This is a genomic window from Mesorhizobium sp. M8A.F.Ca.ET.181.01.1.1, assembly GCF_004792025.1.
Lineage (GTDB): Bacteria > Pseudomonadota > Alphaproteobacteria > Rhizobiales > Rhizobiaceae > Mesorhizobium.
Genome location: NZ_SRTV01000002.1, coordinates 507,082 through 562,039, shown reverse-complemented (window position 1 = coordinate 562,039; position 54,958 = coordinate 507,082). Strand labels below are relative to the sequence as shown.

At 63.3% G+C, this 54,958-nt stretch carries 62 protein-coding genes and 1 tRNA gene (2 of these 63 running past the window's edge); 26 read left to right on the top strand and 37 right to left on the bottom strand.

Going from position 1 to position 54,958, the window contains the following annotated elements:
* Positions 1 to 25 carry the 5' portion of a glycerophosphodiester phosphodiesterase family protein gene (locus EN824_RS11110; RefSeq protein WP_135932247.1) on the bottom strand. Its footprint begins 1,034 nt before the window's first position, so 25 of the gene's 1,059 nt are visible here — the first part of the coding sequence; it begins with the start codon at positions 23 to 25; the stop codon falls past the left edge of the window.
* A 94-nt stretch (positions 26 to 119) separates the two neighbouring features.
* On the bottom strand, positions 120 to 1,328 hold the full coding sequence (locus tag EN824_RS11105) for an acyltransferase (RefSeq protein ID WP_135932246.1): 1,209 nt from the start codon (positions 1,326 to 1,328) through the stop codon (positions 120 to 122).
* A gap of 123 nt (positions 1,329 to 1,451) precedes the next feature.
* Here EN824_RS11105 and speB point away from each other — a divergent pair, with 123 nt between their 5' ends.
* Genes speB through EN824_RS35610 form a run of 4 tightly spaced genes read left to right on the top strand, consistent with a single transcriptional unit; the run spans position 1,452 to position 4,401 of the window.
* A complete protein-coding gene (gene speB, locus EN824_RS11100; RefSeq protein WP_135915444.1) occupies positions 1,452 to 2,459 on the top strand; it encodes an agmatinase in 1,008 nt (335 codons plus the stop codon).
* 30 nt (positions 2,460 to 2,489) lie between these two features.
* Positions 2,490 to 3,416, top strand: coding sequence for an N-acetyl-gamma-glutamyl-phosphate reductase (gene argC / locus EN824_RS11095; protein ID WP_135915443.1), 927 nt, complete (start codon positions 2,490 to 2,492; stop codon positions 3,414 to 3,416).
* Complete coding sequence (locus EN824_RS11090; RefSeq protein ID WP_210236360.1) at positions 3,413 to 4,255, top strand: aminoglycoside phosphotransferase family protein; 843 nt, start codon at positions 3,413 to 3,415, stop codon at positions 4,253 to 4,255. Before argC ends, EN824_RS11090 begins: the two co-directional genes overlap by 4 nt.
* A complete protein-coding gene (locus EN824_RS35610; protein WP_210236359.1) occupies positions 4,252 to 4,401 on the top strand; it encodes a hypothetical protein in 150 nt (49 codons plus the stop codon). Before EN824_RS11090 ends, EN824_RS35610 begins: the two co-directional genes overlap by 4 nt.
* 10 nt (positions 4,402 to 4,411) lie before the next feature.
* Here the strand turns inward: EN824_RS35610 and EN824_RS11085 are convergent, their stop codons facing one another.
* The gene (locus EN824_RS11085; protein ID WP_135915442.1) at positions 4,412 to 5,503 is read right to left on the bottom strand and encodes a COX15/CtaA family protein; all 1,092 of its coding nucleotides are present in this window, start codon (positions 5,501 to 5,503) and stop codon (positions 4,412 to 4,414) included.
* Positions 5,504 to 5,656: 153 nt separating this feature from the next.
* Here EN824_RS11085 and EN824_RS11080 point away from each other — a divergent pair, with 153 nt between their 5' ends.
* Positions 5,657 to 5,872 (top strand): DUF2842 domain-containing protein, encoded by a 216-nt coding sequence (locus tag EN824_RS11080; RefSeq protein ID WP_135932244.1) that lies wholly within the window; start codon positions 5,657 to 5,659, stop codon positions 5,870 to 5,872.
* A 24-nt stretch (positions 5,873 to 5,896) separates the two neighbouring features.
* Here EN824_RS11080 and EN824_RS11075 read toward each other — a convergent pair whose 3' ends face one another.
* The gene (locus EN824_RS11075; RefSeq protein ID WP_135928861.1) at positions 5,897 to 6,955 is read right to left on the bottom strand and encodes a polysaccharide deacetylase family protein; all 1,059 of its coding nucleotides are present in this window, start codon (positions 6,953 to 6,955) and stop codon (positions 5,897 to 5,899) included.
* Positions 6,956 to 7,044: 89 nt separating this feature from the next.
* Here EN824_RS11075 and EN824_RS11070 point away from each other — a divergent pair, with 89 nt between their 5' ends.
* A complete protein-coding gene (locus tag EN824_RS11070; RefSeq protein WP_135932243.1) occupies positions 7,045 to 8,274 on the top strand; it encodes a GNAT family N-acetyltransferase in 1,230 nt (409 codons plus the stop codon).
* Between the two features lie 3 nt (positions 8,275 to 8,277).
* Here the strand turns inward: EN824_RS11070 and EN824_RS11065 are convergent, their stop codons facing one another.
* Positions 8,278 to 8,991: a GntR family transcriptional regulator gene (locus tag EN824_RS11065; protein WP_127869609.1), complete on the bottom strand. Its 714-nt coding sequence runs from the start codon at positions 8,989 to 8,991 to the stop codon at positions 8,278 to 8,280.
* Positions 8,992 to 9,255: 264 nt separating this feature from the next.
* Between EN824_RS11065 and EN824_RS11060 the strand changes: the two genes are divergently transcribed.
* From EN824_RS11060 to EN824_RS11035, 6 genes are all read left to right on the top strand, one after another.
* Complete coding sequence (locus tag EN824_RS11060; protein ID WP_127869610.1) at positions 9,256 to 10,341, top strand: ABC transporter ATP-binding protein; 1,086 nt, start codon at positions 9,256 to 9,258, stop codon at positions 10,339 to 10,341.
* A 56-nt stretch (positions 10,342 to 10,397) separates the two neighbouring features.
* Complete coding sequence (locus EN824_RS11055; RefSeq protein WP_135864073.1) at positions 10,398 to 11,687, top strand: PotD/PotF family extracellular solute-binding protein; 1,290 nt, start codon at positions 10,398 to 10,400, stop codon at positions 11,685 to 11,687.
* 86 nt (positions 11,688 to 11,773) lie between these two features.
* The gene (locus tag EN824_RS11050) at positions 11,774 to 12,685 is read left to right on the top strand and encodes an ABC transporter permease (RefSeq protein ID WP_135932242.1); all 912 of its coding nucleotides are present in this window, start codon (positions 11,774 to 11,776) and stop codon (positions 12,683 to 12,685) included.
* Between the two features lies 1 nt (position 12,686).
* Positions 12,687 to 13,505 (top strand): ABC transporter permease, encoded by an 819-nt coding sequence (locus EN824_RS11045; protein ID WP_135864069.1) that lies wholly within the window; start codon positions 12,687 to 12,689, stop codon positions 13,503 to 13,505.
* Between the two features lie 2 nt (positions 13,506 to 13,507).
* On the top strand, positions 13,508 to 14,254 hold the full coding sequence (locus EN824_RS11040) for an aspartate/glutamate racemase family protein (protein WP_167531239.1): 747 nt from the start codon (positions 13,508 to 13,510) through the stop codon (positions 14,252 to 14,254).
* Positions 14,255 to 14,259: 5 nt separating this feature from the next.
* A complete protein-coding gene (locus EN824_RS11035; RefSeq protein WP_135864065.1) occupies positions 14,260 to 15,096 on the top strand; it encodes a GNAT family N-acetyltransferase in 837 nt (278 codons plus the stop codon).
* Positions 15,097 to 15,125: 29 nt separating this feature from the next.
* Here the strand turns inward: EN824_RS11035 and EN824_RS11030 are convergent, their stop codons facing one another.
* Complete coding sequence (locus tag EN824_RS11030) at positions 15,126 to 17,429, bottom strand: Wzz/FepE/Etk N-terminal domain-containing protein (protein WP_135932241.1); 2,304 nt, start codon at positions 17,427 to 17,429, stop codon at positions 15,126 to 15,128.
* Between the two features lie 255 nt (positions 17,430 to 17,684).
* Between EN824_RS11030 and EN824_RS11025 the strand changes: the two genes are divergently transcribed.
* The 5 genes from EN824_RS11025 to EN824_RS11005 all read left to right on the top strand — a co-directional run bounded on the left by EN824_RS11025 (position 17,685) and on the right by EN824_RS11005 (position 22,412).
* Positions 17,685 to 18,248, top strand: a complete 564-nt coding sequence (locus EN824_RS11025; RefSeq protein WP_127279587.1) for a polysaccharide biosynthesis/export family protein — start codon at positions 17,685 to 17,687, stop codon at positions 18,246 to 18,248.
* Positions 18,249 to 18,259: 11 nt separating this feature from the next.
* Positions 18,260 to 19,390, top strand: a complete 1,131-nt coding sequence (locus EN824_RS11020; RefSeq protein ID WP_135932240.1) for a glycosyltransferase — start codon at positions 18,260 to 18,262, stop codon at positions 19,388 to 19,390.
* Between the two features lie 88 nt (positions 19,391 to 19,478).
* Positions 19,479 to 21,014 carry an undecaprenyl-phosphate glucose phosphotransferase gene (locus EN824_RS11015; protein WP_135864061.1) on the top strand — a complete coding sequence of 512 codons (1,536 nt, stop codon included), beginning with the start codon at positions 19,479 to 19,481 and terminating at the stop codon, positions 21,012 to 21,014.
* A complete protein-coding gene (locus tag EN824_RS11010) occupies positions 21,011 to 22,279 on the top strand; it encodes an O-antigen ligase family protein (protein ID WP_135932239.1) in 1,269 nt (422 codons plus the stop codon). The genes EN824_RS11015 and EN824_RS11010 overlap by 4 nt, the downstream gene beginning before the upstream one ends.
* Positions 22,280 to 22,335: 56 nt before the next feature.
* A tRNA-Pro gene (locus EN824_RS11005) sits at positions 22,336 to 22,412 on the top strand.
* A 98-nt stretch (positions 22,413 to 22,510) separates the two neighbouring features.
* On the opposite strand, the gene EN824_RS11000 is transcribed toward EN824_RS11005, so the two are convergent.
* Together EN824_RS11000 and EN824_RS10995 are read right to left on the bottom strand one after the other, a co-directional pair.
* A complete protein-coding gene (locus EN824_RS11000; RefSeq protein WP_135932238.1) occupies positions 22,511 to 22,972 on the bottom strand; it encodes a YbaK/EbsC family protein in 462 nt (153 codons plus the stop codon).
* Between the two features lie 179 nt (positions 22,973 to 23,151).
* A complete protein-coding gene (locus tag EN824_RS10995) occupies positions 23,152 to 23,433 on the bottom strand; it encodes a helix-turn-helix transcriptional regulator (protein WP_135932237.1) in 282 nt (93 codons plus the stop codon).
* 278 nt (positions 23,434 to 23,711) lie between these two features.
* Between EN824_RS10995 and EN824_RS10990 the strand changes: the two genes are divergently transcribed.
* The 3 genes from EN824_RS10990 (at position 23,712) to EN824_RS10980 (ending at position 25,927) form a co-directional block, all read left to right on the top strand.
* Entirely contained in the window at positions 23,712 to 24,326 is a 615-nt protein-coding gene (locus tag EN824_RS10990) for a hypothetical protein (RefSeq protein WP_135932236.1), read from the top strand.
* Between the two features lie 187 nt (positions 24,327 to 24,513).
* On the top strand, positions 24,514 to 24,705 hold the full coding sequence (locus EN824_RS10985) for a hypothetical protein (protein ID WP_135932235.1): 192 nt from the start codon (positions 24,514 to 24,516) through the stop codon (positions 24,703 to 24,705).
* A 244-nt stretch (positions 24,706 to 24,949) separates the two neighbouring features.
* Complete coding sequence (locus EN824_RS10980; RefSeq protein ID WP_135864055.1) at positions 24,950 to 25,927, top strand: ATP-grasp fold amidoligase family protein; 978 nt, start codon at positions 24,950 to 24,952, stop codon at positions 25,925 to 25,927.
* A 73-nt stretch (positions 25,928 to 26,000) separates the two neighbouring features.
* On the opposite strand, the gene EN824_RS10975 is transcribed toward EN824_RS10980, so the two are convergent.
* From EN824_RS10975 to EN824_RS10945, 7 genes are all read right to left on the bottom strand, one after another.
* Positions 26,001 to 26,303: a hypothetical protein gene (locus EN824_RS10975; protein ID WP_135932234.1), complete on the bottom strand. Its 303-nt coding sequence runs from the start codon at positions 26,301 to 26,303 to the stop codon at positions 26,001 to 26,003.
* A 91-nt stretch (positions 26,304 to 26,394) separates the two neighbouring features.
* Positions 26,395 to 26,934 carry a MerR family transcriptional regulator gene (locus EN824_RS10970; protein WP_127280880.1) on the bottom strand — a complete coding sequence of 180 codons (540 nt, stop codon included), beginning with the start codon at positions 26,932 to 26,934 and terminating at the stop codon, positions 26,395 to 26,397.
* A gap of 215 nt (positions 26,935 to 27,149) precedes the next feature.
* On the bottom strand, positions 27,150 to 27,473 hold the full coding sequence (locus EN824_RS10965; RefSeq protein WP_010915609.1) for an integration host factor subunit alpha: 324 nt from the start codon (positions 27,471 to 27,473) through the stop codon (positions 27,150 to 27,152).
* A 101-nt stretch (positions 27,474 to 27,574) separates the two neighbouring features.
* Positions 27,575 to 28,546: a beta-ketoacyl-ACP synthase III gene (locus EN824_RS10960; protein WP_135932233.1), complete on the bottom strand. Its 972-nt coding sequence runs from the start codon at positions 28,544 to 28,546 to the stop codon at positions 27,575 to 27,577.
* Between the two features lie 9 nt (positions 28,547 to 28,555).
* A complete protein-coding gene (gene plsX, locus EN824_RS10955) occupies positions 28,556 to 29,626 on the bottom strand; it encodes a phosphate acyltransferase PlsX (RefSeq protein WP_127869623.1) in 1,071 nt (356 codons plus the stop codon).
* A 113-nt stretch (positions 29,627 to 29,739) separates the two neighbouring features.
* Positions 29,740 to 30,288 (bottom strand): DUF177 domain-containing protein, encoded by a 549-nt coding sequence (locus EN824_RS10950; protein ID WP_135864048.1) that lies wholly within the window; start codon positions 30,286 to 30,288, stop codon positions 29,740 to 29,742.
* Positions 30,289 to 30,291: 3 nt separating this feature from the next.
* Complete coding sequence (locus EN824_RS10945; RefSeq protein WP_135864046.1) at positions 30,292 to 30,834, bottom strand: ubiquinol-cytochrome C chaperone family protein; 543 nt, start codon at positions 30,832 to 30,834, stop codon at positions 30,292 to 30,294.
* 114 nt (positions 30,835 to 30,948) lie between these two features.
* Between EN824_RS10945 and EN824_RS10940 the strand changes: the two genes are divergently transcribed.
* A complete protein-coding gene (locus tag EN824_RS10940) occupies positions 30,949 to 31,461 on the top strand; it encodes an outer membrane protein assembly factor BamE (protein WP_135864044.1) in 513 nt (170 codons plus the stop codon).
* A 177-nt stretch (positions 31,462 to 31,638) separates the two neighbouring features.
* Entirely contained in the window at positions 31,639 to 31,818 is a 180-nt protein-coding gene (locus EN824_RS10935) for a hypothetical protein (protein WP_245512028.1), read from the top strand.
* Positions 31,819 to 31,857: 39 nt separating this feature from the next.
* Here the strand turns inward: EN824_RS10935 and EN824_RS10930 are convergent, their stop codons facing one another.
* The 5 genes from EN824_RS10930 to EN824_RS10910 form a co-directional block, all read right to left on the bottom strand.
* On the bottom strand, positions 31,858 to 33,999 hold the full coding sequence (locus tag EN824_RS10930; RefSeq protein WP_135864041.1) for a sodium-translocating pyrophosphatase: 2,142 nt from the start codon (positions 33,997 to 33,999) through the stop codon (positions 31,858 to 31,860).
* A 240-nt stretch (positions 34,000 to 34,239) separates the two neighbouring features.
* Complete coding sequence (locus EN824_RS10925) at positions 34,240 to 34,989, bottom strand: ABC transporter permease (protein WP_127279858.1); 750 nt, start codon at positions 34,987 to 34,989, stop codon at positions 34,240 to 34,242.
* Positions 34,986 to 35,924, bottom strand: coding sequence for an ABC transporter ATP-binding protein (locus tag EN824_RS10920; RefSeq protein ID WP_127279857.1), 939 nt, complete (start codon positions 35,922 to 35,924; stop codon positions 34,986 to 34,988). Before EN824_RS10920 ends, EN824_RS10925 begins: the two co-directional genes overlap by 4 nt.
* Positions 35,921 to 37,084, bottom strand: a complete 1,164-nt coding sequence (locus EN824_RS10915; RefSeq protein ID WP_135932232.1) for an ABC transporter permease — start codon at positions 37,082 to 37,084, stop codon at positions 35,921 to 35,923. The genes EN824_RS10920 and EN824_RS10915 overlap by 4 nt, the downstream gene beginning before the upstream one ends.
* Positions 37,085 to 37,121: 37 nt before the next feature.
* A complete protein-coding gene (locus tag EN824_RS10910) occupies positions 37,122 to 38,033 on the bottom strand; it encodes an ABC transporter substrate-binding protein (protein ID WP_127279855.1) in 912 nt (303 codons plus the stop codon).
* 218 nt (positions 38,034 to 38,251) lie between these two features.
* Between EN824_RS10910 and EN824_RS10905 the strand changes: the two genes are divergently transcribed.
* A complete protein-coding gene (locus EN824_RS10905; RefSeq protein WP_127279854.1) occupies positions 38,252 to 38,824 on the top strand; it encodes an NADPH-dependent FMN reductase in 573 nt (190 codons plus the stop codon).
* On the opposite strand, the gene EN824_RS10900 is transcribed toward EN824_RS10905, so the two are convergent.
* The 5 genes from EN824_RS10900 to EN824_RS10880 form a co-directional block, all read right to left on the bottom strand.
* Positions 38,800 to 40,038, bottom strand: coding sequence for an MFS transporter (locus EN824_RS10900; RefSeq protein WP_135864032.1), 1,239 nt, complete (start codon positions 40,036 to 40,038; stop codon positions 38,800 to 38,802). The two genes, EN824_RS10905 and EN824_RS10900, sit on opposite strands and share 25 nt — an antisense overlap.
* Entirely contained in the window at positions 40,035 to 40,535 is a 501-nt protein-coding gene (gene nusB, locus EN824_RS10895; protein ID WP_127281214.1) for a transcription antitermination factor NusB, read from the bottom strand. Before nusB ends, EN824_RS10900 begins: the two co-directional genes overlap by 4 nt.
* On the bottom strand, positions 40,532 to 41,026 hold the full coding sequence (gene ribH / locus EN824_RS10890; protein WP_127281215.1) for a 6,7-dimethyl-8-ribityllumazine synthase: 495 nt from the start codon (positions 41,024 to 41,026) through the stop codon (positions 40,532 to 40,534). The genes nusB and ribH overlap by 4 nt, the downstream gene beginning before the upstream one ends.
* A gap of 253 nt (positions 41,027 to 41,279) precedes the next feature.
* A complete protein-coding gene (locus EN824_RS10885; protein WP_127869631.1) occupies positions 41,280 to 41,792 on the bottom strand; it encodes a GNAT family N-acetyltransferase in 513 nt (170 codons plus the stop codon).
* A gap of 2 nt (positions 41,793 to 41,794) precedes the next feature.
* Entirely contained in the window at positions 41,795 to 42,097 is a 303-nt protein-coding gene (locus EN824_RS10880) for a DUF1778 domain-containing protein (protein WP_127281067.1), read from the bottom strand.
* Between the two features lie 66 nt (positions 42,098 to 42,163).
* On the opposite strand from EN824_RS10880, the gene EN824_RS35185 reads away from it, so the two are divergent.
* Positions 42,164 to 42,337: a hypothetical protein gene (locus tag EN824_RS35185; RefSeq protein ID WP_189343630.1), complete on the top strand. Its 174-nt coding sequence runs from the start codon at positions 42,164 to 42,166 to the stop codon at positions 42,335 to 42,337.
* A gap of 187 nt (positions 42,338 to 42,524) precedes the next feature.
* Here the strand turns inward: EN824_RS35185 and EN824_RS10875 are convergent, their stop codons facing one another.
* From EN824_RS10875 to EN824_RS10820, 12 genes are all read right to left on the bottom strand, one after another.
* On the bottom strand, positions 42,525 to 43,142 hold the full coding sequence (locus EN824_RS10875; protein ID WP_127869632.1) for a riboflavin synthase: 618 nt from the start codon (positions 43,140 to 43,142) through the stop codon (positions 42,525 to 42,527).
* Between the two features lie 6 nt (positions 43,143 to 43,148).
* Positions 43,149 to 44,285, bottom strand: coding sequence for a bifunctional diaminohydroxyphosphoribosylaminopyrimidine deaminase/5-amino-6-(5-phosphoribosylamino)uracil reductase RibD (gene ribD, locus EN824_RS10870; RefSeq protein WP_127869633.1), 1,137 nt, complete (start codon positions 44,283 to 44,285; stop codon positions 43,149 to 43,151).
* Positions 44,286 to 44,287: 2 nt separating this feature from the next.
* On the bottom strand, positions 44,288 to 44,767 hold the full coding sequence (nrdR, locus tag EN824_RS10865; RefSeq protein WP_127281280.1) for a transcriptional regulator NrdR: 480 nt from the start codon (positions 44,765 to 44,767) through the stop codon (positions 44,288 to 44,290).
* A 97-nt stretch (positions 44,768 to 44,864) separates the two neighbouring features.
* Positions 44,865 to 45,194 (bottom strand): GlpM family protein, encoded by a 330-nt coding sequence (locus EN824_RS10860; protein WP_127281281.1) that lies wholly within the window; start codon positions 45,192 to 45,194, stop codon positions 44,865 to 44,867.
* Between the two features lie 32 nt (positions 45,195 to 45,226).
* On the bottom strand, positions 45,227 to 45,805 hold the full coding sequence (locus EN824_RS10855; RefSeq protein ID WP_127869634.1) for a hypothetical protein: 579 nt from the start codon (positions 45,803 to 45,805) through the stop codon (positions 45,227 to 45,229).
* 98 nt (positions 45,806 to 45,903) lie between these two features.
* On the bottom strand, positions 45,904 to 47,217 hold the full coding sequence (gene glyA / locus EN824_RS10850) for a serine hydroxymethyltransferase (protein WP_127279284.1): 1,314 nt from the start codon (positions 47,215 to 47,217) through the stop codon (positions 45,904 to 45,906).
* A gap of 179 nt (positions 47,218 to 47,396) precedes the next feature.
* Complete coding sequence (locus EN824_RS10845) at positions 47,397 to 49,037, bottom strand: Na+/H+ antiporter (RefSeq protein ID WP_127279283.1); 1,641 nt, start codon at positions 49,035 to 49,037, stop codon at positions 47,397 to 47,399.
* 133 nt (positions 49,038 to 49,170) lie between these two features.
* Positions 49,171 to 50,424 carry a L,D-transpeptidase family protein gene (locus EN824_RS10840; RefSeq protein ID WP_127279282.1) on the bottom strand — a complete coding sequence of 418 codons (1,254 nt, stop codon included), beginning with the start codon at positions 50,422 to 50,424 and terminating at the stop codon, positions 49,171 to 49,173.
* Between the two features lie 348 nt (positions 50,425 to 50,772).
* Positions 50,773 to 51,288, bottom strand: a complete 516-nt coding sequence (locus EN824_RS10835; protein ID WP_013896002.1) for a winged helix DNA-binding protein — start codon at positions 51,286 to 51,288, stop codon at positions 50,773 to 50,775.
* 238 nt (positions 51,289 to 51,526) lie between these two features.
* On the bottom strand, positions 51,527 to 51,949 hold the full coding sequence (locus EN824_RS10830) for a DUF6163 family protein (protein ID WP_127279281.1): 423 nt from the start codon (positions 51,947 to 51,949) through the stop codon (positions 51,527 to 51,529).
* On the bottom strand, positions 51,946 to 52,986 hold the full coding sequence (locus EN824_RS10825; protein WP_127279280.1) for an enoyl-CoA hydratase/isomerase family protein: 1,041 nt from the start codon (positions 52,984 to 52,986) through the stop codon (positions 51,946 to 51,948). The genes EN824_RS10830 and EN824_RS10825 overlap by 4 nt, the downstream gene beginning before the upstream one ends.
* 119 nt (positions 52,987 to 53,105) lie before the next feature.
* On the bottom strand, positions 53,106 to 53,684 hold the full coding sequence (locus EN824_RS10820; RefSeq protein ID WP_210236358.1) for an isoprenylcysteine carboxylmethyltransferase family protein: 579 nt from the start codon (positions 53,682 to 53,684) through the stop codon (positions 53,106 to 53,108).
* A 78-nt stretch (positions 53,685 to 53,762) separates the two neighbouring features.
* Between EN824_RS10820 and EN824_RS10815 the strand changes: the two genes are divergently transcribed.
* Positions 53,763 to 54,578 carry a DUF2066 domain-containing protein gene (locus EN824_RS10815; protein ID WP_135864018.1) on the top strand — a complete coding sequence of 272 codons (816 nt, stop codon included), beginning with the start codon at positions 53,763 to 53,765 and terminating at the stop codon, positions 54,576 to 54,578.
* Positions 54,579 to 54,691: 113 nt separating this feature from the next.
* Positions 54,692 to 54,958, top strand: partial view of a porphobilinogen synthase gene (gene hemB, locus EN824_RS10810; RefSeq protein ID WP_127280910.1) — the start only. Its footprint extends 765 nt past the window's final position; 267 of the gene's 1,032 nt are visible here — the first part of the coding sequence; its start codon is at positions 54,692 to 54,694; its stop codon lies beyond the right edge, outside the window.

The window sequence follows — 54,958 nt, the reverse complement described above, 5'->3', positions numbered from 1 at the left end:
GAAGGCTCAGCCAGATCGTCCGCATCGAGAATCGCTCCTTGCCGGATCGAGCCGGGGATAGGCGACCTCGGTGACATCCAGGTGAACGAAGCCGGCTAGCGTTTGGCCGGCGATGCGGGTCAGATGCGCTTCGACAGCCTGCGGAACCAGGCCATTGCAGGCATTTCGACCAGGCGCCACGTGATCCACGACATGGCGATGGTGGCGGCGAGCATGACGACGATCGCTACTGTCCCTGTCCAGCCGGGCCCAAAACCGGTCGCGGGACCGCCCCGCAGCACGATATCGCCGATCAAGCCGAGGCCGAGTTTGCGCTCGACGAGCCCGGCGACATTGATCAGGCGCGCCTGGACAAAGATGTGGACCATATAGATCGAATAGGACAGCGCGCCGAGCGTCAGCATGAACGGCGTCCTGAGCAACGCGCTGATCCAGCCGCCTTCATGGGCGAAGAGAAACAACGCCAGGGCGAACACCAGCGGCGCTGCGATGCCGGCGTCGTTGTCACCCGCCAGCGAGACAAAGAGAACGATGACGGCCACCATGATGATTTCGGCAAGAGTCCAGCTCACCCGCGGGCCGTTTGCGACCAGAACCTGTCGCGCCCCTGCAATGGAATCATGCTGAAACCAGGCCAGCAGCGCGCCGAGCGAGAAGCCGTAAAGGCAGCGGATGAAGCCGAAATCGTAGGACACGTCCATATGATGCGTGGAGAAGCCGAGCAGGAACAGCGGCGCGGTAACGGCGGCGGCGACAAACCATATCCAGGCGCGTGCGCCTGCGATGAAGACCACGCCGGCAAACAGGAGATAGGCGAAAAACTCGGCCGAGATGCTCCAGCTTGGCGCATTCCACGTCAACCGATCCTCGAAGCCGACACCTTGCAGCAAAAGGAGATTGGCAGCCAGGCTCTTGAGGTCGGAGCCGCCAGTGAAGGGAGCAGCCCCCGTGCCATGCAGTTGCGGCAGCACCAACCGCAACAGCTCGAAGGCGGCAAAGGCGGCAAGCATGACCAGATGCAGCGGATAAATGCGGCCGAAACGGACCAGCGCAAAGCGGGCGACCTCTTCCGGCCGGCCCAGCCGATCGGCATAGCTGGAGGCGATGACGAAGCCGGAAAGGACGAAGAAGAAGTCGACGAAAAGATAGGACGAACCGATAAAGCTGCTCTGCGAGATCACTGATGCGGTTGGGAAATGAAACAGCGCCACCAGCAACGCGCAGATGCCGCGCCACGAATCGAGAACCTGGAAGCGATCGCCGGCGATCGTGCCGGCGTGGGTCGACACCACGGCATCCGACGGATTAAGAAACGCGGTCTGCGTCATGATGATACAAATCCTGTCTTGCCGTGGCGCCCGGGCGGCGCGGTTTCGTCTCCCCAAGCTGTGACTGGCATCTTCCATGCCGGTTCTGTAGTTGTTGCACCCCGATGAAAACGAGGACCCGTAATGGCGACCAAGAACATCGACCATGCCTTCACCGCCCGCTCCAAAACGGGTGGCGCCCTTGAGCCGACCTATTCGGGCGCGCTGTCTTTCATGCGGCGCAAATACACCAAGGACGTGAAGGGCGCGGATGCGGTGGTGTGGGGCATTCCCTTCGACGCCGCCGTCACCAACCGGCCGGGCGCCCGGTTCGGGCCGCAGGCGATCCGCCGCGCCTCGGCGATCCTCGACAACGACCCGCAATACCCGTTTTCGCGCGATCTGTTCGAGCACCTCGCCGTGGTCGATTATGGCGACTGCCTGCTCGACTCGGGCAACCATCAGAAGACGCCCGGCACAATCGAGCGCGAAGCGGCCAAGATCCTGAAATCGGGCGTCTTCCTGCTGACGCTCGGCGGCGACCATTTCGTCACCTGGCCGCTGCTCAAGGCGCATGCCGCCATCCACGGACCGCTGGCCTTGGTGCAGTTCGACGCCCACCAGGACACATGGCCCGATGACGGCAAGCGCATCGACCACGGGTCCTTTGTCGGCCGAGCGGTCAAGGAAGGCATCATCGATCCCGACCGCTCGATCCAGATCGGCATCCGCACCCACGCGCCCGACACGTTCGGCATCAAGATCCTCTATGGCCATGAGATCGAGGAGATGCGCGCCTCCGACATCGCCTACGCCATCGTCGATCGCACCGGCGGCAAGAAGACCTATCTGACCTTCGACATCGACTGCCTCGATCCGGCCTATGCGCCTGGAACCGGCACGCCAGTTTCGGGCGGCCCGTCCTCGGCGAAGATCCTGTCGACGCTGCGTCAGCTCAACCAGGTCGATATCGTCGGCGCCGATGTCGTGGAGGTTGCGCCGGCCTATGATCACGCCGATATAACGGCGATCGCCGGCTCGATGGTGGCCATGCAGTATCTCGGCCTGCTGGCCGAGCGAAAGGCACGGCTCGAGGAGCTGAACAACGGCAACCACAACGGCGCCGCGGTCAATCATGGCAACGGCATATAGTCTTGGTATATCAGGGAATTTGATCAGGCAATGAAACCGAAAATCTTCATCGACGGCGAGCACGGCACCACCGGCCTCCAGATCCGGGCGCTGCTTGCCGAGCGCGGCGATCTGGAGATCATTTCCATTCCGGTCGAGCGTCGCAAGGAAACGACCGCGCGCGCCGAATTCCTCAACGCCGCCGATATCGCCATCCTGTGCCTGCCCGACGATGCAGCCAGGGAAAGCGTCTCGCTGATCACCAACGACACCACCAAGGTGATCGATGCGTCGACCGCGCATCGCGTGGCCGAAGGCTGGGAATATGGCTTCGCCGAACTGGACAAGGAGCAGGCGAAGAAGATCGCCACGGCCAAGCGCGTCGCCAATCCCGGCTGCTGGCCGCAGGGACCGATCGCGACGCTCAGGCCGCTGGTCACCGCAGGCCTGCTGCCGGCCAATTTCCCGATCGCCGTCAACGGGATCACGGGTTATTCGGGCGGCGGGCGCCCGATGATCGAGGACTATGTCGCCAAGGGCGAGGACGCCTCGGAGTTCCTGCCCTATGGCCTGACCCTGCAGCACAAGCACGTGCCGGAATTGAAGGCCTATGCGAAGCTGTCGCATGATCCGATCATGCAGCCGGCGGTGGGCAATTTCGCCCAAGGCATGATCACGGTGGTGCCGTTGCAGCTCGGCGGCCTCGAACGCGTGCCGACGGGTGCCGAACTTCACGCCGCCATTTCGGACCATTTCGCCGCGATCAAGGGCGGTGTGGTCGAGGTGGCGCCCTATGCGCATCTGGAGCGCGTGCCGGACATCGATCCGGAGATCTATAACGGCACCAACCGCATGAGGGTCTATGTCTTTGCCAACGACAGCAGAGCCCAGGCGCTGCTGCTGGCGGTCTACGACAATCTCGGCAAGGGCGCCTCGGGCGCGGCCGTCCAGAACATGGACCTGATGCTCGGCCTGTGATGGACGCACCGGCCTTTCCAGCGCGCTGGCAAGTCAGCGAACCCGAACTCATTGCCGAAACATTCTCGAGCCGCATCTGGAAGGTGCGGCGCGAGGACGGCTCACCGGCGATCGTGAAGGCGCTGAAGCCGTTCGACGACGTTGCCGACGAGTTGCGCGGCGAGCATTTCCTTGCCTGGCGGCGCGGCGAAGGCGCGGTGCGGCTTCTCGGCCGTGACGGCCATTCCATGCTGCTCGAATATGGCGGGGACACACTTCTATCGCAGGTTCTCGACGAACAAGGCGACAATGCAGCGACCGCCATCGCGGCGGATATGATGGCGAAATTGTTTTCGCCATCTGATCACCCCTACCCACCCGAACTTCAGCCGCTCGGGGAGCGGTTCGCCAGTCTTTTCAAGAAAGCCGCAACCGATCGCGTCATCGGCGATGACAGCCTCTATGTCGAGGCCGGCGCCATCGCGGACCGGTTGCTGGCCAATCCGCATGACATCAGGCCGCTGCATGGCGATCTGCATCACGAAAACATCCTGCGGGGACCGCGCGGCTGGTTGGTGATCGATCCCAAAGGCGTGCTCGGTGATCCCGGTTTCGATGCCGCCAACATGTTCTACAACCCGCTCGACCGCGATGCACTTTGCCTCGCCCCGGAGCGGATCGCAGATATGGCCGAGGTCTTTGCCCGGGCGCTGGGACAATCACCGGCAGCGATACTGGATCATGCCATCGCCTATGGTTGCCTGTCCGCGGCCTGGCACCATGAGGACGACAATGCGGTCGAGGAGAACCGCGAACTGTCTATTGCCGCGGCGATCCGCTCAGTGCGGGCGCATTTTTGACCTCCGAGACAGCTGTGGTAACCGCCGCGGACGCCGACAAGGCTGCCAAGGCCGCTCAGCGCCAGTCGACGCCATCCGCCGCCGCATTGCGTCAGGCGGAATTCGACGGCGAGAAGACGACGCAGTCCAACGAATTCTGGATGTGATCGGCCGCGCTCAGCGTCCGACGGCAATCTCGTTGGGCAAGGGATAGGCGCCTTTGGTGCCGCGCCAATGGGCGGCGGCAAAGCCCAGCACAACAAGCGCAAACGCCTGATGGGTCAGTGCCATATGCAGGGGCACCTGCATCAGCAGCGTGCCGATACCGATCGAAGCCTGCACCAATACCAGAACGAACAACAGCGTCGCGCGTCGCGCATGCGTCGAGCCTGGCAGCCGCCGACGCGTGGCGATCATGTGCCAGAGCGCGACCGCGAAGACCGTATAGGCGCCGAGCCGGTGGATGAACTGCACCGTCTTCGGGTTCTCGAAGACGTTGCGCCACACCGGATCGAGGATGAGCAGATCGCCTGGAATGATCCTGCCGTCCATCAGCGGCCAGGTGTTGTAGCTCATGCCGGCGTCAAGACCGGCGACCAGACCGCCAAGATAAATCTGGATCAGCGCCAGAAGCACAATGAAACCGGCCAATCTCTGCGTCGAGCGATCGGCCGCAGGCTCGGAGTGAGGAGCAAGACCCCGCGCGACAACCATGGTCGCGGTGAAGATCAGGGCCGCCAGCGTCAAGTGCGTGGCGAGCCTGTACTGGCTCACCGACACGCGGTCGACCAGGCCGGAGGCCACCATCCACCAGCCGATGGCCCCCTGCAGCCCGCCGAGAAGCAGAATGCCGACCAGCTTCGGTCCAAGGCCGCGCTCGATGCGGCGCGTCGCCCAGAAGACCAGAAGCGGCAAGGCAAAGACCAGGCCGACACTGCGCGCGAGCAGGCGATGCGCCCATTCCCACCAGAAGATCGACTTGAACGCCTCGATGCCCATGCCCTTGTTGAGCTCTGTGTATTGCGGGATCTGCTGGTAGCGTTGGAATTCCTCCTGCCACTCGGCGTCGTTGAGCGGCGGGATGACGCCATGGATCGGCTGCCATTCGGTGATCGACAGGCCGGATTCGGTCAACCGCGTGGCGCCGCCAACCAGCACCAGCGCGAACAGCACCAGGAGCACGACGTACAGCCAGCCGCGCACGAGTACCCGGTTGTGCAGGTCGCGGTCGCGGGCCTGATAGGGCGCGGCGGCGGTGATGGCGGCCATGGCTATATCCCGGCAGGTTGAATGTCGCGGATTGGTGAACCATCGCACTCCTGCTGGCAAGACCGCGCAGCGCGGCACGCCGTCGCGCCTGATGTGGTAGGTTGCGCGCGTCCCGCGTTCGGCCTAAGCGGTAGCCATCAACGAGGCCAAGCCATGCCCATTCGACTGAAAAAGCTTATCGGAATGTTCCTGCTTTTGGCGCTGGTCATCATCTACGCGCTGGTCGCGTCGATCTTCGCGGTCGCCCGCCTGTCGGAGTCGGGCGCGCTGGTGCAATTCCTGTTCTTCCTCTTCAGCGGTCTGCTCTGGGTGCTGCCGGCGATGGGCATCATCAAATGGCTGATGCTGGAGCCGAGGGCCAAGCGCTGAGCCCAGCCCGGACCGGGCAGTCCGTCAGATCGTGACGAGCATCTTGCCGGCGTTGGCGAGCGGCGTCGTCACGCCCGACAGCATAGTGCGGATATGGTGCAGGCTCTGGTAGCGGCCATTGACCGAAATGCGCGGCAGGGCATGCAGGAAACCGGAATGTTCGGCGCGCAGCACGCCGTGGCGGGTGGTCACGGCGGAAGCATAGCCGGCGTCGCGCGCAAAGCCCACTTCGCGGCAACCGACGGCGCTGGCGTAGCCGTAGGGATAGGCGAAATGGCGGGGTTCCTCGCCAAGCTCAGTTCGCAGCATGTCGTTGACGGCGCCGATCTCGCGCCGCGCATCGGCCTCGGAAAGCCGCTTCAGATTGCTGTGGTTGACCGTATGGGCGCCCATCGTCACCAGCGGATGTGCGGCGACGGTACGGATCTCATCCCAGTTCATCAGCGTGCGCAGGCGTGGGGCGTCCGCGTCGACCCCATTCGAAGCGGCCAGATCGCGCAGCACGCTCCGCAGGTCCTCCTCGCCGACCTCGGTGGTAAAATAGGCATGCAGGCGGGCGATGGCCTGATGTTTCCTGACGGGGGTCGCGCAATCGATCACGGTCGGGCCGTTCGGTGTGGTCAGGGTCAGGCGATCGCAGGCATTGACGATATCCTCGACCACATCCCACCAAAGGTGGGCGGTGCCATCGATCAGCCCTGGAGCGACATAGATGGTGAGCGGCGCGCCATGCTTCTCCAGCACCGGCAAGGCCTCGGTCATGTTGTCGCGATAGGCATCGTCGGCGGTGATGGTGGCGAACCGGCCGCCCTTGCCGCCTGCCTTGATGCGCTCCACGGCTTCGTCCATCGAGACGAAGGCATAGCCGTCCGCTCTCATGTCGGCGATCACGGCATCGAGGAAACTGGGCGCGATGTTGAGGTGCCGGTTGACGCTGTCGGGCTTTTCGGGTGTCGCCGTCACGCGGTGCAGCATCAGGATGGCGCCGATGCCGCCGACAAACGGCCTGGCCAGCGGTGCGAGGCCGGTATAGCGGGCGACGTTGAGCGCCAGTTTCCGGATTGCCTCCCCACCGTCGATCATTCATTCACCTTTTGCGCCTAGGCTATCCAAGCACGGAATACGCCCGAGCGCCCCCCAAATCGGGATCAGTACGCCTTAAGGATTGAGGTATGGTTGACGCAACCGCGTCATTTGATGGCAAGCGGCTCGCGGCGATCCAGGCTTCATCACGCGCACTGCCCGGGCATACCGCGGGGCTGTCGGTTTCAGTTGCCGCCGCCGAAGGACTCGCGGCGTATGCGGCGTTCTGTCGTTCGGCACTCTATGCGCCGGCGCAAAGTGCGGCATGGGTCTTGACCTGGGCCGCCGAGGTCAAGCCCGATCTGCTCATCGCCACGCTCGAACTGGAGGGCAGGCCGGCTTTCGCAGTGGCGCTGGAGGTGGTCAAGCGCGGCCCGTTGCGGGTCGCCCAGTTCATGGGCGGCCGCCACGCCAATGGCAATTTCGCCGCCGCCGAACCGCAATGGCTGGCGAGCGGCGACATCACAGCCATCCGCTCAATGCTCGCGGCGATCGCCGGGTCCCGGCCCGATATTGATCTCATCGCGCTGGAAAGATTGCTGCCCGATCTCGACGGCATTGCCAATCCGCTGGCATCGCTCGATCATTTCGCCAGCCCCAATCTTTCGTTGGCCGTCGACCTCAGCGGTGGATTCGATGCGCTGCTGCTGCGTGCCAGCGGCAAGCGCAAACGCAAGAAGCATCGTTCGCAGACGCGCAAGTTCGAGGCCGTCGGCAGCCACCGGCGCATCGAGGCGCGCAGCGCCGACGAGGTGGAGAGGCTGCTCGACGCGTTCTTCGAGATGAAGGAACAGCGCTTCCGCAAGATGGGCATTGCCAACGTCTTCGGTGACGACCGGACACGCGCCTTCTTCCGGGGGCTGTTTACGCAAGCGCTTGCCGAGGACAAGCCTTGCTTCGTGCTGCATGGGCTGGAGGTCGCCGGCAAGTTGCGCGCCGTCACCGGATCGAGCCGCTCGGGCCGGCGCCTGATCTGCGAGTTCGGGGCGATCGCCGAGGATGAACTCGCCAACACCAGCCCGGGCGACTTCCTGTTCTTCGACAACATCCAGAACGCCTGCCAGACCGGGTTCGCGGTCTATGATTTCTCCGTCGGAGACGAGCCCTACAAGCGGCTGTGGTGCGATATCGAAACGCAGCATTTCGAGGTCCTGGTTCCGCTGACGCTCAAGGGCCGTGCGCTGGGACAGGCACTTCGCCAGGGCGCGCGGCTGAAGGCCTTTGTCAAGAACAGCCCGACGATCTGGAAGCTAGCCAAGATGCTGCGCCGCAAGGCAGCCGGACAGACGCCCCCCCTTCCCACCGAAGACGAACACTAGACCTCAGAAATTGAGAGCCTCGCGGAGCGCTGGGCCTGCCCTGACGCGGAGATCGAGATCAGCCTCGATGTGGTCGATGTGGTGCAGCATCAAGCGGCTCACCAGCCCGGAGTCGCGGCTTTCCAGCGCACCGACAATACCCGTGTGCTCCGTGTGGCCGCAGGCCGATACGCCAGACCGTCCGTAAAGCGCAATGACAAGCGACGAGCGCGCAACCAGTTCCTCCATGAAGCGCTGCAGGATGGCATTGCCGGCGACCGAGGCGAGCAACAGATGGAAATCGCCGGACGCCTTGATTTCGGAACGCCGCGCCGTCGGACCGCGCTCGGCGATGAAGCGGCCCTCCTCGTCGAGTTGCGCCCTGAAGGCGACAATATCGGCTGATGTGACCCGCTCGCAGGCGGCAGTGGCAATGCCCGGCTCGATCAGCCGGCGCGAGGCGAACACCTGGCGCGCTTCCTCGGGCGATGGATTGGCAACGAAGGCGCCTCGATTGCGCTCGGTTCGCACCAGCCCTTCGAAAGACAGCATCTGCAGCGCCGCGCGAGCGACGGTGCGCGACACATCGAACAGCGTGCCGACCTCGCCTTCCGACAGCTTGGTTCCCGGCGCCAGCCTCCGGTCGACTATGGCGTCGCGCAGACTGTCGCGAATCGCCTGGGCGCGATCCTGGTTGGCGCTGTCTGCGGCGGAATAGACCTGATCGGTGATGTTCATGGCGATGATGGTTCCCGCCCTCTTCTAACGCGAGTCCTCGCTCGTGCACGAGAGGCAAAGTGAACACGAAGTCGAAAAAGATTGCATACGATTTTTGTGCAGATCGCGCGCGATAGCTCATAATTTGTGCAATGCACAAAGTAGCCTCGAAGGCAGGCAACCGGCAAGAAGCCTGATTTCTTTAAACGATTCAAACGCTTGGCCCCACATCCCCAGGTTGGCACGCATGATGCTTTGGTTAATGCACCAAACGGGGAAGCCTGAATGTCCAAAGCCGCCGAGATCGACATCGTGTCCGTTTCGAAAGTCTATGGAACGACGACCGCCGTCGAGGACATCAGCCTGAAGATACCGGCGGGCACCTATTGCTGCCTGCTCGGCCCTTCCGGCTGCGGCAAGACCTCGACGCTGCGCATGATCGCCGGTCACGAAAGCATCTCGTCAGGCGACGTACGGCTCGGCAACATTGTTGTCACCGACCTGCCGCCGGCAAAACGCGGCACGGCAATGATGTTCCAATCCTATGCACTGTTCCCGCATCTGGATCTCGTCGACAATGTCGCTTTCAGCCTGAAGATGAAGGGCGTCGACAAGGAACAGCGCCGTGCCAAGGCGCTCGACATGCTGAAGCTGATGCAGATGGAGGCCTATGCGACGCGCCGGCCCGCGCAGCTTTCCGGCGGCCAGCAGCAGCGCGTGGCGCTCGCCCGGGCTTTGATCACCGATCCGGAAGCGCTGCTGCTCGACGAGCCGCTGTCGGCGCTCGACCCGTTCCTGAAGATCCGCATGCGCGCCGAGCTAAAGAAACTGCAGACCTCGCTCGGCATCACCTTCGTCCACGTCACCCACAGCCAGGAGGAGGCCATGGCCTTGGCGGACCTGATCGTGGTGATGAATGAGGGCCGTATCGAACAGGCGGCGCCTCCGCGCGACGTCTTCGAACGGCCGGCCACGGCCTTCGTCGCGCGCTTCATGGGCGACCACAATGTCATGTCCGGCCGGGTCACCGGCGAGCATGACGGCATGGTCGTCTTCGACGTCAATGGCGGCGGCTCGCTCGCCGCCTGCGGTCACGGTCGAGAGCCGGGCGCGCCGATCGATATCGCCATCCGCACCGATCATGTGCGCATCGGCGACGCGCCTGCGCCCGGCCTCGGCTTCACCGGCATCGTTTCCAACGTCGAATATCGCGGCCATTCGGTAAAGTTGTCGGTCAACGGCGCCGGCATCGATGACTTCACGGTGATCGTCGACGATTCGGATTTCTTCGCAAAGCCTGTCGCCGTCGGCGACGCCGTGCCGCTCGCCTGGGACCGGCAGGACGCGGTCGTTCTTGGCCGTCTCAATTGATGACCGCCTTCATTCAACACTCAATGACCAAACCAAAACAAGACAGGGGAATGAACATGACAAAGACGACTGAAACAAAACCGGGAATTTCGCGCCGCTCGCTGCTGAAGACGGGGGCTGCTGCCGTCGGCTTCGCCGCCGGTTCCGGCGTCATCACAGGCTTTCCGACCATCTGGGCGCAGTCCAACATCACGCTACGCCAGTTCGGTACCGGCGTGTCGAACCTCAATGCCATCGCCGACAAGTGCAAGGCCGATCTCGGCATCACGCTGGAGATGACCGCGACCGATTCCGATGCCGCCGCCCAGCGCGCCGTGACCCAGCCCGACAGCTACGACATCGCCGACATCGAATACTGGATCTGCAAGAAGGTGTTCCCGAGCGGCGTGCTGCAGCCGATGGATGTCAGCAAGCTGAAATATTACGACGAACTGGTGCCGCTGTTCAAGACCGGCAAGCTGACGCCCGACAGCGTCATTGCCCAAGGCACGGCGCCGCACACGGTCGGCTTCGTCGAGGCGCAAGACAGCAAGACCTTCGCCAAGGCACCGACCAACTGGTTCACCATGGTGCCGACCATCTACAACGCCGACACGCTGGGCATCCGCCCCGACCTCGTTGGCCGCGACATCACCACCTGGGCCGACATCATGGACCCGGCCTTCAAGGGCAAGACCGCGATCCTCAACATCCCGTCCATCGGCATCATGGACGCTGCGATGATCATGGAAGCTACCGGCAACATCAAATATGCCGACAAGGGTAACATGACCAAGGACGAGATCGACAAGACGATCGACTTCCTGATCAAGGCCAAGCAAGCCGGCCAGTTCCGCGCCTTCTGGAAATCCTTCGACGAGAGCGTCAATCTGATGGCGTCGGGCGAGGTGGTGATCCAATCCATGTGGTCGCCGGCGGTGGCCGCCGTGCGCTCCAAGGGCATTCCCTGCCGCTTCCAGCCGCTCAAGGAAGGCTACCGCTCATGGGGCGGCGGCCTTGGCCTCGCCGCCCATCTCAAGGGCGCCGAGCTCGACGCCGCCTATGAATACATCAACTGGTACACGTCCGGCTGGGTCGGCGGCTATCTCAACCGCCAGGGCTACTACTCGGCCAACATGGTCTCGGCCAAGAAGTTCATGTCCGAGGACGAGTGGGGCTACTGGATCGAAGGCAAGCCGGCCAAGGGCGAGATCAAGGCGCCCGACGGCACCGTCATGGAAAAGGCCGGCGCCGTGCGTGACGGCGGCTCCTTCGAAGAGCGCATGGGCAAGGTCGCCTGCTGGAACTCGGTCATGGACGAGGATCGCTACATGGTGAAGCGCTGGAACGAGTTCATCGCGGCGTAAAGGGAACAAGCGCCCTCCTCTACCCCTTCTCCCTGGCTGGAGAAGGGGAACGCGGCCCGGCCGTATCGCCAAACCCGAGAGCATTGATGACAGTCGCGCTCGAACGCCCCGCAATCGCCGCCGCGAAACCAGCCCGACGACGCCGGTTCTCCATCGGCGCCGTCGCGCCCTATCTGCAGTCGGCACCTCTGGCGCTGATCCTCGGCGCGTTCTTGCTGCTGCCCATCATCATGATCGTCGTCGTGTCGTTCTGGGACTACGACTTCGCCACAATGTACCCGGACTTTCTCACCACCAATTATTCCGACGTTCTCGGCTCCTGGGTCACCTGGAAAACCTATCTCAACACCATCAAATTCGCATTCATCGTCTGGGGGCTGACCCTGTTCATCGGCTTCTGGGTCGCTTATTTCCTCGCCTTCCACATTCGAACGACCGCCATGCAGATGGTGCTGTTCCTGGTCTGCACGGTGCCGTTCCTGACCTCGAACATCATTCGCATGATCTCGTGGATACCAGTGCTCGGCCGCAACGGGCTGATCAACTCGACGCTCGTGCATCTCGGGCTGGTGCCGAAGCCCATCGAATGGCTGCTCTATTCGGAATTCGCGGTCGTGCTGGCCATGGTCCACCTCTACACGCTGTTCATGGTGACGCCGATCTTCAACACGCTGATGCGCATCGACCGTTCGCTGGTCGAGGCCGCGCGCGATGCCGGCGCTTCGGGCTGGCAAGTGCTGTGGAACGTCATCATCCCGCTGGCCAAACCCGGCATGGCGATCGGCACCATCTTCGTCGTCACCCTGGTAATGGCCGATTTCTCCACCGTGCAGGTGATGTCGGGCGGCCAGAGCGCATCCGTCGCGCTGATGATGAAGAACCAGATGTCGCTGCTGCAATATCCAGCCGCCGCCGCCAACGCCGTGGTGCTGCTGGTGCTGGTGCTCTTGATGGTCGCCGGCATCCTGCGCATCGTCGACATCCGCAGGGAACTGTGACGTGAACCACGAAAAACGCACTCTTGAATTCTACGCGCTGGCGGTGTTCTTCGCGCTGTTCGTGCTGTTCCTCTACGGCCCGCTGTCGGCGATCCTGATTCTCTCCTTCCAGGGCGCGACCGGCGGCCTCACCTTTCCGCTCAACGGCGTATCACTGCACTGGTTCGCCAATCTGTTCGAGCGTCAGGCGGTCGGCGATTTCGGCGGCAGCTTCAAGCGCTCGCTGGTTCTCGGCCTTATGGTGATGATCGTCACTGTCGTCGTCTCGCTGCTGGCCGGGCTGGCCTTCCGCCAGAAATTTCGCGGCGCCACCGCTTTGTTCTACCTGGCGGTCGCCAGCCTTGTGGTACCCTCGATCATCATTTCGCTGGGCATCGGCGTCGTCTTTCAGCAGATCGGCTTCCGACCAGCCTGGTATACGTCAGCCTTCGGCGCGCATTTGACCTGGACCTTGCCGTTCGGCGTGCTCATCATGTTCGCCGTCTTCAACCGCTTCTCGCCTGCCTATGAGGAAGCCGCTCGCGACCTTGGCGCCTCGTCCTGGCAGACCTTCGCCCATGTCGTGCTGCCGATGATCGCGCCAAGCCTGATCGGCGTAGGCCTGTTCGGCTTCACGCTGTCCTACGATGAGTTCGCCCGCACACTGATGACCTCGGGAACCTTCAACACACTGCCACTCGAGATCTACGGCATGACCACCAATGTCACCACGCCGGTGCTCTACGCGCTGGGCACGGTGACCACCGTGTTTTCCTTCCTGGTGATCGTCGCAACGTTAGGCGCCATCCTCTATGTCGGCCGCCGCCGGACCAGGGCGTGATCGTGCGGATACTGGTGGTAAATCCCAACACGACGGCGAGCATGACCGAGACGATCGCGGCCGCCGCGCGCAGTGTCGCCGGTGTCTGGACCGAAATCGTCGCCGTCACGTCGTCCATGGGGCCGGCCTCGATCGAAGGTTATTATGACGAGGCACTGGCGGTGCCCGGCCTGCTAATGGAAATCGCCGCCGGCGAACGTGCCGGGGCGCAGGCCGCGATCATTGCCTGCTTCGACGACACCGGGCTTGATGCCGCCAGGGCCATGGCCGCCATTCCCGTCATCGGCATTTGCGAGGCAGCCCTCAGCATGGCCTGCTTCATTGCCCAGCGTTTCACTGTCGTAACCACCACCGAACGCTCGCGTGTGCCTGTCGAGGGGTTGGTGCAACGCTATGGCATGTCGGGTCGGGCGCGCGTGCGAGCCGCCGATATTCCGGTGCTGGCACTCGATGACCCGGCATCGGGAGCGGTTGGCAAGCTGCGCGATGAGATCGCCCGGGCCGTGGAGGAGGATCGCGCCGAGGCCATCGTGCTTGGCTGCGCCGGCATGGCGGATCTTGCCCACAGGTTGCAGAGCGAGTTCGGTCTGCCTGTCGTTGACGGCGTCGGAGCCGCTTTGAAGCAAGCCGAGGCCCTGGTGGCTCTTGGCCTCGCGACATCGAAGCGCGGTGCTTATGCGACCCCGCTCGCCAAACCCTATCGTGGTATGCTGAAATCGTTCTCTCCAGGAGCAGTCGCTGCCGAGTAAGCACCATGAAACCGATCACCCGCCCGCTGTCGCTGGGAGAATTGGCTGACCTCATCGACTGGGCGGCCGCGGAGGGCTGGAACCCTGGCGTTGACGATGCGGCGATGTTTCAGGCAGCGGATCCCATGGGTTTCATCGGCGCCTTTGCCGGCGGCGAAATGGTCGCCGGGATCTCGGCCGTGGCCTATGGGCACGATTTTGGTTTCGTCGGTCTCTACATCTGCCGGCCGGATATGCGCGGCAAGGGTTACGGCAAGGCGGCATGGACCGCGGGCATGAACAGGCTGGCCGGGCGCACCATCGGGCTCGATGGCGTCGAAGAGCAACGAGCCAACTACGAGAGCAAAGGGTTCAGGCCGCTCTACGAGACCATCCGTTACAGCGGGCGCCCTGCGGCCCTGACCATCGGCGCCAAACGGCCTCGCATGGTGACCGCGCAATTGGTGCCCGACATCATGAGATATGACGCGCTCTGCTTTCCCGCCTCCCGCCATTCTTTCCTGCAGCGATGGCTGCTGCCGCCGCACCGCGCGGTGGCAGCGATCGGGCCACGGGGAACGGCCGGCTACGCGGTAGCGCGATCCTGCCGCAGCGGCTTCAAGATCGGCCCGCTCTTCGCCGACGACATGCAGACCGCACTGGGATTGCTCGAAGACCTGGCAGGCGCCTGCGAAGGAGGCGACCTTCACATCGACGTTCCGGCCAGCAAGGTGGACTTCATCGCGGCGCTGGTGGCGGCAGGCTTCTCACCGACCTTCACCACCACGCGCATGTACAAAGGCCCGCCGCCGAGGCTTGACGCCAACAGGATATTCGGCGTGACGACGCTGGAACTGGGATAGGCCAGGCGTGCCTTTGAGCGGCGGCTCTTTCAGGCTGCTGAACGCCGCCCTGGCACCGGATTGCCTGGCGGCTCGTGGCCGAGCGGCGTCACCAGCGTCAGGTCGGGATAGCCGCTCTCGATCAGCTTGACCGCGGCCTGCGTCACCTCGTCGTCGGCCTCCAGCATCGACAGGAACACCTCGGTGGCCTCCCCGCCCAGACGGCTGATGCCTTGCGCATCGGCCGGCCCGCACTCGACCACCACCAGATCATAGGCTGTCGTCAGCGACTGCATGATGATCGGCAGCCGGTCGGCGGCACGCATGGCACGCACCGGATCGGCGGTGCCCACCGGGATGACATGGCAGTCGGAATAGAGGTCGGCATGGATCACGTCGCTGAACTGCGCCTGCGACGCCAGCAGATTGGTGATGCCGGGGAAAAGCCCGCTGTCCAGCATCGGCCGCGAGGCAGCCCCCGAGGCCGTGAGGTCGAGCAGCAGGACGCGCAGGCCGGCATCGGAAACCTCGCGCGCCACCAGGATCGCCGACGCCGCCGCTTCGTCGCCCTCGGGGGAAACGAATATGGCGCGCGCCGCCCCGCTGGCGATCAGCTTCTCGGCGGCCTTCTCGACGTCGATCTCGCCGAGCACGGAGCGCGGTCGCCGAACCTCCACGACGGGTTCAGGCTCGGCCATAGGTTCAGGTTTGGCCACGGGTTCAGGTTTCGCCAAGGATTCAGGCTCGGCGGCAGGCTCCGCTTTGGCGACAGGCTCGACCTCGGCGGCAGGTTGCGGCTGCGCCGGTGTTTGCGCGACCGTTTCGGGCCGTGATGCCTCGGAGGCGCGATTGGCGAATTCGTCGGCGATCGCCGGCTCCAGGCGGTTGGATGGCTCCTGATAAGCGGCTGGCGACATTGCCACCTCGTCGATCGGTTCAAGCCGCGCGCCGCTTGCCGGGCGCACGGCGCGGCCCGAGAAAAGTTCCCGCAGCAGCGTGAACACCGCCGCCAGCAGAAGGGAAGCCGCCGCGGCAGCGCCGACGATCGGCCCGACCTTGGGGAAGTACGGTTCGGAGGGGACCGAGGCCGGCGAGGCGATGCGAGCGTCGACCGGAACATAGTTGCGATCCTGACGCGACGCCGCCTCGCGATAATTGGTCAGGTAAAGTTCGAGTTGCTGGCGCTTGGCGGCGGCATCGCGCTGCAGCGCGTCGAGACCGACCTGCTGTTCGCCGGCCTGTGCCGAAGCAGCCTTGAGCGTGTTGACGTCGGCGACGAGTTGGTTTTCGCGCGACTTGGCGGCATCGGCCTGCATCGCCAGGCCCTTCATGATCTTCTGGGCTTCGCTGCGGATCTGCGCATCGAGATCGGCCAGCTGTGATTTGGCCGCGCGAATACGTGGATGATTGTCGAGCAGCGTCGTCGACAGATCGGCGATGTTAGCGCGCAGTTCGACCTGCCGTTCCCGCAAACGCTGGATCAGATCGGAAGACAGCACTTCCGGCAGTGAATCCAGCGATCCGCCATTTTGCAGTGCCTTGCGCACGCTCTCGGCCGTGCCTTCGGCCGCGGCGCGGTTGGCTCGCACCCGCGACAACTCGGTCGACAACTCGGCCAATTGCTGGGTGGCCAAGGTGGAATTGTTACCGCCCATCAGGAGGTCCGACTGGGCGCGGTAAGCCGCGACCTTGGCTTCGGCATCCCTGACCTGCTTGGACAGGTCGGCGATCTCGGGTGCCAGGAAGTCCGCGGCGGCGGTGTTCGATTCGCTCTTGGCCGCGCCCTGCCCCGCAATATAAGCCGCGGCAATGGCATCCGGGATGGCGGCGGCAAGCTTCGGATCCTCCGAAGAGAACTCGATGGCAATGATGCGAGTCTTTTCAACGCCGTAGACGTTGAGCTTCTCGCGCATTTTCTTCAGCACGCGTTCGTCGGCCGGAACATCCATCGGGTCGTTCTTCAGGCCAAGCAGGATCAGCACACGGCTCAGGGACGACATGTTGATCGTCTCGTCGAACTCAGACAATCGCGACAGGCCGAGTTTCTGGGCGACCTGCTTGAGGATTTCGTTGGACGAAATTATCTGGACCTGGGTGGCAACGCCTTGCTCATCGAGGATCGGCTTGTCGCTGTCCGGGTTGCTGCTGGCGGGCCGCGTGTAGACGGATTCTCGCGGGGCGATCTCCACCTGGGTCTGGGCCTTGTAGTGCCGGGTCGCGAACGACGCGGCCGCGAAGGCAAGTCCCGTCACCACGAGAACGAAGACCAGAATCCGCAGCCAGTTCCGCCCCAGGCTGGCGAAGAGCTGCCTGAGATCAACGTCGACGTCTGCGGCCGCGGACTGAACGGACATGCATCCCTACTCCGAAACTGGGTCGGGACGCACCGTAAACAACTATGGTAACTCAGCCGTTAAGATCACGGTAAGCTTCCATTAGGGTTTACTGGCGGGCGATCGAAAAAATCGATAAAATCGCAAAACCTGCCCGTAAGAACGGCTATCGGCGCACTCCTTTACCGGCCATTAACCCTAACAGGATGATAACGGACCCGATCCCAGATGTTTGCTGCGACGCCGCAGCGGCCAGTCGAAGGTACCTGTCCGGTCATGAAAAGCACTGCTTCCCTCTTTCGCGCACTGCTTGCCGTGTCGATGCTCGCGGGCTGCTCCAGCTATCGGCCGACGCCGGCCGCCTTTCACGAGGTCCTCGACCAGCCGTATCGTCTCGGCGCCGGCGACCGTGTTCGCGTCACCGTGTTCGAGCAGGAGGGCCTGACCAATAGCTATAGCGTCGACCAGTCCGGCTACATCTCCTTCCCACTGGTCGGCGCCATTCCGGCACGTGGCCACACCGCGCAGCAGATGGAAAAGGAGATCGCCGACAAACTGCGGCAGGGCTATCTGCGCGACCCCGATGTCTCGGTCGAGATCGATCGTTACCGTCCGATCTTCGTCATGGGCGAAGTGGGCGCCGCCGGCCAGTATTCCTATGTGCCCGGCCTGACTGTGCAGAAGGCCATCGCCATCGCCGGCGGCTTCACGCCACGTGCCAACCAGGAGAGCGTCGACATCACCCGCGACATCAACGGCAAGGTGATAACCGGCCGCGTGGTCACTTCCGATCCGCTGCTGCCGGGAGATACCGTCTACGTCCGCGAACGCCTGTTCTGAACAGACACCTCGTGGCGGGCAAGCTCAGGATCGTCCACTGCTTTCGCTCACCCGTCGGAGGAATTTTCCGGCACGTGCGCGACCTGACGGAAGCGCAGGTCGCCGCCGGCCACATGGTCGGCATCGTTTGCGACTCCACCACCGGCGGCGAACTCGAGGAGCGCCTGTTCGAGCAGATGAAGGGCACGCTGGCGCTCGGCATCCATCGCACGCCAATGCAGCGCCATGTCGGCCCGGGCGACGTGACCTCGGCGCGGCGCACCTACAGGATCATCAAGGAATTGCGGCCGGACGTGCTGCACGGGCACGGCGCCAAGGGTGGCGTCTATGCCCGTCTGTTCGGCTCATTGTTGCGGGTATCAAGGTCTCGCGTAGCCCGCCTCTATTCGCCGCATGGCGGCTCTCTCCACTATGACGAGAACACAGCCACCGGAAAGCTGTTCTTTGCGCTCGAGTATCTCATGGCGCGCTTCACCGACAGCCTGCTGTTCGTCTCCGACTACGAGCGGCGGACCTATCGCAGGAAGGTAGGCGAGCCGCCGATCCCGAACACGCTGGTCTACAATGGACTTCGCGCCACCGAATTCGAGACGGTTACCGCCGGGTCCGATGCGGCTGATTTCCTCTATATCGGCATGATGCGGGACCTCAAGGGCCCAGATATCTTCATCGATGCGCTGGCCGCCGTCGCTTCCCGGCTTGGCCGAGCACCGAGTGCCGTGATGGTCGGCGATGGGGACGACCTGCCCCGCTACCACGAGCAGGTGAAGCGCCTGGGGCTTGAAGGCAATGTCCGCTTCCTGCCGCCTATGCCGGCCCGGGAGGCCTTTGTCCTGGCGGCGCTCGTCGTCGTTCCCTCGCGTGCCGAGGCCATGCCCTATACCGCGCTGGAGGCACTTGCCGCGGCAAGACCAATGATTGCGACCTCGGTCGGCGGCATACCGGAGATTTTCGGTTCAGGCTCCCCCGCCCTGATCCGGCCGGATGCGGCCGAACTCGCCGATAAGATGAGCCAGGCGCTGGGCGACCTCGCCGCCTATCGCAAATTGATGCCCGATGAATCCACGCTCAGGGCGCGCTTCGGCGCCGACGTCATGGCCGCCGAAATCGAGAAGGCGTATTTCGCCGCGCTGGCAAACTAGTCCCAAGCTCTTCCAAAGCCATGGGTTGTTTCAAGGGTTTCTTAGCTCTCTTTTGCTAATCACCCTGGGGAAGCTTGCGGACTGTTCCATGAACGAGATCGACCCCGCGCACCGCTTTTCATCAGAAGCGGTCCGTAAATTCGACGGCCCTGCCGAAGGCGACAAGCCCGGCGGCATGAACGACGTTGCCCGACAGGTCGCGTCGCAATACCGGCGCGATACAATGTCGCCGATCATGGTCAGCGGCGTGCTGCGCATGGTCGAATTCGCGGTGCTGCTGGTCTCGGGGCTTTGCGTCTATTTCTACTATGTCGGATTCTTCAATTACCTGGCCTGGCAATATCCGCTGACGATCGCCGCCGCGTCGTTCCTCGCCGTGGTGCTGCTCGATGTCACGGATTGCTACCAGGTCGTATCCCTGATGCGGCCGATCGCCAATTTCGGGCGCATCCTGCTGGTCTGGGCCGGGACCTTCGCCCTGATGGCGTTGACGGCATTCGTCATGAAGATGTCGCAAGACTATTCGCGCCTGCTGTTCGGCACCTGGTTCGTCGTTGCCTTTGTCTGCCTCTTCGGCCTCAGGCTGGTGATGTCGAAGCTGATCCGGCGCTGGGCGCGCGATGGCAGCATGGAACGGCGCGCCGTCATCGTCGGTGGCGGCAAGGCGGCGGAAGTGCTCATCCGCTCGGTGGAAAAGCAGCCTTACAATGACATCCGCATCTGCGGCATCTTCGATGACCGCAACGACAAGCGTTCGCCAGCCCTCGTCGCCGGCTATCCCAAGCTCGGCACCATTTCGGAACTGATCGAATTCGCCCGCATCGCCCGCATCGACATGCTGATCGTGTCGTTGCCGCTGACCGCCGAATCGCGCGTGCTGCAATTGCTGAAGAAACTGTGGGTGCTGCCGGTCGACATCCGGCTGTCGGCGCATTCCAATGCGCTGCAGTTCCGTCCGCGCGCCTATTCCTACATCGGCTCGGTGCCGATGCTCGATATCTTCGACAAGCCGATCAACGATTGGGATTCGGTCGCCAAGCGCGCCTTCGACATCATCTTCAGCCTCATCGGCATCATCGCGTTCTCGCCCTTTATGCTGGCCACCGCCATCGCCATCAAGCTCGACAGCAAGGGACCGGTGCTGTTCAAGCAGAAGCGGCACGGCTTCAACAACGAGGTGATCGAAGTCTACAAATTCCGCTCTATGTACACCGACAGGTCGGACCCGACCGCCAAGCAGACGGTGACCAAGAACGATCCGCGCGTCACCCGTGTCGGCCGCTTCATCCGCAAGACCTCGATCGACGAGCTGCCGCAATTCTTCAACTCGCTGCTCGGCTCGCTCTCGCTCATCGGTCCGCGTCCGCACGCCATCGCCGCGCAGTCGCACAATTTGCTCTACAACGAAGTGGTCGATGGCTATTTCGCGCGCCACAAGGTCAAGCCAGGGGTCACCGGCTGGGCGCAGATCAATGGCTGGCGCGGCGAGATGGACACCAATGAAAAGATCCGCATGCGGACGGAGTATGACCTCTATTACATCGAGAACTGGTCGCTGCTGTTCGATTTGCGGATTCTGTTCCTGACGCCGATCCGGCTGCTCAATACGGAAAACGCCTATTGAGCGCGATCAGCCATGATCTGCCGCGCGCGGCGATCAACGCCAAGCTGATCACGCTGATTTCCTCGAGCGCGGTCGTGCTCGGCATTCTTCTGTCGGGCTTCGTCATCAGCGAGCCGGCGCCTTACGAAATTTACATGGCCGCGCTTATCGCCATCTGGGCCCTGTTCGGCCTGCGGATTTCGCGCGCGGCCATGCCGCTGCTGGTGCTGCTGGTGACCATGAACATCGGCGGCATGATCTCCATGACGCAGATGGCGGACCTCGCCTATACGCCGCTCTATCTCGCCGTGTCGCTGTTTCTCGCCTTCAGCGCGGTGTTCTTCGCATCGGTCACCGCAACGCAGCCGAACCTCTACCGGCTGATCTTCAATGCCTATGTCGTCTCGGCCGTGGCCACGTCGCTGCTTGGCATAGCAGGCTATTTCCACGCCTTCCCCGGCGCGGAAATGTTCACCAAGTACGACCGCGCCGCCGGTGCCTTCCAGGACCCGAACGTGTTCGGGCCGTTCCTGGTGCTGCCCGGCATCTACCTGCTCTATCTGCTGTTGACCGGACCGGTCACGCGCATGCCGCTGCTGGCCGTGCCGCTGCTGATCATCAGCGCCGGTATTTTCTTCTCGTTCTCGCGCGGCGCCTGGGGCATGTTCGCGGTCTCGGCCATCCTGCTCACCGGCTGCCTGTTCCTGCAGAGCGCCAGCGGCATGTTCCGGCTGCGCGTGGTGATCATGACCATCGCCGCCCTGTCGCTGCTGGCCGTCGCCATCATCGTCATATTGCAATTGCCCGGGGTGGCGGAGATGTTCTCCAGCCGCGCCCATCTCGAACAGAGCTACGACACCGCCCGCCTCGGCCGCTTCGCGCGCTACTCGATCGGTTTCCAGATGGCCATGGAGCACTCGTTCGGCATCGGGCCGCTGGTCTTCGGCAAGATCTACGGCGAGGACACACACGACATCTGGCTGAAAATGCTGATGGATTATGGCTGGCTCGGCTTCGTCTCGTTCCTGACGCTGGTCGCCTGGACGATTTCAGCCGGGTTCCGCATCCTGCTGCGCGACCGGCCGTGGCAGCCCTACCTGCTGTGCGCCTACGTCGCCTTCATCGGCAATATCGGGCTCGGCACCTTCATCGACATCGACCACTGGCGCCACATGTACCTGCTTCTCGGCTTGATCTGGGGCGCTATCGCCCTGGAATACCGCCATCAGCGGCTGTTGCGGCCGGTCTTGCCGGCCTCATTCGAACCAGCGATCGCGGCAAGATAATTATCGCGGAAATCGGTTGACCCGAGCGGGGTTATCACGATACATCGCGACCGGTCCGGAGTGTAGCGCAGCCCGGTAGCGCACTTGACTGGGGGTCAAGGGGTCGTCGGTTCGAATCCGGCCACTCCGACCATTTCGAAGCAGGACTTGCCCCCAAAAGTCCGCCCTGCCGCATCACCTAATTCTCGAATTGCCCGTTTTGCCCAGCTCAGCTCCTGATTGGATCCGGCGCTAACCTTGGCACACATCCACCCATTGCGCGCCAGTAAGCTCAACCATGCGCTGCGGTGCAACGCGCACCGCAGCGTTGGTGGCGCCGGCGGCGGGTACCACCTCGACGAATTTACGCAGCGAGACGTCGCAATAGACCGGCAGCGGTGACGGCAGGCCGAACGGACAGACACCGCCCACCGGATGGCTCGTGGCAGCGACAACCTCTTGCGCGTCCAGCATGCGCGGTTTGCCGCCGAACTGGTCCTTGAACTTGCGGTTATCCAGCCTGGCGATGCCGCTGGTCACGACCAGCATGGTGCGCTCGCCGACGCGAAGGCAGATGGTCTTGGCGATCTGCGCCGGCAACACGCCATGCGCCTCCGCCGCCAGCGTCACCGTCGCCGAACTTGCTTGCGTGACAATGATCTCGATGTCAGGCGCGTGAGCAGCAAAGAAGGCACCAACGGAATCCAGGCTCATATCGAAAAACTCACGGTTCCCGCTGCATGGCAGATGCGATCGGCGCGGATTTGGATGTCGCACCTATAAACACGTGCGATTTGCAGATCGGCAAGCCCGGCCTGCCGGAGAATGCCGACATCAACAAGAAACCCGCCAAGCGGGCCTTGGCGGGTTTCTTGGGCATGCCTGCCGCCGACCTATGCCTGGGGCCGGCCTTGTGCGGCCAGTGTCGGTGCAGAAGCAACTGGAGCGTCCTGCGGCAGACGAAGCGCGGACGCAATACGACGCAGCTTCGCCGGGTCGGCCGCCCGGCCGCTCTCGATGTCCTCGATCTCGTCGACCGAGAGGCCGCAGGTCAGGGAAAGCGCTTCGAGGCTGTATCCGCGCGTTTCCCGCATTGCCCTGAGGGTGTTGTAATCTGGCCCCATCTCGTTGGCTAATGGTTCGGAGAGGGCGTGGCTTTTTGCATTGTTGGGCATTGGCAACTCCGTTGGCTGAAAGCGTTTGATCAAAATGGGATGTTGCCTGAGACGGGCAGGAAGATGCCCTCTCGCCGGCGATTTGCCAAGCGCCAAACTGGCCGTCACGGGATCGTGAAGCGGACGTCCATGCGGCTGCCTCGCCCTGTCCCGATCAAGTTGTTTTGAACGCGTGAGCGGCTTTTGCCCGGCAGTTTCGCCCCACCCCGTTCGTTATCTCGATGTCGCTGGCGTGAAACCATCCCGTTCCAGCCAGCCTTTCCCAAAAGGATCCCCCAATGAACTTCAGGACATCCCTCTACGTGCTAGGCACGATTTCCATGCTTTCCGGTGTCGGCGTGGCCGGCGCGCAAGCGGCGGACGCATTGCGCGTGCGCGGCACGGTGGTCAGTTTCGAGCCGTCGCTGCTGACCGTGAAAACCCGTCAGGGCGATACTTCCGCGATCAAGCTGAAAGGCGGCTGGAAGCTTTCAGGCGTTGCCAGCGCGTCTGTAAAAGACATCAAGCAGGGCGATTTCGTCGGCATCGCCTCTGTCTCCAAGGCCGACGGCGGCAGCGGCGCGCTGGAAGTGGTGGTCTTTCCCGCGGCCTTGAAAGGCACTGGCGAGGGGGACCGCCCCTGGGACCTGCAGCCGAACAGCCGTATGACCAACGGCACCGTCGCCGACGTCACCGACATAAGCGGGCGGGCGGTGACGCTGACCTATGACAATGGGCAGACGAAGAAGATCTCTATACCCGACGGCACGCCTGTCGTCGCGTTCGCGCCGGCCGCGCCGGCCGATCTCAAGCCAAGCGCGACGGTTTTCGTTACCGCTCAGCGCGACGCTGACGGCACGCTGAGTGCCAGCCGCGTCGTGGTGGGAAACAATGGTGTGGTCCCGCCTATGTAGGCCAAAACGGACGACACGACTTTCGGCCTGCACCCTGGCAACGGTGCAGGCTTGCCCGGCAACAGTTCAGAAACAAAATTCTACAGTCGGGAAATACTGACGAAAAAATTCAGGAGCGTAATTCCATTCGCGGCGGTCGGGATATCGGCCCGATTGATGCCTGCCTGCGAAAGAAAGGAAACGATCCATGAAGAAGTCCCTCCTCTCGGCCCTCGGGCTTGCAGCTGCAATCGCTTTTGCGGTGCCGGCGGTCGGCGCGACGAGCGCGGACGCGGCCCCGATGGCAAAACATCATCACCACCATCACCATCACCATCACTACTACCACCACCAGCACCATCATCACCACACGAAGAAGATGACAAAGAAGACCTACTAAGCATACCAGACTGCCAGAGAAGACCGGTCTTGGCTTCCTGTTCGAGGCCGGTCTTCTCCGGTCATGCAATGCCTGGCCCGGACGACCCGGGCTAATCCGACTGCCGGATGGCGGCGACGGTCCAGCTGTAGCGACAACAAGCAAGTGCCTTTGACGCGACGCCAAACCGCGATACGGCAAGGGGTACTTCCAACCGGCACGCTGCGCCGGATCAGGCTTCGCCAACAAGGCCAGGGTATCCCCGATGACGGCCAAGGCCGATCTTTCCCGGACAGACCGCATTGTCCTGTCGGTCGCGCGATTGTGGCTGACGCTGCGCCATCCTGTCCTTGTCGTACGATTTGTCATGAAACTGGGCTATCTGCCCAATCCGGCCGCGCCCGTGCGCTATAACGAGCTTTTGCTTTGGCGAAAGATCCTCGATCGCAACCCGCTATTCGTGACGCTGACCGACAAGCTCGCGGCCAAGGCTCATATCCGGGAAACCTGCCGCGATGTCGCCGTGCCAAAGACGCTCTGGTCCGGGCGCGACCCTGCCGACCTTCCACCTGACCTGCTGACCGGAGACGTCGTGGTCAAGGCAAACCATGGCTGCGCCATGAACATTTTTGTCTCCAACGGCGAACCCGATCGCGCCGCCATCGTGCGCAAGGCCAGCCGCTGGCTCAAAAAACGCTACGGCCGGCGCAATGGCGAATGGGCCTATTGGCCTGTCGTACCGGCCGTTTTCGTGGAGGAGCCGCTGGCACTCAGCGGCGGGACGATCGCCACCGACATCAAGGTCCATCTCTGCAGCGGGGTGATATCCCATGTCTGGGTGGAGGATAAGCACGCCAAGCGCTCGCTGCTGTTCGACCGCGACGCCAATCCGTTGCCCGGCCGCGATCCAGACTATCCCGGGGAGGACCAGGCCTTGCCTGTCAATGCGCGGCTCGTCGCCTATGTCCGCCAGGCGATCTCGATCGCGCCCGGCATAGCCGGCGACCTCGATTATATCCGTATCGATTTTCTGGTCACCGACGATCGTCTCTATGCCGGCGAGGTCACCGTCTACTCGGCCGCCGGATATGGCACATGGACAAACCCGGCGATCGCCGGGGAAATCGAACGGCTGTGGCGGCTCGATCAATCCGCATTCTTGCGTCGGAAGCACAAACGGGCCGTACGCCTCTATGCCGACGCGCTTCGTGCCAGATGCCGGAGCGGCACTACAAATCGCTGATATGAATGAGAATGGCGGCCGGCCTGGAAAGGCGAGCCGCCATTTCTCAGGATTCCTTGTCCTGGGGTGGCAGTCAGCGCCGGCTAAACAGCAGGCTGGCGACGAGACCGAGCACGACAAGGCCGACCGCAGCGGCGGCCGCCGGATGGTCGCGTGCCGATGTCTCGATCACCCTGCCCTGTCTGCGGATTGCCGGCATGGCATCTCGCAGGCGCTCCGCAAGATCCGAATATGTATCAAGAGCAGCATCACGGCTGTCTTCATAATAAGCGCCACCCCGCTTTGACACTGCCTTGCGCAACGCCGCGAGTTCCCTCGAGAGAGCCGCGACCTGCTTTTCGAGGTCGATGTCCGAAAGGGTCGAAAATGAAGCCATCATGCGTTTCCTTGTCTTGCAGAAGGAAACGTAACGCCTCACCCGACCGCCGGTTCCGGTTTCAAGGCGTCAAAGCACCCGGTACTCGCGGTCAGCGCACCTGGTCAAGCAGACGCTTGCATTCCAGGAGGTCGAACAGCGCCTCCTGCAGCAGCGCGCGATTGTCACGCGAGAGTTTCGACGCGTCCGGCGCGACCGGACCTTCCTCGTCGCTCTTGCCCAGGCCGAAGAAGCGGCGGCTGGGCTTGACCCTTGGCTGGCCAACCAGTTCGTCATCTCCGCCGCGCGGCTGTGCAGCCGGCGTCAGCGGCACCTGGTCGGCCTGCTTGCGTTGCGAGATCGCCTCGACCGCGGCCATGTCGCCATTGCCGATGGCGACCAGGAAATGATTGCCGTTTTCGCGCAGCAGCTTCTGCACGCCCTTGATGGTGTAGCCCTGGTCATAGAGCATGTGGCGGATGCCCTTGATCAGTTCGACATCCTGCGGCCGGTAGTAGCGGCGGCCGCCGCCGCGCTTCATCGGCTTGATCTGGTTGAAGCGCGTCTCCCAGAAACGCAGCACATGCTGCGGCAGGTCGAGATCTTCCGCGACCTCGCTGATGGTGCGGAAGGCGTCGGGGCTCTTGTCCATGGGCGAAATCCTCACGCTGGAGCGTGGCCCGGAACGGTCTTCAGACGAGATCGCGCCCAACGAGGAGAAGAGCTTGTTCCGCCAGCGCGGAACAGATCATACGCCAGAACACCAATCCGGCCATACCGCCGAATCGGGCCTTATTTCAGCGGTTTGTGAAGCAATATTCAAGCCCGCCGTCATCGCCGCGCCGGTTTTCAACCGGGCAATGAAGGCTATTTGCCGCCCTTGGCCTTGCTGTTCTGGTGAGAACGCAAGATGCGGTTCTTCAACACGTTGGACGATTTGAAGGTCATCACCCGACGCGGCAGGATCGGAACTTCCTCGCCGGTCTTGGGATTGCGTCCGATGCGCTCATTCTTGGAGCGGACATGAAATGTCGCGAAGGACGACAGCTTCACTGTCTCGCCGCGCACGATCGCTTCACAGATTTCGTCCAGCACGGCCTCGACGAGTTCGGCGGACTCAGTGCGCGACAGGCCGACCTTTCTGTAGACGGCCTCGGCCAGGTCGGCGCGAGTAAGTGTTTTTCCCCCCATGCGACCGTCCCATCAGTTCAAACGTAAAATCGGCACAACAGCGGCAGAGCCTAAGTAATTGATCCGGCAAGGTCAAGGACCGAAACCGGACCGTTCTCCACTTACCAGCGAACCAGAACGGCGCCCCAGGTGAAGCCGCCGCCCATCGCCTCCAGGAGCACCAGGTCACCCTTCTTGATGCGGCCGTCGGCGACGGCCACCGACAGCGCCAGCGGTACGGAGGCAGCCGAGGTGTTACCGTGCAAATCGACGGTCACCACCACCTTTTGCTCTGCTATCCCGAGCTTTTTGGCTGAAGCGTCAATAATCCGTTTATTGGCCTGGTGAGGCACGAACCAATCAAGGTCTTCGGCGGTAATCCCAGCGGCCGAGAAGGTCGCCTCGATGACATCGGTGATCATGCCGACCGCGTGCTTGAAGACCTCGCGGCCTTCCATGCGCAAATGACCGACCGTTCCCGTCGTCGACGGCCCGCCGTCGACGAAAAGCTTCTCCTTGTGCGCGCCGTCGGAACGCAGGCTGGCCGCCAGCACGCCCCGGTCGGCGATCGTCCCGGCCCCCTCGCCCGCTTCCAGAACCAGCGCACCGGCGCCGTCGCCAAACAGCACGCAGGTCGAGCGATCACTCCAGTCGAGAATGCGCGAAAAGGTTTCCGAGCCGATCACCAGCACGCGCTTTGCCAGGCCACCGCGGATATAGAGGTCGGCTGTCGCCACCGCATAGACGAAGCCGGAGCACACCGCCTGCATATCGAAGGCAAAACCGTGATGCATACCGAGCCGGTTCTGGATTTCGACGGCAGTGGCGGGGAAGGTGTTGTTTGGCGTCGAAGTCGCCAGCACGATCAGATCGACGTCGTCCGGGGTCAATCCGGCATCGGCAAGGGCGGCGCGCGCCGCGGCCTCGCCCAGGGAAGCCGTCGTCTCGTCGTCAGCCGCGATATGGCGCTGGCGGATGCCGGTGCGCTGGGCGATCCACTCGTCGGAGGTCTCGACCATGCCTTCAAAATCGGCATTCTTCATGATGCGGCGGGGCAGCGCGGAGCCCGTGCCGCGCACAACTGATTTGATCAAAATTCTTTCCTATTCCTTTGCGTCGGTAACGACGTCGGATTTCCTAGATGTCAGGGCATGCGGGTTGCGCGCATGGAACAGATCGAGGTCGGCCTCGATGCGGTCGAGCAGATTGTTGCGCACCATGTCGTAGCCGAGTTCGATCGCCGCGGCGAAACCATCCGAATCGGCGCCGCCATGACTTTTGACGACGATGCCGTTCAGCCCCAGGAACACGCCGCCATTGGAGCGGCCGACATCCATCTTCTCGCGCAGGCGGTCGAAGGCGCCCTTGGCGAAGACATAGCCGATCTTGGCCATCAGCGTGCGGCTCATCGCGGCCCGCAGATAGCCGCCTATCTGGCGGGCGGTGCCTTCAGCCGTCTTCAGCGCGATGTTGCCGGCGAAGCCTTCCGTCACCACGACGTCGACCGTCCCCTTGCCGATGTCGTCGCCTTCGACGAAGCCATGGTAGTTCATCGAGGCCATGTTGGCTTCGCGCAACATGCGTCCCGCTTCCTTGACCTCTTCCTGGCCCTTGATCTCTTCCACGCCGACATTGAGCAGGCCGACCGTGGGCCGGGCGATGCCGAATACGGAACGCGCCATGCCGGTGCCGAGAATGGCAAAATCGATGAGTTGGTGCGCATCGGCGCCAATGGTGGCGCCCACATCCAGAACCACGCTTTCGCCACGCAATGTCGGCCACAATGCCGCAATCGCCGGGCGTTCGATGGTGGCCATGGTGCGCAGGCAGAATTTCGACATCGCCATCAGCGCGCCGGTGTTGCCGGCGGAAATGCATGCATCCGCGGCGCCCGATTTGACCGCCTCAACCGCCTTCCACATCGACGATTTCCAGCGGCCGTGGCGCAGCGCCTGGCTCGGTTTGTCGTCCATCCTGACCGCGATCTCGCAGTGGAAGAACTCGCTGACCTCGGCCAATTTGGGGAACTTGGCGAGTTCGGGGCGCACCAGTTCCTCACGTCCGTAGATGACGAAGCGGATGTCGGGACGGCGGGTCGCGACCGTCATGAGCGCTGGAATGACCACGGTTGGTCCGTGATCGCCGCCCATGGCATCGATGGAAATCCTGATCACGCGGTATTCATCTCACGGTTAGGCGGCAAGTCGTTTTAGTGATCGCAAAGGCTCGGCGAAAATAGCGGTTTTAGGCTGTCGCACAACCGGCTTTTCCGTCGCGGGCGAGGTTTTCAGGATTTTCCCAGCAAGGATCGCAGTTTTTGCTGAAATTCATTCTCCGCCGATCCGGTGTCGTCACCGGCATCAAGCGACGCGCCGGGCTTGCGCGGATAGGGGTCGATCGCCAATCCGAAGAACTGTTCGGCAAGCGCCCCGACATCGATGGTGTCGCCCGAAAATGTCTCGGGGCTATCGGGCCCATCCGCGTCGAGCAGAATTTCGCCGCCGCCATCGAATCCCTGCCGTCCGAGCTTGGAGTCCTCGGGCAAGAGCAGCGCCTCGACCGGCTCATCGATATGTGCCTGGACGGGGTCGAGCGTGACGATGCAGGCCTGGGTGATGTCTGCCTCGACACGGCCGCTGACCTTGACGCCATTGCGCTTCCACGACGTAACCAGCAGTTCTGCGCGATAGGCTTCGACCGACAGCAGCCCATGCGCCTCGGCGAGCGCGGCGCGCTGTGCGGGGTCGGCCTCGATCACCACGGGCAGCCCCTTCTGCGGCAACCGGGCGACATTGGCGAAAAAGGATACCGGACTTTGCATATCGGCGTGTTTCATCGATCAGCCTCCATTGGCTCCTGGAAATGCCACAGTGCCAGCAACGATCGATTCGCTCGGCTGCGCACTCAGTTGCCGGCTGGCGTCGGCGACATACCCGGCCAAACGCGATGCTTCCGGCCAGGCGCCGGCGTCGGGACGGACATTACGGGCAAGTGCCGCGGTCAGACCATCGTGATCGTTTCGTTCCAGAGCATCATCATAGGCGGCGGTGCGGCCATAGAACATCTTCGCCAGTTTCTTCATACGTTTTGGCACACCGACGTCGCCAATGCCCAGTTCCCGCAGCGAGTGATCGACATCGAGGAAGAACTCGTCGATCAGCACCTGGGCGATCTCCTGGGCCACGCCGTCCTCGCCGCGCAAGCGGTGCTGGACCAGGAACATGTGCAGCGAAAGCATCTCGAAACGGCCGAGCGGCGTGTCCGGCACATTCCAATGGGAATAAAAAGCAGTCTGCCGCGCCGCCGCCACGATTTGTGCGTAAAGCGCGTCGGTGATGGCGCGGTTGGCGTGGCGTTCGCGGCCAAGAAGGCGCTGGAACATGGGGATGGTCTCCGGGGACCGTTTGTTGAATTGGCCTTGTTGCATCGGCAAGCAAGCTGGTTTACCGGTTTTGCGGCCCAGCGCAAGTTGCGGCGATATAATGGAGAATTGTTGTTGCGCGCGCTGAATTTCAAGTCGACCTTCTCGTCCAGGCCCGCCGGCGCGATCTCGCTGCTGGTTGTCATATCGGCGCTCTCGGCATGCCACACCAACAAGATGATCGGTGACCTCAGCCCGAGCGAAACGTTCACGCAAGGGTATGTCTACGACCAGCAGGCCGTCGATTCGGTGCCCGTCGGTTCCAGCCGCGAACAGGTGCTTCTGGCGCTTGGCACGCCATCGACGACGGCGACGTTCGACAACGAGGCGTTTTATTACATTTCGCAAACCCGCAAACGCTATGTCGCCTTCGACAAGCCCAGGCTCGTCGACCAGAAAGTGCTCGCGGTCTATTTCGGTGCGGACGGCCGCGTCACCCAGATCGCCAACTACGGCTTGAAGGACGGCAAGATTTTCGACTTCATTTCGCGCACCACGCCGACCGGCGGCAAGGACCAGAACTTCCTCAGCCAGATCATCAACGGCGCCAGCAAGCTGGCCCCCGGCATTCCCGGCGGCACCCCCTGATCTTTAGATTCCTGCTTCCCTAGAATCCTGCTTCCCTGACTTTGGGGGAACGGAAATGTCTCAGGCGACCGAAAACCCGTGAGAGCGATCTCACGGGTTTTTGTTTGGCCAATGAGGAGCCGGCTCGTCAGGGGTGTGGCAAACCCATATCCAACCGTCCAGGCTTGGGGCTTGGACATGAGCAGTGACGACCGTGCGGTGCCGGATGGCTGGATGACGACGGGGACACCCGAGCGGCAGACAGTGACATCGGACTGGCTTGCCATCGATCCGCCGTCGATCGACGGCGTCAGGATCGAGGAAATCAGGCCGGTCGCAACGTCCAACCCGCGAGGATCGCTCCTCGCGGGTTCTTGATTTCAAGCGTTGAGCTATTTCAAGTTTCCGGGCTCCCGCTCAGCCGTGCGCGAGCACTGCCAGCAGCAGCAAGGCCACGATGTTGGTGATCTTGATCGCCGGGTTGACCGCCGGGCCGGCGGTGTCCTTGTAGGGATCGCCGACGGTGTCGCCGGTCACCGAAGCCTTGTGCGCCTCGGAGCCCTTGAGGTGCTTGACGCCGTCCTTGCCGGTGAAACCGTCCTCGAACGATTTCTTGGCGTTGTCCCAGGCGCCACCGCCCGAGGTCATCGAGATGGCAACGAACAGGCCATTGACAATGACGCCGAGGAGCGAGGCGCCAAGGGCAGCGAAGGCGGACGCCTTCGACCCCGAAATCAACAGCACCCCGAAATAGACGACGAGCGGCGCCAGCACGGGCAGCAGCGACGGGATGATCATCTCGCGGATCGCCGCCTTGGTCAGGAGATCGACCGCGCGGGCATAGTTCGGCTTCGAGGTACCGGCCATGATGCCCGGATCCTCGCGGAACTGCTTGCGCACCTCCTCGACGATGGCGCCAGCCGCGCGGCCGACGGCCGTCATGGCGATGCCGCCGAACAGGTAGGGAATGAGGCCGCCGAAGATCAGGCCGGCGACGACGTAAGGGTTGGAGAGATCGAAGGAGATTTCGCCCATGCCCTGGAAGTAAGGATACTTGTCGCCATTGGCGGCAAAGAACTTCAGGTCGTTCGAATAGGCCGCGAACAGCACCAATGCGCCGAGGCCGGCCGAACCGATGGCGTAGCCCTTGGTCACCGCCTTGGTGGTGTTGCCGACCGCGTCGAGCGCGTCGGTGGAGTGACGCACTTCCTTGGGCAGGCCTGCCATTTCGGCGATGCCGCCGGCATTGTCGGTGACCGGGCCGAAGGCGTCGAGCGCCACGATCATGCCGGCAAGGCCGAGCATGGTGGTGACGGCGATCGCCGTGCCGTAGAGACCGGCAAGCTGGTAGGTCGAGATGATGCCACCGACGATGACGATCGCCGGCAGCGCCGTCGATTCCAGCGAGACCGCGAGGCCCTGGATGACGTTGGTGCCATGTCCGGTCACCGATGCCTGGGCAATCGAGTTGACCGGACGCTTGTTAGTGCCGGTGTAGTATTCGGTGATCACCACGATAAGGCCGGTCACCACGAGGCCGATGAGGCCGCAGATGAACAGGTTCTTGCCGGTGATGACGATGCCGGCGACCGTGCCGACCTCGCCCCAGCCGAGCGTGGCCGAGGTGGCGACGCCGAGACCCACGATCGACAGCAGGCCGGTCACGATCAGGCCCTTGTAGAGCGCGCCCATGATCGAGCCGTTGGAGCCGAGCTTGACGAAGAAGGTGCCGACGATCGAGGTCAGGATGCAGGCGCCGCAGATGGCGAGCGGATAGAGCATCGCCGCACCAAGGATGGCGGTGCCGCCAAAGAAGATGGCGCCCAGCACCATGGTGGCGACAACCGTCACGGCATAGGTCTCGAACAGGTCGGCGGCCATGCCGGCGCAGTCGCCGACATTGTCGCCGACATTGTCGGCGATGGTGGCCGGGTTGCGCGGATCATCCTCCGGAATACCGGCTTCGACCTTGCCGACCAGATCGCCGCCGACATCGGCGCCCTTGGTGAAAATGCCGCCGCCGAGGCGGGCGAAGATCGAGATCAGCGAGGCGCCGAAGCCGAGCGAAACCAGCGAGTCGATTACAATGCGGTCGTTGGGCTGGAGGCCGAGGAACTGGGTAAGGATGAGGTAGTAGATCGAAACGCCAAGCAGGGCCAGGCCAGCCACCAGCATGCCGGTGATGGCGCCCGACTTGAAGGCGATGTCGAGGCCGGCGGCAAGGCTGTTGGAAGCCGCTTGCGCGGTGCGCACATTGGCGCGCACCGAAACATGCATGCCGATGAAGCCGGCGGCGCCCGACAGAACGGCGCCGATCAGGAAGCCGATGGCGGCGGTGATCGACAGCAGCCACCAGGCGAGCACGAGCACGACCACGCCGACGATGGCGATGGTGGTGTACTGGCGCGCCAGGTAGGCCTGCGCGCCTTCGCGAATGGCGGCGGAGATTTCCTGCATGCGCGCGTTGCCCTGATCGGCCGCAAGGACCGAACGTGTCGCCCATATGGCGTAAAGGACAGACAACAAGCCGCAGGCGATGACGGCGGAAATTATGGTCATTGCCGGGTTTTCCTCGATTGTTGGCCCAAAAGAACCCCTCCCTGGGCCGTTGAGACAAAGACGGAATCCCGTGCATGGAATCCCCCTCTTCGCATCGGTGTATGCGAAACAGGGCTGCGAACGTCAAGATATTGTTCGATTTTTGCCCGGCTTTCGCCCAAAAGGTCCAGGCGGGCGAGTGTGGGTCGCGATCGCCCGGCGGTTAGATCGATTGAAATCGATCCCGACCATCGGGCATGGTCAGTCCGCTTCCCTGCCCATGCGCCGCGCCGCGTAGCGCTCGACCGCGGACAGTCCATCATAGATCAGCACGGCAAGCGCCGCGACGATCAGACCGCCCTGCAGGATGAAGGCCAGATTGTTCGACAGCAAGCCGGCGATGATCACTTCGCCGAGCGTCCTGGCGGCCACCGTAGAGCCGATGGTGGCGGTGGCGAGGCTGATCACCACCGACAGCCTGATGCCGCCAAGGATGATCGGCGCGCTGAGCGGCAGTTCGACCTTGGTGAGCCTTTGCCAGCCAGTCATGCCGGCGCCACGCGCCGCCTCGACGACATTGGCCGGCAGCGTCGTCAGCCCGGTCAGCGCGTTCTCGAAGATCGGCAGCAGGCCATAGAGAAACAGCGCGATCAACGTCGGCTTCTCGCCGAAGCCGACGGCCGGCACGGCGAGCGCCAGCACCGCCACCGGCGGAAAGGTCTGGCCGATATTGACCAGGCTGCGCGACAGCGGCAGGAATTCAGCGCCGGCAGGCCGGGTCACCAGGATGGCAAGCGCCACAGCGACGATGGTGGCCGCGACGGTCGCGATCAGCACGGTGCGCAGATGCAGCAGCGTAAGCGTCAGCAGGCTGCCTTGATTGTAGATCGCGGGAGCGTTGTTTTCGGTCAGCGGCTTCAGCAACGGCTCGAACCAACCCGGGCTGGTGATGAAGGCAACGAGCAACACCACCAGTGCAAGCCTGAGCAGCAGAGGCAGCCAGGCTTTCATGCCGGCCTCGCCGCCCGCTTGATCAGGCCATCCACGGTGACGCGACCGAGCGGCTTGCCGTCGGCGCCCTTCACCGGCAGCGCCGGTCTGCCGGACCAGAGAAGTTCCGCGAGCGCGTCACGCTGGCTGGCGTCGCCGGGGATCGCCTCGCCTTCGGCCCCGCCCTGCTCCACGGCGTCGCGCACTCGCCCGAGCGACAGCAGCCTGAATGGCCTTTCGCTGGCGCCAACCAGCGTCTCGACAAAGGCGTTGGCCGGCCTCGCCAGGATCTCCGCCGGCCTTGCATATTGCACGAGCTTGCCGGCATCCATCACCGCGATCCTGTCGCCCATATGCACGGCCTCCTCCATGTCATGGGTGACGAGGATGATGGTGGTGCCGAAGCGCTTCTGGATCGCCAGCAGATCCTCTTGCGCCTTGGTGCGGATGATCGGGTCGAGCGCGCCGAACGGCTCGTCCATCAAAAGCACGTTGGGCTCGGCGGCGAGTGCGCGGGCAACGCCAACGCGCTGCTGCTGACCGCCGGACAGTTCGTGCGGATAGCGCGGCCCGAACTCCTGGGGGTCGAGCTGGTAGAGCGTCATCAGTTCATCCACGCGGGCCTTGATGCGCGCCTTGTCCCAGCCAAGCAGCACCGGCACGGTGGCGATATTCTGCGCCACGGTGCGATGCGGAAACAGGCCGTGGCCCTGGATGGCGTAGCCGATGCTGCGGCGCAGTTCGTAACCGGGCACCGATCGATTGTCGGCGCCGTCGAGCTTGATGACGCCTGACGTCGGTTCGACCAGCCGGTTGATCATACGCAGCAGCGTCGTCTTGCCGGAACCCGAGGTGCCGACAATGACGGCGATGGTGCGCGGCTCGATGACCATTGAAACGTTGTCGACGACCGTCGTCGCGTCATAGCGCTTGGTGATGCCTTCGATCTCGATCATGCCGTTTCTACCCTGCGCTTGGTGGCGGTCATTTCGATCACCGCGTCGAGGATGATGGCGGCGGCAAAGGCGAGCGCGACGGTCGGCACTGCGCCGAGCAGCACCAGGTCCATCGCCGTCTGGCCAACGCCCTGGAACACGAACACGCCAAAACCACCGCCGCCGATCAGCGCGGCGATGGTGGCAAGGCCGATATTCTGCACCAGGACAATGCGGATGCCGGTCAGGATCACCGGAAAGGCCAGCGGAAACTCGACACCGAACAGGCGCTGGCGATCGGTCATGCCCATGCCCCGCGCCGCGTCATTGGCGGCACGCGGCACGCCGGCAAGGCCGACCACGGTGTTGGCCACCACCGGCAGCAGCGAATAGAGAAACAGCGCGACGAAGGCGGGGGCCGTGCCGATGCCCCTGATGCCGAGCGCGGCGGCGCCCGGCACATGGGTTGCGACCCAGCCGAGCGGCGCGATCAGCAGGCCGAACAGCGCGATCGAAGGAATGGTCTGTATGATGTTCAAGACGTTGAGGGCGCCGGCCCGCAGGCTTTCGACGCGGTGGCACAGGATGCCGAGCGGCAGGCCGACGATCACGGCGACAAGCAGAGAGCCGAGCGCCAGGGTCACATGTTTGGAGCCTTCGGCCCAAAAGCTGCCGGCGCGGTTGGAATACTCCTTGAGGATCGAGAGGCTGTCCCAGCGTCCCGAAATCAGCAGCAAGCCGATGGCTAGCGCCGCAACGACAAGCACGCCGACGCGCGACCAAGGCGACAGGTTGAGCCGGGTCAGCACGTCGGCGAGCAAAAGCGTGAAGGCGAAGATGAGAATCCAGAAGCCGGAGGCCGGCGAGACCCTGGCAAAGGTGTTGCCGGCCGGAGTGAGGTATGTTCCGGCGACGCCGATGAGCAGCGCCAGCGCGACAAGCGCCACGACGCTGGCTGCAAGGCGCAAGATCAGCGGCGTCCTGAGCAGGGCGACAAAACCGGCCAGGACGAGGATCGCCAAAAGCAGCGGACCGGTCGTTGCCGGCAGAGCCTCGAGGATCGAACGTGCCTGACCGGGAACGATGCGGTTGGCGCGGAAGGTGGCGAACGGTGCGAGAAACGCGGCGTAGGCAGCGAGCGCGGCGATGACGACGCCGAGCTTGTCGAAACGGGGGCTCATAAGGCGCCTCGCACTGACGTCACTTATCGACGCGTAGCTACTTCAAAAACCCGTTCTTTTTCAAAAAGTCCTCGGCGACGCCCTTGACCGGCTCGCCGCCCACCTGCACGCGTCCATTGAGCTCCTGCAGGGTGACGAGATCGAGCTTGGCGAAGACCGGCTTCAGCAGCGTCTCGATCTCCGGATGCTCCTTCAGCACGGATTCGCGGATGATCGGCGCCGGCTGGTAGACCGGCTGCACGCCCTTGTCGTCGGTCAACACGACGAGGCCCGATGGTCCGATGCCGCCATCGGTGCCGTAGACCATGGCGGCATTGGCGCCGCTGGTCTGGTTGGCGGCCGCCGCGATGGTCGCGGCCGTATCGCCACCCGAGAGGGTGATCAGCTGGTCAGGCTTCAGCGTGAAGCCATAGGTGGTCTGGAAGGCTGGAAGGGCCGCCGCCGAATTGACGAACTCGGCGGAGGCCGCCAGCACCACCTTGCCGCCGCCGGCGACATATTTGCCGAAGTCCGAGAGCGTGACGAGCTTGTTCTCGTCGGTCACTTCCTTGCGCAGGGCGATCGCCCAGGTGTTGTTGGCCGGCGCCGGCGACAGCCAGACGATCTTGTTGGCGTCGTAGTCGAGCTTCTTGGCCGTCTCATAGGCCTTGGCGGCATCCTTCCACGCGGGATCATCGGCCTTCTCGAAGAAGAAGGCGGCATTGCCGGTGTATTCGGGATAGATGTCGATCTCGCCGGCGGTGATCGCCTTGCGCACCACCGGCGTGCCGCCCAGCTGGATGCGATCCGTGGTCTTGATGTTGTTGGCGTTGAAAACGAGCTGGATAATGTTGCCAAGCACGCCACCCTCGGTGTCGATCTTCGAGGAGACGACGACCTGAGCGCTCGCGGAAGCCGCCGTGATGGCGAGCGCGATGGCCGCGCTGGCCAGAACCTTGACTGAGAACATGGTGAAAATCCCTTGCTGTGAACCGGAATGCGGTGGCCGCATATGAGCATGGCTTCAACGGCCAGTCGGGGCACACGGTTTCATAAGAAGGGGGATCGGCGCAATATTTTTGTTCCGGACGCGCCGATGTCGGCCCGGCGGCGACAGCGGGCTGGCGGTCGGCCGCCATCCGGTGGATAATGCCGCGGGGGTGCGGGGGCAAACACGGAGAGCGTGTCATGGCCATACACAAGGTCGGTTATCTCATCGGCAGCCTTGCCCGGGAATCCATCAACCGCAAGCTCGCGAAGGCTCTCGTTCAACTTGCCCCTCCCGAGCTCGAAATGACGGAAATCGGCTTCAAGGATCTGCCGCTCTACAGTTACGACTACGACGCCAATTTCCCACCCGCCGCCCAGGCTTTCAAAAAGGCGATCGCCTCGGTCCAGGCCGTGCTGTTCGTCACCCCGGAGTACAACCGCTCGATCCCTGGCGGACTGAAGAACGCAATCGACTGGGCCAGTCGCCCCTACGGCAAGAATTCATTCGCGCGCAAACCGTCCGCCGTCATCGGAACATCGCCGGGTGCCATCGCGACCGCTGTCGCGCAACAAAGCCTGCGCAGCGTTTTGAGTTTCTGCAACTCGCCGCAGATGAATGCGCCCGAAGCCTATATCCAGTTCACGCCTGGGCTGATCACGGATGAGGGCGAGGTGACGGTTGAATCCACCGAGGACTTCCTGCGCAACTATATGGCTGAGTTCCACATGTTCATTGCGCGGGTGCTTCAGGTTTTGCCGCCGGACGCATAGCTGTCAGCCGGCCGTAAGCTCTTCATCTTCAGCGCGCCGAGTGCCACGAAGCAAAGCGCGGCGACCGGAAAGATCATCCAGTTGAGCATCGTCCAGCCCCAGGCGTTGTAGACCATACCCGACATCAGCGACGCGCAGGCGACTGAGCCGAACAGGACAAAGTCGTGGAAGCCCTGCACCTTGCCCTTTTCGGAAGGGTGGTAGCTGGCCGCCACCATGGCGGTGGCGCCGATGAAGGCGAAATTCCAGCCGAGGCCGAGCAGGATCAGCGCTGTCCAGAATTGCCACAGCGCCAGGCCCGACAAGGCAACGACGGCACAGCCGATCAGCAACAGCAGGCCGATGGCGACAATGCGCTCGGCGCCGAAGCGATGGATCAGCGAGCCGGTGAAGAAGCTGGGCCCGAACATCGCCATGACGTGCCAGGAGATGCCCAGCGTCGCATCGTCCTCGGACAGGCCACAGCCAACCATGGCGAGCGGCGCGCCGGTCATGACGAAACTCATCAGCGCGTAGCTGCCGACCGCGCAGAAGAGCGCCGCGACGAAACGCGGCTTTGTGACGATTTCGGAAAGGGGTCTGGCATCGCCGTCGGCAACGTCCACCTTGCTCGCGGTCTTTGCCGGCAAGCGCAGGAACGACAGGATGATGGCGCCGACCGCCGCCAGCGGCAGGATCGAGGCGAAAGAGCCGGCAAACATGACAGGCGCGAACAATTCGCGGGTGAAGATGACGATCTGCGGCCCGAGAATGGCGGTGATGATGCCACCGGCGAGCACGAAGGAGATGGCGCGCGCCTTGAACGCCGGCGGCGCGTTGTCGGCCGCGGCAAAACGGAATTGCTGGACGAAGGCGCCGCCGACGCCGATGACGAGCAGCGCGAACGCGAACAGCCAGAAGCTGCCATGGAACAATGCCAGGGTGGCGACCAGCCCGCCGAGCGCTGTGACGACGGTTCCGGTCATGAAGCCGCCGCGCTGCCCCAGCCAACGGATGATGGCCGCAGCCGGCAAGGCACCGAGCGCCACGCCGAGGTTGAAGCCGGTGATGGGCGCCGTCGCCAGGGATTTGTCGGCGCCGAGCAGATATTGCCCGGCCAATGCGCCCATGGAGATGGCGATGGGGGCCGCCGAGCCGATGATCGCTTGCGAGGCGGCGAGGATCAGCGCGGTGCGCCGCGCCTCTTTGCCCGCCTCGACGGCGATGGCGGTCACGAAGCGTCCTTGCCGCGACCCTCGCCACGCACGCGGCGTGACACACGGTCGAGCACGGCATTGACCAGCTTCGGCTCGTCTTCCTCGTAGAAGGCCTTGGCGATATCGACATATTCGGTGACGATGACCGCGACCGGCACGTCATCGCGCTTCATCAGTTCATAGACGCCCGCACGCAGAATGGCACGCAGCGTGGAATCGAGGCGCGACAGCGGCCAGTCGTCGGTCAGCGCCTGGCGGATGATCGGATCAATGGTCTTCTGGTTCTCGACGACGCCGGTCAGGATGGCGCGAAACCACTGCGCGTCGGCCTCGCGGTAGAGCGCACCGTCGACTTCCTTGCCGAGGCGGAACGCCTCGTACTCGGCGGTGATCTCGAACACGCCACTGCCGGCGACATCCATCTGGTAGAGCGCCTGCACGGCGGCCAGACGGGCAGCACCGCGCTTGTTGGCGTGGCGCACCGCGGGCTGTCCTGGCGAAGCGGGTTCGCTCACGATCGCGCTCCCAATTGTTCCTTCAGCGCGATCATGGTCAGCGCCGCACGCGCGGCAAAGCCACCCTTGTCGCCTTCCGAGCGCTTGGCCCGCGTCCACGCCTGCGCATCGTTCTCGGTGGTCAGGATGCCGTTGCCGATGCAGACCGAGTCCTGCACGGACAGGTCCATGAGCGCACGGCTGGATTCATTGGCGACGATATCGAAATGATAGGTATCGCCGCGGATAATGGTGCCGAGCGCGACAAAACCGTCATAGCCCGTCCCGCCTTCGGCCCTGCCGTCGAGCGCGAAGGTGATCACTGCGGGAATTTCGAGCGAACCAGGAACAGTGACGACGTCATAAGTCGCGCCCGCTTCCTCGAGCGCATTCGTCGCGCCGTCGAGCAGCGCGTCGGCAAGGTCGTCGTGAAAGCGCGCCTCGATGATGAGCAAATGCGCTTTCGCCTTCGGGCGAATGAAGGCTTTGCCGTGTTGGGATATGCCAGCCATAGAAGTCTCCGGGGGTTGCCGGTGACTTAGGCCGAAGCCGGATTGATCGCAAGCGGAAGATTGCTGGGAGGTGGGTCAGGCCTATCGCCTCTTTGGGCAAGGTGTCGAGACCGGGCAGTCCGTGCCAAGGCTTTCAGCCCAGGCACGAACGGCTTCGTGATCCACCACACGGCCGGCATTCACATCGGCCAATGCTTCCCGCGTGAGCCGCTCTTGCTCTTTGGAGTTCCCGCTTTCCATCACAGTCACTTCCTCATTTGAACAGCTCTGCGATGTCGGTCATTGGCCGGAAGAACTTCATCGGCTGATCCGGGAATGGCAGAAAACTCTCGCGTTGATAAAAACCGCGTGCATTTTCGTCCTTGGCATCGACCACAATCGCGAACGAAGCAATCTCGCTCCTGACGCAACGGGACAGAGCGTCAGCCAGGAGATATCGGCCGTAGCCCTGCCCCCGATGCCGCCTGTCGACAGCGAGGCGTCCTAGCAACGTGGCCGGAATGAGCGGATAGCGGGGAAGCTTGCGAACGGTTTGGGCAGGCCATTCGCCGATGGCTACGGCGGTTGCGGACAGCGTGTAATACCCGGCCACGGACCCGTCCGGCAAAACAAGAACAAAGGGTGCCGCGACGTTCTTGCGCGCATCCTGCCCGGCCTGCACCCTGAAATACCGATCGAGCGCCTCTATGCCGCTCTCGAAAGATGTCCTGTCGTGCTGCAGATCAAGCACTTCGACCCGAAGAGCCCCCTCGGCCGAACTGCTCACCTTTAGGTACCGGTGGCTTGACGATAGTGGCGCACCGTCTCACGCAGACGATCATTCACGGGTTGCGGATTGATCAAAGCATCCACGAAGGCGCGACTATCGCGGACGGAAAGATCGAGGCGCTGATGCTCCTCGATCGCTCGGCGGGCTGCTTCCTGGATGCTGGTCAGCACAAAATCCGTCACCGTCCGGCCCTGAAGTGCGGCTGCGTGCTCGATAAGATTTTTCTGATCGGCCGTGAGGCGCGCTTCCAAACGCTCGCTACGGACGCGGCTGCGAGGTGTATTCAAAGCGGGTGAAGTCATCTTCGTCTCCTGGCGACAATGTACGGCCAATGGCCGTAAATTTCAAGATTTATCTCACGCGCAGGCGTGGAACATCAGGGCCGCTCGCCGTCCCTGCTGCGCGACCAAGATCATGATGTCGCTAAACATATCTTCGATGGAACCGTGGTCGCGCCCGGCGTGCCGAAGATCGCTTACCAGTTCCCGGACGGAACCTATGTCGATAGCGCCATGGATGCGCGACATGACCCAACCCAGTGATGGAAATGTTTCGCACGTCTGGATCGTCGTGCCGTGCGTATTTCAGGCAGACATCTTGCGCGAAATACAAGTCGTCGTGCCGCGATATGCTGAGGAAAGCCCGGATCCGCTGATGCACATCACCATACAGCAGGTCCTTGTAAGTCTTCGAACTGACGAGATCCCAAGCTCGTCGTAGATTTGCCGCTCAAAGCCCCTCTTTCGCGGCCTCCGCCAGGCGCGCCGCGTACCGCGCCATGGTGTCGATCTCGAGATTGACGCGGTCGCCGGCCTTGCGCTCGCCCCAGGTGGTGACGGTCAGCGAGTGGTGGATCAACAGCACGTCGAAACGGGTTCCCTCGACCCTGTTGACGGTGAGCGAGGTGCCGTCGAGCGCAACGGAGCCTTTCGGCGCGATGAATTTCGCCAGATCGCGCGGCGCTTCCAGCGTGAAGCGCACCGCGTCGCCCTCATCCTTGCGCTCGACGATCTCGGCGGTACCGTCGACATGGCCGGAAACGATGTGGCCGCCGAGCTCGTCGCCGATCTTCAGCGCCCGCTCCAGATTGATCCTGGTGCCCGATTTCCAACCCGCCGCCGTCGTCAGCCTGAGCGCCTCCTCCCAGGCCTCGACCTCGAACCAGCGCGCGTTCGACCCGCTGTCGGGCAAGGCAGTGACCGTCAGGCAGACGCCACCGCAGGAAATCGAGGCGCCAATGGCGATGGTCTTGGGATCATAGGCGGAGTCGATGCGCAGTCCCACCCCTTCCCGCAGCGGCTTGACGGCGGCCACGGTGCCGATATCGGTGACAATCCCGGTAAACATCGATCTCTATCCCTGAAAATCCCTGATCCATTCGGCGTAGCCGTCTTCGCCGAACCGCATCTCGCGCAGCTTGCGAAAACCTGCCGGGATATGGTCGGCGTCGATGGGCGACGCAATGCCGTCACCGCCGATCGCTTCCGGTCCCTGGAACAGCACGATGCGGTCGACCAGCCCGTCGGCCAGGAAAGCGCTCGCCACCTTGGCGCCGCCCTCGACCAGCACGCTTGCCATGCCGAGCGCCGCCAGATCCTCGAGCAGTTCCGGCAATGCCACGCCGCCGTCGTGCGTCTCCGTGCCGATGAAGCGCACGCCGGCGCGCTCGAGCGCCGCCCGGCGCTGCGGATCGGCCTCCAGGCAAGCCGCAACGTAAAGCGGTACGCGATCGACGCCCGACACCAGCTTCGAGCCCTCCGGCAGCCTGATCTGGCGGTCGAGGACGATGCGCGCCGGTGAACGGTTCTCCAGCCCGGGCAAACGCACTGTCAGCGCCGGATCATCTTCCAGCGCCGTGCCGATGCCGACCAGAATGGCGTCCGCCTCGGCGCGCATCAGGTAGACTTCGCGGCGCGCCATGTCGCCTGTTATCGCGACTTGGCCGGCGCCTTCCCTGCCGATCTTGCCGTCGCTGGAAAGCGCAATCTTCAGAATCACTTCCGGGCGTTTTTTCAGAGAGCGAATCAAATAGCCCGCCATTTGTTCGGCCGCTTCGCCGGCCAGGACCTTTTCAACCACTTCGACGCCGGCGGCGCGCAGAATGGCATAGCCCTGGCCGGAGACCCGCGGATCGGGATCGCTCGCAGCTCCCACGACGCGCGCAACGCCGGCGTTGACCAGCGCATTGGCGCAAGGCGGCGTGCGGCCGTGATGGGCGCAAGGCTCCAGCGTGACATAGGCGGTGGCGCCGCGCGCGAGTTCGCCGGCCTCCGCCAGCGCCTCGGTCTCGGCGTGCGGCCGGCCACCAATCGCGGTCACGCCGGTACCGACGATCATCGGGCCTGAGCCGTCGTCACGCACGATGATCGTGCCGACGGATGGATTGGTCGAGGTGCGGCCGGCGTGCTTGCGCGACAGCCGCAAGGCCGCGGCCATGAAACGGCGGTCAAGGGCCGCTTGTTCGGCCTCGCTGCGTTGCGGTGCTGCCATGCTCAGCCGGCGTCCTCTTCGCTCTTGTCCTCGTCCCCCTTCAACTCGCCGAGCAGTTCGTGGAAATCCTTGGCCTCACGGAAATTGCGGTAGACCGAGGCGAAGCGCACATAGGCGACATCGTCGAGCGACTTCAGTGCATCCATGACCAGCCGGCCGACCTCACCCGAGGCCACTTCCGTCTCGCCCGAGCTTTCGAGCTGGCGCACGATGCCGGTCACGGCGCGATCGATGCGTTCGGGGTCGACGTTGCGCTTGCGCACCGCGATCTCGACGGAGCGCAACAGCTTGTCGCGGTCGAACGGCACTTTTCGCCCCGATTTCTTGACCACCACGAGATCGCGCAACTGCACGCGCTCGAACGTGGTGAAACGGCCGCCGCAATCGGGGCAGACACGCCGCCGGCGGATCGCCGCGCCGTCCTCGGCGGGACGCGAATCCTTCACCTGCGTATCTTCGGACTGGCAATAGGGACAGCGCATGGAGAGCCTTGGGTTCGCGAATCTGGTGAGGTGAAAGGCTTAGAGCCTTTCCGGTGCGGATTGAAGCAGTTCTGTTTCTTCGATCGCCTGCCGCGCCTCAGAGATAGCGAGGCGCGAGGAAGATTGCCAGCGCGGCAAGCAGCCAGACGGCAATGCCGCCGGCAACAGCCAGGCGATAGTCGACCTTGTCGATGAACAGCCAGCAGGCGCCGAGGAAGGCGAGATAGGCCGGAATCGTCTTCATTCCGGCAAGGCAGGCATCGCGGAACCCGCCCGGATCACCCTTGGCGCCGACGGCGAGCAACGCGATGACGGCAAAGGTCGGCGCCAGCGGCAGGATGCCGGGCAGGACATTGCCCCGCTTGGACGCCCAGACGATCAGGGCCGTCACCAGTCCGCCGACCACGCCTTTCCAGACGATATCCATGAGCAGCGCCTATGCCGATCCGGTCGTCCGCCTCACGGCGCCACATCCTTGGTTGGGAAGCCGCAGGACGTTCCGAGATTGCGGTAGGCCTTGGTGAAGCCGTCCATCGGAATGCTGGCGACAGCCTGCTTGCCGAAGGTCACGTCGAGCGAGGTGGCCTGGCGCATGGCACGCAGCAGCGCGAGACTGGTCTTAGCCTGATTGTCGACCGTCCAGCTGGGGCGGCCGATGACGCCATCGTTGGAGTAGACCGTGGCCGAAACCTTGACACCGGGATCGCCGAAAGTCGCCGCGATCTTCTTGCCGGTTGGCAGGGTCTTGTTGTCGATGGTGATCAAGATCGCCGGATAAGCATCGGGCGGCAGCGCATCGCCGGTCGAGATCGACAGTGTCAGCGTGGCCGAATTGCCGCTCGCATCGAAGAATGCCGTGGAGGCCGCGCAGGTCTTGTGCGCGTCCTGGCCGGTGTCGAGCGTATCGACCATAGTCGTCCAACGGCCGAAAGTGCTGGTGGCGGGCATGTCCGGAGCGGGCTGCGTCTGCGCCAAGGCAGGCCCGCAAGCAGCCAGCCAGCCGAAGGCGCCGAGTGAGGCAAGACAAAAATCGCGCATCATCAATCTCCAGTTCCATGCGCCACCCGATCAGGGGTGACGCACCGCCGGTGGATAAAAGATGACGCTTCGCGCCCGGTCAACCGAGATAAGGATGGTCAACCGAGATAGGGATAGAGCGGGAACCGATCGGTCAATGCCACGACCTTGGCCTTGACCGCCGCTTCGACCGCCGCATTGCCTTCGTCGGAATTGGCGACCTTGAGCCCATCCAGCACCTCGGCGATCAGCTTGCCGATCTCACGGAATTCGGCCTGGCCGAAGCCGCGCGTGGTGCCGGCCGGCGTACCCAGCCGCACGCCCGAAGTGACGAAGGGCTTTTCCGGGTCGAAGGGGATGCCGTTCTTGTTGCAGGTGATGTTAGCGCGGCCAAGGGCCGCCTCGGCGCGCTTGCCGGTGGCGTTCTTGGGCCTGAGGTCAACCAGCATCAGGTGGTTGTCGGTGCCGCCGGAGACGATGTCGAGACCCGTTTCCTTGAGGCTGGAAGCCAGCGCCTTGGCGTTGGCGGCGACGCTTTCGGCATAGACCTTGAAGCTCGGCTTCAACGCTTCGCCGAAGGCCACTGCCTTGGCGGCGATGACATGCATCAGCGGGCCGCCCTGCAGCCCGGGGAACACCGCCGAGTTCATCTTCTTGGCGATATCCTCGTCATTGCACAGGATCATGCCGCCACGCGGACCACGCAACGATTTGTGCGTGGTGGTCGTCACCACATGGGCGTGCGGCAAGGGCGAGGGATGCACGCCGCCAGCGACGAGGCCCGCTATGTGCGCCATGTCGACCATGAGATAGGCGCCGACGGCGTCCGCGATCTCGCGAAAACGCTTCCAATCCCAGACACGCGAATAGGCGGTGCCGCCGGCCAGGATCAGCTTCGGCTTGGTCTCGTGCGCGGTCTTTTCGATCGCGTCCATGTCGAGCAGGTGGTCGTCCTTGCGCACGCCATAGGAGACGACCTTGAACCACTTGCCGCTCATGTTGACCGGCGAGCCGTGAGTGAGATGGCCACCGGAATTGAGGTCGAGGCCCATGAAGGTGTCGCCGGGCTGCAGCAGCGCCAGGAACACCGCCTGGTTCATCTGGCTGCCGGAATTCGGCTGGACGTTGGCGAAATTGCAGCCAAACAGCTTTTTGGCGCGCTCAATGGCCAGTTCCTCAGCCACGTCGACGAACTGGCAGCCGCCATAGTAGCGCTTGCCAGGATAGCCCTCGGCATATTTGTTGGTCATGATCGAGCCCTGCGCCTCGAGCACGGCGCGCGAGACGATGTTTTCCGAGGCGATCAGTTCGATCTCGTGGCGCTGGCGACCGAGTTCGTTGCGGATGGCGCCGAAGATCTCCGGATCGGCATCTTCCAAAGTGGTTTCGAAGAAGGATTCGAATCTGTTCGACGCCGCCGCTGCTGTTGCCATGGCCTGAGTTCCCCTGGGGTTGGAAGGGTAAATTCGTGCATGCCGTCGTCCCAAACCACTGGACGGTTCCGGGCGACATGCATTGCGTTCGCCGGGCCATTAACACAGTTGTTTTAGCCTCGCCACGTTTGCGGCGCGAAATTTGCTGGCCGGTTTGCGGCAAACGATCGGGCGGACCGCTATTTCCTGTCCCGCCGCTGCTTCAGCAAGGCCTCGGTCAAGGTGATTTCGGAAAATAGCGCGCGCATCGTGTGATCATTGATCTCTTGGCTCCGGAACATGTCGCGCAGCGCGGAGCGTTCGGCTTCGATGCCCGCCGCCCTGAGTTCCAGCTCCAGCCTGCCGGCCTCGCGGGCCTCGGCGCGGGCCTCGGCGGCCTCGTCGGAAGCCGCGATGCGTCTACGGTAACCTGCCACGATGCTGTCGGCGACGGCGAGCCGGGCCTCGACCGCCTCGCCCTCGCCTTGCTCGTTGGCGATGCTCTCGATCCTGGCGATCGCCGCATTGGCGGCGCCGACGCGCGCGCGGCGCTCCTCCGCGGCGGCCGGATCCTCGCCCGGCTCGACCAGCCCCCGCGCGATCCTGGGCAAGGCAAAGCTGGCAATGACGAGCGAGCAGATGATGACGCCGGCGGCAAGGAAGATCACCACATCGCGTGCCGGAAAGGGCGAGCCATCCTGCAAAGCCAGCGGCAATGACAGGATGCCCGCCAATGTGATGGCGCCGCGCACGCCGGCTACCGAGCCGGCGAGCCGGACGCGAAATCCGAACGGCGAGGCCTCGCGCTTGCCGAGGCGCGCCGCGATCGCCTGGGCGATGTCGCCGACCCAGATCCACAGGAAGCGCAGCCCGATCAGGCAGAGCGTCAGGATCAGCACCGTCGCCACCGGCTCGATCAGCCAATGCCGGCTGGACAATTCCGGCGGAACCTTGCGGATGATGTCGGGAAGCTGCAGGCCGAGCAGAATGAACAGAGCGCCATTGAAGACGAAAGTGAGCGTCGCCCAGAGCGACAGGGTCTGCATGCGCGCCGACACGCCGAGGTGGCGGTACATGCCGGAGACCCCGGTCAGCAGGCCGGCGGTCACCGCCGCCAGGATGCCCGAAGCTCCGACATGCTCGGCGCCGAGATAGGCAACGAAAGGCAGCAGGATCATGACGAGAACCTGCGCCTCGGCCGGCACGCCGCCGATGCGGTTGAGCAGTTGCAGCGTCTTGGCGGCGATGAACAGGGCCGCGAGGCCGGCCAGGATGCCGGCGGCGACGGCATAGAGGAAGCTGAGCGAGGCTCCCGCGAGGGAGAAGCTGCCGGTCAATGCCGCAGCCACCGCAAAGCGGAACATGACCAGGCCCGACGCGTCGTTGAGCAGCGACTCGCCCTCCAATATATGCATCAGTCGGGACGGAACCACATTCCTGTCAACGATCGAGGACACCGCCACGGCGTCGGTCGGCGACAGCACGGCGGCGAGCGCGAAAGCGACGACGAGCGGAATGCTCGGCACCAGCCAGTGCAAAGCATAGCCGAAGCCGACAATGGTGAAGAAGACGAGCCCGATGGCGAGGTCGAGGATCGGTCCGCGCAAACCGATGAGCTCACGTTTGGGCGCCGCGAAGGCGTCACCGAACAGAAGCGGCGGGATGAACACCAGCAGGAAAAGTTCGGGATCGATCTCGACATGCAGGCCTCTGGCCGGCCAGGCAAGGGCCGCGCCGATGGCGATCTGCAGCACCGGCAGCGGCACCCGAACCAGCCGGACGAGCGCGCCGGACAGTGCCACGAAGACGAGCACGACGAGAATGAAGAGAGCGACGTCCATGGCACGATTCCGGCTGTTTGCCGACCATGGCCAATGGCTGGAACTTCGTCCAGCCGGTCGAAGGCTCGATCTGACGGCGTCCGCAACAAAAAAGCCGCTCTGAGAGCGGCTTTTTTTCAAAAGTATCAGCCAGTTAGAGAGAAGACGTGATCTGCAGCTCGCTGGCGCCATCGAGCGCATAGACGTCGTCGCGGAACTGGACGACGCCAGGTCCCGTCGACCATGCCGAGAGATAGAGGAAATGCACCGGCACCGGGTTGGTGACCTGGATCGGTGTGTTCTGACCAGTCTTGATAGCCGCCTCGAAATGCTGGCGATCCCAGCCGGGCGTGTCGCGCAGGATCCAGGTGACGAGATCGCGCACGTTCTGGACGCGCACGCAGCCCGAGGAATCGAAGCGCATCATCTTGCCGAACAGGCTCTGCTGCGGCGTGTCATGCATGTAGACTCCGTCGGGGCTCGGGAAATTGATCTTGACCGAGGCCATGGCGTTTTCCGAACCGGGATCCTGGCGGAAACGGTACTTTTCGGCATCGTCCGTCGACCAGTCGACATTCATCGGATCGACTTCACTGCCATCGGGCGCGAACAGGCGGATGTGGCTGTTCTTGAGATAATCGGGATTCTTCCGCATCAGCGGAATGATGTCCTTGCGCACGATCGAGACCGGTGCGTTCCAGTACGGATTGACGATGATCTCGTTGATCTTGGAATTGACGATCGGCGTCTGGCGATCGATCTTGCCGACGATCGCGGTGTGGCGAAGCACGACGCGGTCGTTCTCGACCGCTTCGATCTGCGCGGCCGGAATGTCGACCAGCACGTAGCGGCTGCCCAGCGTACCGGCCTTCTCCTTCAGGCGCTGCAGATTGGTCTGCAGCTGGCCAAGCCGGATCTGCGCCGACACGTTCATCGCGGCGTAGGTGTATTTGCCCATCGAGCCGTCAGCCGGCAGGCCATGGCGCAACTGGAAGCGCTTGACCGCCGAATCGACATAGGAATCGAAGGCCGTCGAAATGCCGGCACTCTGCGACAGGTCGCCAGCAACCATCAGGCGCTTGCGAAGCGGCACCACGTCCGGATCGTCGACGCCGAGCTGAAGCTTCTTGGTCGCGGGTACGTCCGTCCAGCCGCCCTGCGAGACGATGTTCTGATACTGCGCGACCGCCTGCTCGGTGAAGGCGACGGTCTGCGGGCTGAAGATTGGCAGCGTCGAGGCCACCTTGCCGCCTTCGCTGGCGCGCGCATCGAACTGATCATCCCAGTTGCCGCGGGCCGAGGATTTCAGGATATCCCCGATCACATCCTGCGCATTCGCACGGCCGGCCACCATGGCGGCTGCGAGCGCGGAGGCTCCGGAAAGGAAAAAACGGCGGCTGGTTCTCATGGACGTTCCAGACATTCTTGTAGCGTTCGATCACTTGCTGCGTCGATCATCGCGCGATCTCGCCCGCACTCTAAAATCGGCAATCTTAACAATTAGCCAACCATGGTCCGTATCACATCGGCGACAAAGGCATAGGCGCGACACGGTTGCGGGTGGACGCATGGTCTTCACCACAGCATCACTGCCACTCTCGGTTCCATTGGAATATGGCGGCAACGTGGCCTTGGCCCGTAATTTGCTTTGGCCGGACGCAAGAAAGAAAAGACCGGTGCTTTTCGGCACCGGCCCTGACTGGAGGTCGCTGTTTCGGCCGCGCTTCTGCGGCGCGGCTCGGTTTCCTGGGTGGTCTTACATCCGATAGGCAATCGTGTCGTTCCAAAAGCGGTCGAGGCGCTGCAGGGCGCGGTTCATCTGCTTGAACTCGTCGGTGTTGATACCGCCGACCTGTTCGATCGAGCCGACATGACGCTCATAGAGACCGGCGACCACATCAGCCACTTCATTGCCCTTCGGCGTCAGCGAAACGCGGACCGAACGGCGGTCGATGCGCGAGCGCTGGTGGTTGATGAAGCCGAGATCGACCAGCTTCTTCAGATTGTAGGAGACGTTCGAGCCGAGATAGTAGCCACGCGAACGCAGCTCGCCGGCGGTCAGCTCGGAATTGCCGATGTTGAAGAGCAGCAGCGCCTGGATGGCGTTGATGTCGGAACGGCCGTTGCGGTCGAATTCGTCCTTGATGACATCAAGCAGACGGCGGTGCAGACGCTCGACCAGCTGCAGCGATTCCATGTACAGGGAACGGATAGCCTCGCGGCGATCGTCGGAAACGTTGGCGGTCTTCGCCGCCGGACGCGAATTGATCATTGTCTTTGCCTCTCGTTTGTCGCCCTGGTGATTTTTTGTTTTTCACCTTGATCGCGACACTATCGAATACTCATAAAATTCGACTTAAACGCTAGGGCTAACAAGAGCTTACCGGTAAGAGGTTTCGGAAGAGGCTTAACGAACGGTCACCCGAGCAAGGATGATTAACCTAAAGATTTAGGCAATGACCGCGGGGCCGGATAGAGGCGATCGCCAAGTCGCCAACGCGCACAATGGCTTAGTGCCGTGCCGGCCGTTTCTGCAGGTAGATGACGACGCGAAAGACGATGTAGAGCAGCGCCACGCAGGCATGCGAGACGAGGATCAGGAGACGATGGCCGAAAAGCTCGGGAAAGCCGGCATACATGACCGTCTCGGTGACCGCGCATATGAACCAGATCACCGGCCCCCAGGACGCCAGCATCCACAAGCCGGCCGCGGCGAAGGGAAAGAACACGGCGAGCATCACCGCCGCCACCTGCCAATGCACCGGCATAAGGTCGAAGCGCCACAGCGAGCCCGGATAGAATCCGATCAGCTTGATCCAGTACAGGACGCCGAACATCAGGCAGTAGCCTGCAATGACGCGCTGGAACCAGGCGAAGATCACCTCGACCGCCGAGGGCTGCAGGACGACGCGTCTCGATGTCGCCTCGCTCACAGCCCAAGCTCCCGATCGCCGAGCGGAGCGAAATAGGCCTCGACGTCCGCCTCGGCGACCGCATCGATCTTTGCCGGCCGCCATTGCGGCTTCGAGCCCTTGTCGATGATGGCGGCACGGATGCCTTCGTAGAAATCGTGGCCGGCCAGCATGCGGTTCAGGATGCGGAACTCCATCCTCATGCAATCGTCCATCGACAATGTCTGCCCGGCGCTGATCTGCCGCCAGGCGACGCGAAGGCTGGTCGGCGAGCGCATGCGGATCGTCGCCAGGGTTTTGGCCGCGAACTCGTCCTTGCCGGCGCGATCCAGGCTGTCGATGAGATCCGGCAGCGACGGCTGGGCGAAATGACGGGCGATCGCCTCCAGGATCGGCCTCTCCGTCTCCCGCTTGGCCGGAACAAAAAAACCGCGCAGCACCGATTCCGGATCGCCCGTCAGCGCCAGCCGGTCGAGGAAGCTTGCCTGGTCTTCGGTCTTGATGGTGTGGGTGGCCAGCCCCGACCACAGGGCATCGCCATAGCGGATGCGGTTGCCTGTCAGCGCCAGGTACATGCCGAAGGAACCGCCGAGATCGGGCAGCAGATGACTGGCGCCGACGTCGGGGAAAAAGCCGATGCCGACCTCAGGCATCGCGAACTGCGCATTTTCGGTCATCACCCGATGCGAGCCGTGAAAGGAAATGCCGACTCCGCCGCCCATGACGATGCCGTCGATGAGGGCGACATAGGGTTTCTTGAAACGCGCGATATAGGCGTTGAGCCGATACTCGTCGGCGAAGAACTCGACCGGCGGCTTTCCGGCCCGGCCGGCTTCGTAGATGTGCAGGATGTCGCCTCCAGCCGAAAACGCCCTGCCCTCGGCCTTGACGGCGACGACGTCCACGCCGTCGTCGCGCTCCCAGGAACGCAGGGCCTTGTCCAGCGCCTTGACCATGGGATGGGTGACGGCATTGAGTGCCTGCGGCCGCGTCAGCGTGACGACGCCGGCCCTGCCCATCCTTTCGAAGCGAATTTCGTCGCCTCCACCAAAATCCATCGCCAGAGAATCCTTGTCCCCGCGCCTGCGGGACTGAAGTGCTAAGCGGCGACCAGGGGAACGTCAATTGCCGGGCGCGAAGAGAGGCAGGTCAGTCAGGTCGAATTGCGGCAAGCGCGCTACCATACGAACGGGATCAGCGCCTTGGTCCGCTCGACATAGGTGGGGAACTCATCGGGAAATTGCCGCGCCATAAGCCGGTCCTCGGCGCCGACCCGCCACACAAAGATCGCCCCCAGCAGAATGAGCAGAAAGACGAACGGGCCACCGAGCGCGACCGCGGAGCCGATGCCCGCGAGCAGGCCGCCCGTATACATGGGATGGCGCACGTAGCGGTACGGGCCTGACGTCACCAGCTCATGTCCCTGCTTGGCTGAAACGGTCTGGCTCCAGTTACGCCCGAGGCTTTGCCGCGCCCAGACCAGGAAAAGCATGCCGGCAACCGTCATCAGCATGCCGACGCTGCTGACCATCCCGTTCACGGGCGCGAAGTTGACGAAGGCGAAGAATGGCAGACTCGGAAGCAGGAAAGCCGCGATCATGGCCAACATCAGGCCGAAGCTCTGCAGCAAATGCGGCTCCGTATCCCGTTTCACTCCGATCGCTTGGACAGTCAGGTAGACAATGAGCAGTATCCAGGCGGCATAGATGAACCACACGACGGTCATGGCTGCTCCTCGCAATGCCGGCCGCGCCATTCGGTGCAACGCGTTCCGTCTTGGCCGAAGCTGGCGCCCAGTGCTAGAAGATGGCCACCTTCAACCGGACGGCAAGACATGGCCGGACTTTCCCGTCTCGCAACGATCGGCCTGATGGTTATCTGCGTCATGTCTCGCGACGCCGTCGCCGCGACGGTCGACGATCTTTACCAATCGCAGACCATCGTCACCGGCCAGGGTGAAGAAAACCGTCAGCTCGGCTTCAGGACTTGCCTCGACAAGGTCCTCGTCCGTGTTTCGGGCGATCAGCGGCTGCTTGCCAGACGCGAAATGGACGCGCTGCGCGACAAGGCCGGCAGCTTTGTCGACTCGTTCCGGTACCGCGACCGGCTGGAAGGCATTCCGATCCATGACGAGCAAGGCACGCATGACCGGCCGCATGACCTCACCTGCCTCTACAAGCCTGATGTGATCGACAAGGTGCTGGCGTCGCTCGGCAGCAAACCCTGGCTTGGCGAGCGGCCGACGCTCACCGTCTTTCTCACGACCGAACAGGGCGCTCGGCATTTCGCACTGACGGCCGAGGAAAAGCGTGGCGAGACGATGCGCGAATCCTTCGTCAATGCCACCGGTCCAACACTGATGCATGTCGTCTTTCCGAAGGCCGCGCAGCTTGGGGACCTGAGCGAAGAAGCGTTGCGCGCGGCCGACATGGCAAGGCTCGATCGGCTGGCCAAACAGGCCGGTGGCGCCAGAGCGCTCGCCGGCAGCATCGTATGGAGCGACAAGGAATTCGGCTGGATCGCCGATTGGCGGCTGGCCGATCACGGCAAGACCTATCGTTGGCAGGTGCGAGGGGTCAGCTTCGACGAGGCGTTCCGTGTCGCCATCGGAGGCGCGGCGCAGATCCTTTCGGGTAACGGGCAGCCCTGACCCAATAGGCGTGGTGGGACAGCGCTGTGGCAGCTTTGACCCCTGGCACAAACGTGTCGCATTGGTCAGCACCAGGGGCTCGTGGTAAAAGCCGCCGATCCGGAGTTTTGGCCATGAACAAATTCACCCCAGCAAAACCTGCCGGCGCGCGCAGCGTCGACGACGTCACCGGCAGCCGCCGCCTGCGCCGCATGCGCAAGGCCGACTGGTCGCGCAGGCTCGTGCAGGAGAACCGGCTTTCGGTCGACGACCTGATCTGGCCGATCTTCGTCGTCGAGGGCAGAAATGTCCGCGAACCGATCGCCGCCATGCCCGGCGTTTTCCGCCTTTCGGTCGACCTTGCCGTCAAGGAAGCCGAACGCGCTGCCAAGCTCGGCATT

Bases quoted from the DNA above. Each gene is read 5' to 3' on its own strand.
- EN824_RS10950 (WP_135864048.1), bottom strand. From the start codon at position 30,288: ATGAAACACGCCGATATGCAAAGTCCGGTATCCTTTTTCGCCAATGTC.
- nrdR (WP_127281280.1), bottom strand. From the start codon at position 44,767: ATGCGCTGTCCCTATTGCCAGTCCGAAGATACGCAGGTGAAGGATTCG.
- EN824_RS10990 (WP_135932236.1), top strand. From the start codon at position 23,712: ATGAACTTCAGGACATCCCTCTACGTGCTAGGCACGATTTCCATGCTT.
- EN824_RS10910 (WP_127279855.1), bottom strand. From the start codon at position 38,033: ATGTTCTCAGTCAAGGTTCTGGCCAGCGCGGCCATCGCGCTCGCCATC.
- EN824_RS10930 (WP_135864041.1), bottom strand. From the start codon at position 33,999: ATGACCATAATTTCCGCCGTCATCGCCTGCGGCTTGTTGTCTGTCCTT.
- EN824_RS11050 (WP_135932242.1), top strand. From the start codon at position 11,774: ATGACAGTCGCGCTCGAACGCCCCGCAATCGCCGCCGCGAAACCAGCC.
- EN824_RS10925 (WP_127279858.1), bottom strand. From the start codon at position 34,989: ATGAAAGCCTGGCTGCCTCTGCTGCTCAGGCTTGCACTGGTGGTGTTG.
- EN824_RS10945 (WP_135864046.1), bottom strand. From the start codon at position 30,834: ATGTTCCAGCGCCTTCTTGGCCGCGAACGCCACGCCAACCGCGCCATC.
- EN824_RS10995 (WP_135932237.1), bottom strand. From the start codon at position 23,433: ATGCCCAACAATGCAAAAAGCCACGCCCTCTCCGAACCATTAGCCAAC.
- EN824_RS10970 (WP_127280880.1), bottom strand. From the start codon at position 26,934: ATGGACAAGAGCCCCGACGCCTTCCGCACCATCAGCGAGGTCGCGGAA.
- speB (WP_135915444.1), top strand. From the start codon at position 1,452: ATGGCGACCAAGAACATCGACCATGCCTTCACCGCCCGCTCCAAAACG.
- EN824_RS10840 (WP_127279282.1), bottom strand. From the start codon at position 50,424: ATGAGAACCAGCCGCCGTTTTTTCCTTTCCGGAGCCTCCGCGCTCGCA.
- EN824_RS10975 (WP_135932234.1), bottom strand. From the start codon at position 26,303: ATGGCTTCATTTTCGACCCTTTCGGACATCGACCTCGAAAAGCAGGTC.
- EN824_RS10875 (WP_127869632.1), bottom strand. From the start codon at position 43,142: ATGTTTACCGGGATTGTCACCGATATCGGCACCGTGGCCGCCGTCAAG.
- EN824_RS11105 (WP_135932246.1), bottom strand. From the start codon at position 1,328: ATGACGCAGACCGCGTTTCTTAATCCGTCGGATGCCGTGGTGTCGACC.
- EN824_RS10985 (WP_135932235.1), top strand. From the start codon at position 24,514: ATGAAGAAGTCCCTCCTCTCGGCCCTCGGGCTTGCAGCTGCAATCGCT.
- EN824_RS11025 (WP_127279587.1), top strand. From the start codon at position 17,685: ATGAAAAGCACTGCTTCCCTCTTTCGCGCACTGCTTGCCGTGTCGATG.
- EN824_RS11015 (WP_135864061.1), top strand. From the start codon at position 19,479: ATGAACGAGATCGACCCCGCGCACCGCTTTTCATCAGAAGCGGTCCGT.
- EN824_RS10880 (WP_127281067.1), bottom strand. From the start codon at position 42,097: ATGACTTCACCCGCTTTGAATACACCTCGCAGCCGCGTCCGTAGCGAG.
- EN824_RS10935 (WP_245512028.1), top strand. From the start codon at position 31,639: ATGAGCAGTGACGACCGTGCGGTGCCGGATGGCTGGATGACGACGGGG.
- EN824_RS10980 (WP_135864055.1), top strand. From the start codon at position 24,950: ATGACGGCCAAGGCCGATCTTTCCCGGACAGACCGCATTGTCCTGTCG.
- EN824_RS10815 (WP_135864018.1), top strand. From the start codon at position 53,763: ATGGCCGGACTTTCCCGTCTCGCAACGATCGGCCTGATGGTTATCTGC.
- EN824_RS11085 (WP_135915442.1), bottom strand. From the start codon at position 5,503: ATGGCCGCCATCACCGCCGCCGCGCCCTATCAGGCCCGCGACCGCGAC.
- ribD (WP_127869633.1), bottom strand. From the start codon at position 44,285: ATGGCAGCACCGCAACGCAGCGAGGCCGAACAAGCGGCCCTTGACCGC.
- EN824_RS10820 (WP_210236358.1), bottom strand. From the start codon at position 53,684: ATGGCGCGGCCGGCATTGCGAGGAGCAGCCATGACCGTCGTGTGGTTC.
- EN824_RS11000 (WP_135932238.1), bottom strand. From the start codon at position 22,972: ATGAGCCTGGATTCCGTTGGTGCCTTCTTTGCTGCTCACGCGCCTGAC.
- EN824_RS11055 (WP_135864073.1), top strand. From the start codon at position 10,398: ATGACAAAGACGACTGAAACAAAACCGGGAATTTCGCGCCGCTCGCTG.
- EN824_RS11075 (WP_135928861.1), bottom strand. From the start codon at position 6,955: ATGATCGACGGTGGGGAGGCAATCCGGAAACTGGCGCTCAACGTCGCC.
- EN824_RS10965 (WP_010915609.1), bottom strand. From the start codon at position 27,473: ATGGGGGGAAAAACACTTACTCGCGCCGACCTGGCCGAGGCCGTCTAC.
- EN824_RS11060 (WP_127869610.1), top strand. From the start codon at position 9,256: ATGTCCAAAGCCGCCGAGATCGACATCGTGTCCGTTTCGAAAGTCTAT.
- argC (WP_135915443.1), top strand. From the start codon at position 2,490: ATGAAACCGAAAATCTTCATCGACGGCGAGCACGGCACCACCGGCCTC.
- EN824_RS10860 (WP_127281281.1), bottom strand. From the start codon at position 45,194: ATGGATATCGTCTGGAAAGGCGTGGTCGGCGGACTGGTGACGGCCCTG.
- EN824_RS10825 (WP_127279280.1), bottom strand. From the start codon at position 52,986: ATGGATTTTGGTGGAGGCGACGAAATTCGCTTCGAAAGGATGGGCAGG.
- EN824_RS11065 (WP_127869609.1), bottom strand. From the start codon at position 8,991: ATGAACATCACCGATCAGGTCTATTCCGCCGCAGACAGCGCCAACCAG.
- EN824_RS10920 (WP_127279857.1), bottom strand. From the start codon at position 35,924: ATGATCGAGATCGAAGGCATCACCAAGCGCTATGACGCGACGACGGTC.
- ribH (WP_127281215.1), bottom strand. From the start codon at position 41,026: ATGGCTGGCATATCCCAACACGGCAAAGCCTTCATTCGCCCGAAGGCG.
- EN824_RS10835 (WP_013896002.1), bottom strand. From the start codon at position 51,288: ATGATCAATTCGCGTCCGGCGGCGAAGACCGCCAACGTTTCCGACGAT.
- EN824_RS11080 (WP_135932244.1), top strand. From the start codon at position 5,657: ATGCCCATTCGACTGAAAAAGCTTATCGGAATGTTCCTGCTTTTGGCG.
- EN824_RS10905 (WP_127279854.1), top strand. From the start codon at position 38,252: ATGGCCATACACAAGGTCGGTTATCTCATCGGCAGCCTTGCCCGGGAA.
- glyA (WP_127279284.1), bottom strand. From the start codon at position 47,217: ATGGCAACAGCAGCGGCGGCGTCGAACAGATTCGAATCCTTCTTCGAA.
- EN824_RS10855 (WP_127869634.1), bottom strand. From the start codon at position 45,805: ATGCGCGATTTTTGTCTTGCCTCACTCGGCGCCTTCGGCTGGCTGGCT.
- EN824_RS10845 (WP_127279283.1), bottom strand. From the start codon at position 49,037: ATGGACGTCGCTCTCTTCATTCTCGTCGTGCTCGTCTTCGTGGCACTG.
- EN824_RS11030 (WP_135932241.1), bottom strand. From the start codon at position 17,429: ATGTCCGTTCAGTCCGCGGCCGCAGACGTCGACGTTGATCTCAGGCAG.
- EN824_RS11035 (WP_135864065.1), top strand. From the start codon at position 14,260: ATGAAACCGATCACCCGCCCGCTGTCGCTGGGAGAATTGGCTGACCTC.
- EN824_RS10915 (WP_135932232.1), bottom strand. From the start codon at position 37,084: ATGAGCCCCCGTTTCGACAAGCTCGGCGTCGTCATCGCCGCGCTCGCT.
- EN824_RS11070 (WP_135932243.1), top strand. From the start codon at position 7,045: ATGGTTGACGCAACCGCGTCATTTGATGGCAAGCGGCTCGCGGCGATC.